The 57,671-nt window shown below is 48.3% G+C and carries 49 protein-coding genes (2 of these 49 running past the window's edge); 9 read left to right on the top strand and 40 right to left on the bottom strand.

The genetic code is table 11. The features are described from left to right. From lon to P771_RS0113650, 21 genes are all read right to left on the bottom strand, one after another. A protein-coding gene (lon, locus tag P771_RS0113745; RefSeq protein ID WP_028575590.1) for an endopeptidase La crosses the window boundary here: on the bottom strand, nt 1-397 show its beginning. 2,030 nt of this gene lie to the left of the window's left edge; only the first 397 of its 2,427 coding nucleotides appear in the window; its start codon is at nt 395-397; its stop codon lies off the left edge, out of view. A gap of 360 nt (nt 398-757) precedes the next feature. Then, nucleotides 758-1,027 carry an acylphosphatase gene (locus tag P771_RS0113740; RefSeq protein WP_028575589.1) on the bottom strand — a complete coding sequence of 90 codons (270 nt, stop codon included), beginning with the start codon at nt 1,025-1,027 and terminating at the stop codon, nt 758-760. 30 nt (nt 1,028-1,057) lie between these two features. Then, nucleotides 1,058-1,738, bottom strand: coding sequence for a RadC family protein (radC, locus tag P771_RS0113735; RefSeq protein ID WP_028575588.1), 681 nt, complete (start codon nt 1,736-1,738; stop codon nt 1,058-1,060). Further along, nucleotides 1,735-2,715: a DNA polymerase III subunit delta gene (gene holA / locus P771_RS0113730; RefSeq protein WP_028575587.1), complete on the bottom strand. Its 981-nt coding sequence runs from the start codon at nt 2,713-2,715 to the stop codon at nt 1,735-1,737. The genes radC and holA overlap by 4 nt, the downstream gene beginning before the upstream one ends. Before the next feature lie 92 nt (nt 2,716-2,807). Further along, on the bottom strand, nt 2,808-3,341 hold the full coding sequence (lptE, locus tag P771_RS0113725) for an LPS assembly lipoprotein LptE (RefSeq protein ID WP_028575586.1): 534 nt from the start codon (nt 3,339-3,341) through the stop codon (nt 2,808-2,810). Then, entirely contained in the window at nt 3,338-5,839 is a 2,502-nt protein-coding gene (gene leuS / locus P771_RS0113720) for a leucine--tRNA ligase (protein WP_028575585.1), read from the bottom strand. The genes lptE and leuS overlap by 4 nt, the downstream gene beginning before the upstream one ends. Before the next feature lie 26 nt (nt 5,840-5,865). Beyond that, nucleotides 5,866-6,414: a hypothetical protein gene (locus P771_RS0113715; RefSeq protein ID WP_028575584.1), complete on the bottom strand. Its 549-nt coding sequence runs from the start codon at nt 6,412-6,414 to the stop codon at nt 5,866-5,868. Continuing rightward, nucleotides 6,383-6,865 (bottom strand): transcription antitermination factor NusB, encoded by a 483-nt coding sequence (nusB, locus tag P771_RS0113710; protein ID WP_028575583.1) that lies wholly within the window; start codon nt 6,863-6,865, stop codon nt 6,383-6,385. Before nusB ends, P771_RS0113715 begins: the two co-directional genes overlap by 32 nt. Nucleotides 6,866-6,890: 25 nt before the next feature. After that, nucleotides 6,891-7,364 carry a 6,7-dimethyl-8-ribityllumazine synthase gene (gene ribH, locus P771_RS0113705; RefSeq protein ID WP_028575582.1) on the bottom strand — a complete coding sequence of 158 codons (474 nt, stop codon included), beginning with the start codon at nt 7,362-7,364 and terminating at the stop codon, nt 6,891-6,893. A 20-nt stretch (nt 7,365-7,384) separates the two neighbouring features. Next, on the bottom strand, nt 7,385-8,605 hold the full coding sequence (locus tag P771_RS0113700; protein WP_028575581.1) for a bifunctional 3,4-dihydroxy-2-butanone-4-phosphate synthase/GTP cyclohydrolase II: 1,221 nt from the start codon (nt 8,603-8,605) through the stop codon (nt 7,385-7,387). Between the two features lie 145 nt (nt 8,606-8,750). Next, nucleotides 8,751-9,410 carry a riboflavin synthase gene (locus tag P771_RS0113695; RefSeq protein ID WP_028575580.1) on the bottom strand — a complete coding sequence of 220 codons (660 nt, stop codon included), beginning with the start codon at nt 9,408-9,410 and terminating at the stop codon, nt 8,751-8,753. A 143-nt stretch (nt 9,411-9,553) separates the two neighbouring features. Continuing rightward, nucleotides 9,554-10,669: a bifunctional diaminohydroxyphosphoribosylaminopyrimidine deaminase/5-amino-6-(5-phosphoribosylamino)uracil reductase RibD gene (gene ribD, locus P771_RS0113690; RefSeq protein WP_028575579.1), complete on the bottom strand. Its 1,116-nt coding sequence runs from the start codon at nt 10,667-10,669 to the stop codon at nt 9,554-9,556. Beyond that, complete coding sequence (locus tag P771_RS0113685) at nt 10,656-11,117, bottom strand: deoxycytidylate deaminase (RefSeq protein ID WP_279614517.1); 462 nt, start codon at nt 11,115-11,117, stop codon at nt 10,656-10,658. The genes ribD and P771_RS0113685 overlap by 14 nt, the downstream gene beginning before the upstream one ends. Before the next feature lie 96 nt (nt 11,118-11,213). Continuing rightward, a complete protein-coding gene (gene glyA, locus P771_RS0113680; RefSeq protein ID WP_150112206.1) occupies nt 11,214-12,458 on the bottom strand; it encodes a serine hydroxymethyltransferase in 1,245 nt (414 codons plus the stop codon). A 31-nt stretch (nt 12,459-12,489) separates the two neighbouring features. Continuing rightward, the gene (fabF, locus tag P771_RS0113675) at nt 12,490-13,728 is read right to left on the bottom strand and encodes a beta-ketoacyl-ACP synthase II (RefSeq protein ID WP_028575576.1); all 1,239 of its coding nucleotides are present in this window, start codon (nt 13,726-13,728) and stop codon (nt 12,490-12,492) included. 315 nt (nt 13,729-14,043) lie between these two features. Continuing rightward, nucleotides 14,044-14,274, bottom strand: coding sequence for an acyl carrier protein (acpP, locus tag P771_RS0113670; protein ID WP_028575575.1), 231 nt, complete (start codon nt 14,272-14,274; stop codon nt 14,044-14,046). Between the two features lie 126 nt (nt 14,275-14,400). Next, nucleotides 14,401-15,144 carry a 3-oxoacyl-[acyl-carrier-protein] reductase gene (fabG, locus tag P771_RS0113665; RefSeq protein WP_028575574.1) on the bottom strand — a complete coding sequence of 248 codons (744 nt, stop codon included), beginning with the start codon at nt 15,142-15,144 and terminating at the stop codon, nt 14,401-14,403. A gap of 63 nt (nt 15,145-15,207) precedes the next feature. After that, nucleotides 15,208-16,206: a beta-ketoacyl-ACP synthase III gene (locus P771_RS0113660; RefSeq protein ID WP_028575573.1), complete on the bottom strand. Its 999-nt coding sequence runs from the start codon at nt 16,204-16,206 to the stop codon at nt 15,208-15,210. Between the two features lie 82 nt (nt 16,207-16,288). After that, the gene (plsX, locus tag P771_RS0113655; protein ID WP_028575572.1) at nt 16,289-17,344 is read right to left on the bottom strand and encodes a phosphate acyltransferase PlsX; all 1,056 of its coding nucleotides are present in this window, start codon (nt 17,342-17,344) and stop codon (nt 16,289-16,291) included. Beyond that, nucleotides 17,331-17,519 (bottom strand): 50S ribosomal protein L32, encoded by a 189-nt coding sequence (rpmF, locus tag P771_RS18740; protein WP_084301934.1) that lies wholly within the window; start codon nt 17,517-17,519, stop codon nt 17,331-17,333. Before rpmF ends, plsX begins: the two co-directional genes overlap by 14 nt. 16 nt (nt 17,520-17,535) lie before the next feature. Continuing rightward, the gene (locus tag P771_RS0113650; protein WP_028575571.1) at nt 17,536-18,057 is read right to left on the bottom strand and encodes a YceD family protein; all 522 of its coding nucleotides are present in this window, start codon (nt 18,055-18,057) and stop codon (nt 17,536-17,538) included. A gap of 165 nt (nt 18,058-18,222) precedes the next feature. On the opposite strand from P771_RS0113650, the gene rpmB reads away from it, so the two are divergent. The 4 genes from rpmB to P771_RS17735 all read left to right on the top strand — a co-directional run bounded on the left by rpmB (nt 18,223) and on the right by P771_RS17735 (nt 21,605). Beyond that, complete coding sequence (gene rpmB, locus P771_RS0113645; RefSeq protein WP_028575570.1) at nt 18,223-18,423, top strand: 50S ribosomal protein L28; 201 nt, start codon at nt 18,223-18,225, stop codon at nt 18,421-18,423. 192 nt (nt 18,424-18,615) lie between these two features. Then, nucleotides 18,616-19,932, top strand: coding sequence for an alanine/glycine:cation symporter family protein (locus tag P771_RS0113635; RefSeq protein WP_028575569.1), 1,317 nt, complete (start codon nt 18,616-18,618; stop codon nt 19,930-19,932). Nucleotides 19,933-20,112: 180 nt separating this feature from the next. Next, complete coding sequence (locus tag P771_RS0113630; RefSeq protein WP_028575568.1) at nt 20,113-20,922, top strand: DUF169 domain-containing protein; 810 nt, start codon at nt 20,113-20,115, stop codon at nt 20,920-20,922. Nucleotides 20,923-20,924: 2 nt separating this feature from the next. Then, nucleotides 20,925-21,605, top strand: a complete 681-nt coding sequence (locus P771_RS17735) for a glycosyltransferase family 2 protein (protein WP_035244636.1) — start codon at nt 20,925-20,927, stop codon at nt 21,603-21,605. Between the two features lie 8 nt (nt 21,606-21,613). Here the strand turns inward: P771_RS17735 and P771_RS0113620 are convergent, their stop codons facing one another. The 11 genes from P771_RS0113620 to P771_RS19250 all read right to left on the bottom strand — a co-directional run bounded on the left by P771_RS0113620 (nt 21,614) and on the right by P771_RS19250 (nt 41,403). Then, entirely contained in the window at nt 21,614-23,452 is a 1,839-nt protein-coding gene (locus P771_RS0113620) for a CDP-glycerol glycerophosphotransferase family protein (RefSeq protein ID WP_028575567.1), read from the bottom strand. 18 nt (nt 23,453-23,470) lie between these two features. Beyond that, the gene (locus tag P771_RS18495; protein WP_051617351.1) at nt 23,471-26,314 is read right to left on the bottom strand and encodes a glycosyltransferase; all 2,844 of its coding nucleotides are present in this window, start codon (nt 26,312-26,314) and stop codon (nt 23,471-23,473) included. A gap of 2 nt (nt 26,315-26,316) precedes the next feature. Beyond that, nucleotides 26,317-27,108, bottom strand: a complete 792-nt coding sequence (locus tag P771_RS0113610) for a phosphocholine cytidylyltransferase family protein (RefSeq protein ID WP_028575566.1) — start codon at nt 27,106-27,108, stop codon at nt 26,317-26,319. 82 nt (nt 27,109-27,190) lie between these two features. Next, nucleotides 27,191-27,988 carry a class I SAM-dependent methyltransferase gene (locus P771_RS0113605; RefSeq protein WP_028575565.1) on the bottom strand — a complete coding sequence of 266 codons (798 nt, stop codon included), beginning with the start codon at nt 27,986-27,988 and terminating at the stop codon, nt 27,191-27,193. Between the two features lie 330 nt (nt 27,989-28,318). After that, nucleotides 28,319-29,053: a glycosyltransferase family protein gene (locus P771_RS17725; protein ID WP_035244634.1), complete on the bottom strand. Its 735-nt coding sequence runs from the start codon at nt 29,051-29,053 to the stop codon at nt 28,319-28,321. 12 nt (nt 29,054-29,065) lie between these two features. Continuing rightward, nucleotides 29,066-30,415 carry a protoporphyrinogen/coproporphyrinogen oxidase gene (locus tag P771_RS0113590; protein WP_028575563.1) on the bottom strand — a complete coding sequence of 450 codons (1,350 nt, stop codon included), beginning with the start codon at nt 30,413-30,415 and terminating at the stop codon, nt 29,066-29,068. Further along, on the bottom strand, nt 30,408-31,301 hold the full coding sequence (locus tag P771_RS17720) for a glycosyltransferase family 2 protein (protein ID WP_028575562.1): 894 nt from the start codon (nt 31,299-31,301) through the stop codon (nt 30,408-30,410). Before P771_RS17720 ends, P771_RS0113590 begins: the two co-directional genes overlap by 8 nt. Beyond that, nucleotides 31,291-33,051 (bottom strand): glycosyltransferase, encoded by a 1,761-nt coding sequence (locus tag P771_RS18490; RefSeq protein WP_051617350.1) that lies wholly within the window; start codon nt 33,049-33,051, stop codon nt 31,291-31,293. The genes P771_RS17720 and P771_RS18490 overlap by 11 nt, the downstream gene beginning before the upstream one ends. A gap of 125 nt (nt 33,052-33,176) precedes the next feature. Next, nucleotides 33,177-39,647 (bottom strand): glycosyltransferase, encoded by a 6,471-nt coding sequence (locus P771_RS17710; RefSeq protein ID WP_035244631.1) that lies wholly within the window; start codon nt 39,645-39,647, stop codon nt 33,177-33,179. Between the two features lie 110 nt (nt 39,648-39,757). After that, a complete protein-coding gene (locus P771_RS0113570) occupies nt 39,758-41,002 on the bottom strand; it encodes a radical SAM/SPASM domain-containing protein (protein WP_028575561.1) in 1,245 nt (414 codons plus the stop codon). Nucleotides 41,003-41,208: 206 nt separating this feature from the next. Continuing rightward, nucleotides 41,209-41,403, bottom strand: a complete 195-nt coding sequence (locus tag P771_RS19250; RefSeq protein WP_084301932.1) for a transposase — start codon at nt 41,401-41,403, stop codon at nt 41,209-41,211. 661 nt (nt 41,404-42,064) lie between these two features. Between P771_RS19250 and P771_RS0113560 the strand changes: the two genes are divergently transcribed. Further along, nucleotides 42,065-43,054: a glycosyltransferase family 4 protein gene (locus P771_RS0113560; RefSeq protein WP_028575560.1), complete on the top strand. Its 990-nt coding sequence runs from the start codon at nt 42,065-42,067 to the stop codon at nt 43,052-43,054. Here P771_RS0113560 and P771_RS0113555 read toward each other — a convergent pair whose 3' ends face one another. Next, the gene (locus P771_RS0113555) at nt 43,055-44,485 is read right to left on the bottom strand and encodes a sodium/glutamate symporter (RefSeq protein WP_028575559.1); all 1,431 of its coding nucleotides are present in this window, start codon (nt 44,483-44,485) and stop codon (nt 43,055-43,057) included. Between the two features lie 136 nt (nt 44,486-44,621). Then, nucleotides 44,622-46,112 carry a fused MFS/spermidine synthase gene (locus P771_RS0113545; protein ID WP_028575558.1) on the bottom strand — a complete coding sequence of 497 codons (1,491 nt, stop codon included), beginning with the start codon at nt 46,110-46,112 and terminating at the stop codon, nt 44,622-44,624. Between the two features lie 116 nt (nt 46,113-46,228). On the opposite strand from P771_RS0113545, the gene P771_RS0113540 reads away from it, so the two are divergent. Both P771_RS0113540 and aroC read left to right on the top strand, forming a co-directional pair. After that, nucleotides 46,229-46,600 (top strand): Hpt domain-containing protein, encoded by a 372-nt coding sequence (locus tag P771_RS0113540; protein WP_161635986.1) that lies wholly within the window; start codon nt 46,229-46,231, stop codon nt 46,598-46,600. A gap of 42 nt (nt 46,601-46,642) precedes the next feature. Continuing rightward, entirely contained in the window at nt 46,643-47,698 is a 1,056-nt protein-coding gene (gene aroC, locus P771_RS0113535) for a chorismate synthase (protein WP_028575556.1), read from the top strand. Between the two features lie 159 nt (nt 47,699-47,857). Here aroC and P771_RS0113525 read toward each other — a convergent pair whose 3' ends face one another. Next, complete coding sequence (locus P771_RS0113525) at nt 47,858-48,934, bottom strand: SO_0444 family Cu/Zn efflux transporter (RefSeq protein ID WP_084301941.1); 1,077 nt, start codon at nt 48,932-48,934, stop codon at nt 47,858-47,860. A 183-nt stretch (nt 48,935-49,117) separates the two neighbouring features. Further along, the gene (locus P771_RS18915) at nt 49,118-49,261 is read right to left on the bottom strand and encodes a hypothetical protein (protein WP_153304081.1); all 144 of its coding nucleotides are present in this window, start codon (nt 49,259-49,261) and stop codon (nt 49,118-49,120) included. An 11-nt stretch (nt 49,262-49,272) separates the two neighbouring features. On the opposite strand from P771_RS18915, the gene P771_RS18485 reads away from it, so the two are divergent. Continuing rightward, nucleotides 49,273-51,702, top strand: a complete 2,430-nt coding sequence (locus P771_RS18485) for a GGDEF domain-containing protein (protein WP_028575553.1) — start codon at nt 49,273-49,275, stop codon at nt 51,700-51,702. A 137-nt stretch (nt 51,703-51,839) separates the two neighbouring features. After that, entirely contained in the window at nt 51,840-52,988 is a 1,149-nt protein-coding gene (gene icd / locus P771_RS0113510; protein ID WP_028575552.1) for an NADP-dependent isocitrate dehydrogenase, read from the top strand. A gap of 96 nt (nt 52,989-53,084) precedes the next feature. Here icd and P771_RS0113505 read toward each other — a convergent pair whose 3' ends face one another. The 4 genes in view from P771_RS0113505 to P771_RS0113490 are tightly spaced (at most 16 nt apart) and all read right to left on the bottom strand, a layout consistent with a single transcriptional unit that may run on beyond the window. Next, the gene (locus P771_RS0113505) at nt 53,085-54,623 is read right to left on the bottom strand and encodes a sigma-54-dependent Fis family transcriptional regulator (protein ID WP_028575551.1); all 1,539 of its coding nucleotides are present in this window, start codon (nt 54,621-54,623) and stop codon (nt 53,085-53,087) included. Continuing rightward, nucleotides 54,620-55,228 carry an indolepyruvate oxidoreductase subunit beta gene (locus P771_RS0113500; RefSeq protein WP_028575550.1) on the bottom strand — a complete coding sequence of 203 codons (609 nt, stop codon included), beginning with the start codon at nt 55,226-55,228 and terminating at the stop codon, nt 54,620-54,622. The genes P771_RS0113505 and P771_RS0113500 overlap by 4 nt, the downstream gene beginning before the upstream one ends. Nucleotides 55,229-55,231: 3 nt before the next feature. Then, complete coding sequence (iorA, locus tag P771_RS0113495; RefSeq protein ID WP_028575549.1) at nt 55,232-57,064, bottom strand: indolepyruvate ferredoxin oxidoreductase subunit alpha; 1,833 nt, start codon at nt 57,062-57,064, stop codon at nt 55,232-55,234. Between the two features lie 16 nt (nt 57,065-57,080). Beyond that, nucleotides 57,081-57,671, bottom strand: the 3' portion of a protein-coding gene (locus P771_RS0113490) for a tetratricopeptide repeat protein (RefSeq protein WP_028575548.1). The gene runs 66 nt beyond the window's last position; only the last 591 of its 657 coding nucleotides appear in the window; the start codon falls outside the window, past its right edge — the gene reads right to left on this strand; it ends in the stop codon at nt 57,081-57,083.

Here is a 57,671-nt window from a genome sequence, read left to right as displayed (position 1 = left end):
TCTGGATGAATTTCTTGATCCTGGCCCGGCTGATGCCCTGGACCAGCACCTTGAGCCGACCGTCAGGCATCTTGAGCATGCGCATGATCAAGGCCACGGTCCCGGTCTGATAGATGTCCTCAGGCCCTGGATTTTCCACCTGTTCATCTTTTTGAGTACAAATCAGAAGGTATCTGTTGTTGTTCAAAGCTGAATCTATGGCCTGGACGCTTTTTTCTCTTCCCACGAACAGGGGAAGGATCATGTAGTTGAATACCACTATATCTCTGACCGGCAACAGGGGAAGAGTGGACGGGATTTCAAGTTCACCCTCCTTGGCCTGCTTTGCGTCCGGATTCAGGTCCGGACCGGTGATTTTCTTTTTTTCCTGGGTTTCAGGTTTTTCATTGTCATTCATTGGATATGGCTCCTGGAGTAGTATTTTAGTCAGTCCGGCAGGTACGTTCAGCATCCTGCCATACATAAACTGCGGGCTTTGAAAGTCTTTCAAAGCCCGCAATATCTTGTCTCAATGGTTAAAGAATCTCAGAAGATTCTAAACCAGGCTCGAGTCTGACCCTTTTAAGGTATTAACTGGTGCAATTTCCGGGCATTTGCCTGGAAGTCCGGCAGTCATTGCAAGTAAGTCTTTATCTCAACTGCTCAGATAAATATTGATACAGCCTGGTTCAGTTTATATTAAGTTTTGTCCAGGGATAGTCAACAACTGCATCAGAATAAAAAAGTTTGATCAGCTGTTCCTTATCAAAAATACCAGTTACCTGATTTCAAAAATGGAATAGGCCTTGTCATAATCCATGGATTCACATTCAATATTCTTTACTTCGCTCATGGAAGATCCCTGGATGAGTCTTTTCTTGAATTCGGCTGTTGCCTCGTCAGCACCCTGGGCCAGTACCTCGACCCTTCCGTCGCTGATATTTCTGACCCAACCCTTGACTCCAAGACTGTCAGCCTGATCCTTGGTCCATGCTCTGAAATAAACACCCTGTACTTTTCCACTGATCACGCATCGCATCGACTTCATAGGCTCCTCCTTTTTGGTGTGCTGCAATACTTACATATATCCTTGTTCCTGAAAACTGAAATATTTTTCACCGGCTATGATGATGTGGTCCAAGACCCTTATACCCATTTCTGAAGACAGATTTTTGATTCTGGAAGTCAGTTCGCGGTCCTGCATCGATGGATCAGGATCACCTCCAGGGTGGTTGTGGACCAGAATCACTCCGCTGGCCCTGAGATCCAGGGCTTTGGTCATGATCTCCCTGGGAAAGACAGGGGCCTGGTCTACGGTTCCGGTACATATCCTTTCAAAACTGATCAGTCTGTTCTTGTTGTCCACAAGGATGGTCCAGAACTCTTCAATATCTTTGAACTGCAGCCTGGACCTGGCCAGGGCCACTACGTTGTCCGGAGAACTCAAAACTGTTTTGGGAATAAGCCCGGCCTGTTGGGTCCTGGTCCAGAATTCCTGCCACAGCTTAAGAAAACTTATAATTCCTTGCCCGATTCCGTCAATGGATTCAAGGTCTTTTGGTTTGGCCGCCAGGATTTCCTTGAAATTTCCATATCGGCTCAGCAGGGTCTTGGCCAGGGGTTTGGTATCCTTCCTGGGCAGGGCATAGCCCAAAACAAGTTCAAGTATTTCATAATCGTGCAGTTGGGAAGGATCGTTGTCAAGCCTTTGCCGGAGCCTTTTTCGGTGTCCGATGTAATGGGGCCTTGTTTTGATCATAAAAGCACCTGTTGCCCTGAAAAAAGCTTGAACAGTTTTGCAGCAAGATTTTCCATGGCCTGATCCGTATCCAGCCTGCCTGATTTCACCCCGGTTTCAGCTTCAAGCACAAGATCCCAGAGCATTGCTATGCGTTTTGGGCCCAGGGATCTGGCCAGGGCGGTCTTTTCTCTTTTAAGGCTTGGATAGAGGTTGACCTTTGGATCCATTCCTGTTGAAAGCAGCCAGAGTATTCTAGCCTCCCTCAAAAGTAGACCCAGAAAAGGAAAAAGCATTCCCTGTCCGGTTTTTTGCTCATGAAATATTTTTTTCCAGACAGGGTTTAAGTTCTGCCCACCCTGCACAGCCTTGAAAAAGGAAAAGATATCAATGTCAAGCTGGGCTGGAACAGCCTGAAGGTGATCCTGGCAGACTGTTTTTTCAGGATATGCCAGAAGGGCCAGTTTTTCCAGTTCCATGTCAATGCCCCGACTGTCCAGGGGCAGGACAGCACTGAGTTCTTCCAGTACTCCTGGAGCGGTTTTAATGCCTAGTTCCTGGCATTTTCTGGAAATGTATCTGGGCACGTTCTGTCTGGAAAGACCTGGAAATTCCCAGATCCATTTCTTTTCCCGGGCAAATTTGAAAAACTTTTGCTTGGACAGGGAGGCTGGAATCTTAGGCTTTTTTTTATCCCAGGGATTCTCAAAGCAGAAGAAAGGCCAGATGCTTGGTTTAAAGCCCTTCAGGCAGCCGGACAATTGGGGCCAGAACCGGTCGGGCAGGGTTTCGCATTTTCTGAGGAGTACCGCCCTGGGCGGACCCATCATGCTGGGAAGGTTCAGAGCCGACCAGAGGGCATCTTCCTGGCCCTGATCATCGGACCAGATGGTTTTCTGGTCCCAATCTGATCCGGTAGCAGCCAGGTGGCGGCTGATCTGCCTTGTTAGAAGATTGCCGTCTGGACAGAAGCAAAAGTAAAAGCCTGGTCTGGACACTGATCTGCCTCCGCGTATCAACCGGATACTTTGATTGGACTGTCAACTGGAATTACGGCTTCAGGCAGGCCAGAAGCTGCCTGAAAAGCGGTTTAGAAGCCGTCACCCAGACGGTCGGCCAGTCTGGTCACAGCCTGTTCTACAGCCTCCTCAGAAGCCCTTCTCTGTTCAGGTCCCATGCTTCCGGGAAGAGAGGTGTCTTCTGCAGCCAAAAAATATGAGCTTCGACCGGTTATGGACCCGGAAGACCAGATGAGTTCGCCATTGGTGGCTGAAAATATCATAGCTTCAAGCACAATGGTCACATTGGCCTTAACTGTCCTGTCCCTTTCCCTGGTAAGGCCGTCAGCAGTTCTGAACTGGCTGATTTCCATTCGGACCAGACCTTGGGCCTGGTCTTCAGGAACCCAGCTTGCATTGCCCCGTCTGGTAAATTCGTCCTGAAAGTATGACCTGAGATAAGGCTCAAGCCAGGCTTCCTGGGTCGGATTCTGAACATGGGTGATGTTCAGCATGCGTTTGCCCTGGGGCATGGAAATGGGAGAGGCTCCAACAAAGGTGTAACCGCAGGAGCAAAGCAGAAGGCAAAAACCCAGAAGAAGAGGGGACAGTGGATTGATTTTCATTGGGGCCTGACAACAATGTTGACCAGTTTCTGGGGAATGACAACTATTTTCGCGACCATCTGGCCCTGGAGGTATTTCTGGATCTTTTCATCATCCAGAGCCAGCTTTTCAAGCTCTTGCCGGGAAATATCCGCTGGTACGCTGAGTTTGGACCTGAGCTTGCCATTGACCTGGATCACCACCAGGACTTGATCCTGGAGAAGGGCTCCTGGATCGTAGTCCGGCCAGGAAGACTGGGAAAGGAAACGGCTGTAGCCGATCCTGCGCCAGAGCTCTTCGCAGATATGGGGGGTTATGGGGGCCAGGATAGTCAGGACGGATGACACGGCCGAAGAAATAATCTTTTTACCGCTGGGTGAATCCAGGAGGTCGTCTTTGCTTTGATAGACTGCATTGACAAGTTCCATTGCTCCGGCAATGGCAGTGTTGAACTGGAACTTTTCCAGCATGTCCCTGGTAACTTTCTGAACTGTCTCATGCTCCTTGGTCCAGAGTTTCTTTTCGTTTTCATCAAGTAAGGAATGGTCCAGGGGAGCACAGGGGCCCACAGGTTCCAGGTGAGGCAAAAGCTCCAGCACCAGCCTCCAGAGTCTGTTGAGAAACCGGTACGAACCTTCGATAGCCGAATCGCTCCACTCCAGGTCCTTTTCGGGTGGCGAGGCAAAAAGACAGAACAGGCGGACCGTGTCCGCGCCATACCTGGAGATCATCTCATCAGGGTCAACCACGTTTCCTTTGGATTTGGACATCTTGGCCCCGTCTTTAAGGACCATTCCCTGGGTCAGCAGGTTGGAGAATGGCTCGTCGATTTTCAGATAGCCAAGGTCCCTCAAGGCTTTAACAAAAAAACGGGAATAAAGGAGATGAAGGATGGCGTGCTCTATACCGCCGATATACTGGTCCACCGGAAGCCAGTAATTCGCGGCTTCTAAAGAAAAAGGTTCTGTCTCGTTTCTTGCATCGGCATATCTGGCAAAATACCAGGAAGATTCGACAAAGGTGTCCATGGTGTCGGTTTCTCGACGGGCCGGGCCAGAGCATTGGGGACAGGAGACATTGATAAAGCTGTCAAGGCCGGGCAGGGGCGATCTTCCGTCTTCGGGCATTTGGGCCTCCTGGGGAAGAATGACCGGCAGGTCCTTTTCCGGGACCGGAACTGGACCGCATTTTTCACAATAAATTACAGGGATGGGCGCCCCCCAGAATCTTTGTCTGGAGATGTTCCAATCCCTTAAGCGGTAGTTAACAGTCTTTTTGCCGAGTCCTTTGGCCTCGAGGTAATCAGCAATGGCTTCTTTGGCCTTTTGGCTGTCCATCCCATTGAATTCACCGGAGTTGACCATGATTCCTGGTTCAACGTAGGCCATTTCCGGTTCAGGAACCGGACCCTGGCCTTCTGGAGGACTTACCACCATTTTGACTGGCAGGTCATATTTCAGGGCGAATTCCATATCTCTCTGGTCATGGGCCGGAACAGCCATTACAGCACCGGTTCCGTATTCCACCAGGACAAAATTGGCTATATAGATGGGCATTTTTTCTTTGGTGACCGGATTCAGGCAGTATTTTCCAGTAAAAACACCCTCTTTTTCCAGGTTCTCAGCTGTCCTTGATATCTGGTCCATCCTGGTTACCCTGTTTATAAAGTCCTGGATCCGGTCCTGATCCGGGCTGTCCCTGATAAGCTCAGGTACTAAGGGATGCTCGGGAGCCAGACTCATGAAAGTGGCTCCAAAAATGGTGTCCTGCCTGGTGGTAAAGACCTTGACACTGCGTTCTGAATCATGGACCCTGAAGTCGATCTCCATGCCAGTGCTTTTGCCGATCCAGTTTTTCTGCATGGCTACGACCCGTTCAGGCCAGCCCTGAGAAAGTTTGTCCAAACATTCCAGCAGCTCTTCTGCATAGCTGGTAATCCGCAGGAACCACTGGGACAGCTCTTTTTTTTCAACAGCTGAGTCGCATCTCCAGCAAACTCCGGCTTCCACCTGCTCATTAGCCAGGACAGTCATGCAGGTGGGGCACCAGTTCACCGGAGCCTTTTTGCGGTAAACCAGGCCCTTTTCCAGGAATTTCAAAAAGAAAAGCTGTTCCCACTTGTAGTATCCAGGATGGCAGGTGGCCAGTTCCCTGGTCCAGTCATAGGAGTAGCCCAGTTTTTTCAGTTCTGAACGCATGTAGGAAATGTTTTCATAAGTCCACTTGGCCGGATGAGATTTGTTTTTGATGGCTGCATTTTCAGCCGGCAACCCGAATGCATCCCAGCCCATGGGGTGAATGACATTGTAACCCTGCATCCGTTTCAGCCTGGCCACCACATCCCCTATGGAGTAGTTGCGGACATGACCCATATGGATCCTTCCCGAGGGATAGGGGAACATTTCCAAAACATAGTATTTTGGCCGGTGGTCGTTGTGGGTGACCAGGAAGCTCTGGTCCTGCTCCCATTTCTGCTGCCATTTGCGTTCAATCTCCAGAGGGCGGTATTTACTGTTCATGAAAAGGTCTCCGTTCCGGGATGCAACTAGTTTTTTCGGGTTCGAATGAGTTTCAGGGGAGATCTGAGTATTGATCGGACAATACCATGCCGGGATGGGTTCTGATCTGCCGTTGGAATGTCTGCAGGTTCAATAGTCAGGTCGTATCTGTTTCGAAAACAGATGGTTGTTTCACTTCTGCCCCATTCCAGAAGGACCTGCCTGATAATAGAGTCATGGCTCTTGGAACTGAAATAAAATATACAGTCATGTCTGAATCTGGGCCAGAAAAGGCGTCCCCATTCCCTGAGGGCTTTGTCCAGGGGCAGATTGAAAAGGGGAATTAACTGGTGTGTGTCCACACACCACGCGAGTTTATTAAGTCCGCTTATAATATGAGCGGTATCTGCCACCCAGCTCTCAATGTCCTTTTCAGGATCTCTGGGAAGGATCAGCTCCCAGATGACCCCTTCTTTGACCGGCCAGGACCTGAGTTCAGGCCTGGTCTGGCCTGTCTCGGGAAAAGGGTCAAAGGACAGCCTGGGGATTTCCAGGGGGCAGGATTTAAAATCCTTTACTAGTCCCAAATTTACCATTTCTTACGTCCTTGGCCACAGCATCCAGGATGCCATTGACAAAGTTCCTGGAATTGTCATCCCCAAAGGCTTTGGCCAGTTCGATAGCTTCGTTTATGGCCACTTTCAAGGGAATGTCCGGACAATAGATCATTTCATAAACCGCCAGGCGCATGATGGTCAGCTCTATCCTGGCTATGCGCTGTATCTTCCAGTTTCTGGAGTAGGAAGCAATGATCCGGTTGAGTTCATCCAGATTATCCCAGACTCCTCTGACCAGGGACCAGGCAAAGGAGCCCTGGGTCTCTTCGTCCTGGGCCGGACTCTCCTTGAACCTGTTGAAGGTGGCTGCCAGTGAGCTTTCCGCTGAAACGAAATTCAGGGCATAAAGGACCTGAAAGGCGTAAGTGCGCTGCTGTCTTCTGGTATTTTCCGCCTTGGGCCTGGTGTTTTTAGTGCCGGTATCTGACACCCTGGTCTTGGCCGAATCAGTCAATTTAATCCACCTGCTCCAGGACGCGAATGGTTTCTAAAAGGGCTGCTGCGGCTTCAACCCCTTTATTCCCGGCTTTGCTCCCGGCCCGTTCTATGGCCTGTTCAAGGGTGTCGGTGGTCAAAAGACCGAATCCGACCGGAATGCCGGTTTCAAGGGATGTCTGGGCAATGCCTTTGGTGGCTTCTGAAGCCACGAAGTCAAAGTGGGGAGTGGCTCCCCTGATGACCGCACCCAGGCAGACAATGCCGTGGTACTGCTTTTTCATGGCCAGTTTCTTGACTATCACTGGAAACTCAAAGGCGCCCGGGATTTTGTACAGGGTCAGATCCTCCTGACTGATTCCATGACGGACCAGATAGTCAACAGCTCCACCAACCAGCTTATCCACGATGAAGTCGTTGAACCTTGAAGCAACCAGGGCGATTTTCAGGCCCTTGGCATCCAGTATTCCTTCGATTGTCTTAATGTGCGGCATGTTTTGCTCCAATATCCCAATTACTGGGTTTTGCTGTTTTCAGCCAGTTTTAGAAGATGGCCCATTTTTTCCTTTTTGGTCAATAGGTAGCACTTGTTTTCTGCACAGGCTTGAACCTCAATGGGGACCCTTTCCACTACCTCCAGATCAAATCCTTCAAGACCGATGATTTTTTTGGGATTGTTGGTCATCAGCCTCATCTTGGTCACTCCCAGGTTGACCAGTATCTGAGCCCCGATTCCATAGTCGCGCAAGTCTGGAGCAAATCCCAGGGCTTCGTTGGCCTCAACCGTGTCCTTGCCCTGATCCTGAAGGGCATAGGCCTTGATTTTATTGGCCAGGCCAATGCCTCTCCCTTCCTGACTCATGTACAGAACAATCCCCTTTCCTTCTTTTTCGACCATCTGCATGGCTGCTTTAAGCTGGTTGCCGCAGTCACAGCGCAGGGATCCAAAAACATCTCCAGTCAGACACTGGCTGTGGACCCGGACCAAAACCGGTTCATCCTTCTGGAGTTCTCCCCGGACCAGGGCAATATGCGTGTGGTTGTCGGTCTGGCTTTCAAAGGCCACGGCCCTGAAGTCTCCATAACAGGTCGGGAGGTTTGACTCTCCCACCCGCTTGACCATGGAGTCGAATCTTGACCTGTAGCGGATGAGGTCTTCAATGGTGCATATTTTCAGGTCATGTTCCCTGGCGAATTCCTTGAGGTCCGGCATTCTGGCCATGTTGCCGTCGTCGCGCATGATTTCGCAGATCACGGCTCCGGGTTTCATGCCAGCCAGTCGGGCCAGGTCCACACTGCCTTCGGTCTGACCGGCCCGGACCAGGACACCGCCTTTTCTGGCCTTCAGGGGAAAGATATGTCCAGGGGTTGATATGTCGTCGGGTCCGGCATCATCCTGGATGGCGGTGAGGATTGTGGTGGCCCGGTCATAGGCTGAAATTCCGGTGGTTACCCCTTTTGATGCTTCTATGGAAACAGTAAAGGCTGTTCCGAACTTGGAAGTGTTTTTGGTGGCCATCATGGGCAGGCCCAGCTTGTCCACCCACTCAGGGGCCAGGGCCAGGCAGATGAGTCCACGACCATACTTGGCCATGAAATTGATGATTTCCGGGGTGATTTTTTCTGCGGCAATGGTCAGGTCACCTTCATTCTCCCGGTCTTCGTCGTCAACCAGGATGACCATTTTTCCCTGCTTGATCTCTTCAATGGCTTCTTCAATGCTGCAAATGGACATTTTCTATCCTCTTGATGGGTTATTGGAATTCGGGTTTATTTCTGGCTAAACTTTTTGGGTGGCCCGGAGAAGACTTTGGCTGGCGGTGATTCAGACTGCTTCAGATTTCAATGTCCCGGACCCAGAAGGTCAACATGCCATCTCCCTAAAATCCATGTTTTCTTAAAAAATCGCTGGTAATGGCGCTTGCCGGTCTGCTGTCTCTGTCCGGGGCAGATCCGGAGTACAACATCTTTTCCACATATTTGCCGATGAGGTCGGTCTCCATGTTGACCAACCTGTCCCTGGACCAGAGGGAAATGATGGTTTCTTCCCTGGTGGCCGGGATTATATTCACCTTGAGAAATCCCGGGCCGCACGTGGTGATGGTCAGGCTTATTCCATCCAGGGTCACTGATCCCTTGTCAACCACCTGTCTGGAATATTCAGCCGGAAAGGCCAGGGTGTAGATGGTTGATTCTCCGGCTTTTTCCACTGCAGTTATTCTGGCCAGACAGTCCACGTGTCCTGAAACCAGGTGTCCACCCAGGCGGTCTCCAAGACTTAATGCCCTTTCCAGATTCACATGATCACCATGACTCAGCATGCCCAGATTGGTTACTGACATGGTCTGGGCTGATGCATAAGCGTAAAACCAGTCAGAGCTGAAATCCTCAACAGTCAGACAGACTCCGTTGACTGCAATACTTTCACCATGAGCCAGGTCAGTAAAATTTTTCCGGGGAGAAATCCGGAATCTGGTTTCCCGGCCTTTTTTCTCCAGTCCGGAAATTACTCCGGTTGTCTGTATGAGTCCTGTGAACATGAGTCAGTGCCTGCTATAAAAATATGTACAGATGGAACAGCAAGGGATTCCCGGATAATCCAGCCAGCCGATGTTCGGTCTCCGGCCGGATAAAGATTAACCGTTCCCAAATCAGGTCATCTTTACAAGATAATTTCCTGGGGTCAATCTTTCATATGAGGGAAAAGTTTGAGCAGAACATCTGTTCCAATGGTCTCAACAGATCCAAGGCGAAATTCCAGGGCTTCATCCATTACCTGAGGGGCTCTGCCCTGAAATACCGGCAGGGCCTGATCATCTCCCAGGATCTTCATGGCAGCAAAATGCCATATTTCGTGGACAAGACCGGCCTGAAGAAGGCTCATTCCTATTCTGCCCCCGCCTTCGCACATGGCGTAGTGAATATTGAACCCGTTTCTAAGAATTTTAAGGCCCTGGCCAAGATCCAGTCCTGATCCGCAGGCATCCAGTCCAGTAACGGTGCATCCCAGATCTTTCAGTTTCCGGGCTGAGACGGATGATGCTGTTTCATGGCCGGTCCAGAAAATTGTCCTGCCTGGTGTTTGTTTGACCAGAAAGAGTCCGCAATCCGGATCAGGCAGTCTGGAGGTGACCACCACGGCCAGGGGCTGGACAGTGGCGTTAAGTCCGCGGCAGGTAAGCTGGGGATTATCCTGGTAAAAGGTGTTTCCCCCGATGATGACTGCTTGCACAACGTTACGCAGCTGATGGACCTTTCTGCGTGAGGCATCACAGGTTACCCACCTGGAGTGATTGAAACGGGTGGCAATCCTTCCGTCAAGGGTGGATGCCATTTTCAGGTACAGATAAGGAAGGGAGGTTGTCTGCCAGATCATGAAATCCGCAATCAGATCGAGGCATGCCTGTTCTTCCACTCCAGCAGTTACCTTGATCCCTTTGGACCTGAGGTGTTCAATTCCCCCTCCGGCAACGGATCTGTTGGGATCCCTGGCACCGACCACAACGTGCTTCAGGCCCGAATCCAGGATGGCCTGGGTACAGGGCGGGGTCTTGCCGTGATGGTTGCAGGGCTCCAGAGTGACGAAAAGGGTGCAGGATGACAGGTCATATCCCTGGGTAAGAGCCATGTTTATGGCTTCGACCTCAGCGTGGTTTCCGCCGTAGACCCGGTGAAAACCCTGGCCGACTATTTCGCTGCCAGCAACAATCACTGCCCCGACACACGGGTTGGGGCGAGTCTTGCCCTTACCCTGGCCAGCCAGGGACACGGCCCTGAGCATCAGATCACTTTGATTCATAAGCCAAGGTCTTGAAGTTCACTCCAGCTTCCTGAAGCATGTCCCGGGCCAGATCGTCAGGATAGCCCTGGGCAAAGATGATGCTCTCAACCTTGCAGTTGATGAGCATCTTGGTGCAGATCAGGCAGGGCTGGGTAGTGCAGTAGACAGTTGATCCGGAAATGCAGATTCCATGCACCGCAGCTTGGATAATGATGTTCTGTTCAGCGTGCAGACCCCTGCAGAGTTCATGGCGCTGGCCGGAAGGAATATTCAGCTGCTCCCTGAGACAGCCTGTTTCCAGACAGTGGCGCAGTCCAGCAGGGGAACCGTTGTATCCAGTGGCCAGGATGCGCTTGTCCTTGACAGCCACTGCCCCGACTTTTCGACGCAGGCAGGTGGATCGTTCAGCCACCATGTGGGTGATGCGCATATAGTATTCATCCCAGGAAAGCCTGTCCTGCTTCAATCAGAAACTCCAGTGTTAAACTTGAAAAGATCTCCTGGCAGCCGGAAGTCTAAAGAGCCAGTCCGGAAATAAAGTCCTAGAGATTGACTGGCAGTATCACCAGGCAAACAAGGGAAACCGGGTGGCGAATTTTTCCACCTCGCTGCTTATCCTGGAAAGACGCTGGTCATTTTCATGGTGTTCAACAGCGTCAATGATCCAGGCCACGATTTTTTCCATGTGTTCCGGCTTCATACCCCTGGTGGTGAGGGCCGGGGTTCCCAGCCTGACTCCGGAAGTAACAAAGGGAGACTTGGTTTCAAAGGGAACCGTATTCTTGTTTACGGTGATTCCGGCTTTATCCAGAGCGATTTCAGCATCTTTGCCGGTAACGTTTTTGCTGGTCAAGTCAATAAGCATCAGGTGGTTGTCAGTTCCTCCGGAAACCAGGTCGAAACCGGCCTGAACCAGCAATTCGGCCATTTTTTTGGCATTCTCAATGACCATTTTCTGGTAGTCGGAAAATTCAGGCTTCAGGGCTTCACCAAAGGCTATGGCCTTGGCTGCAATGACATGCATGAGCGGGCCGCCCTGGATTCCGGGAAAAATCTGGGAATTGAGTGTCTTGCCAAACTCTTCAGAGCTGAGGATCATTCCACCTCTTGGTCCACGCAGGGTCTTGTGGGTAGTGGTGGTGGTAAAATGAGCGTATTCAATGGGTGATGGGTGCAAATCAGCCGCAATAAGACCGGCTATATGGGCCATGTCCACCATGAGCTTGGCTCCCGCCTTGTCTGCGATTTCCCTGAACCTCTGGAAATCAATGGTTCTGGGATAGGCGCTGGCCCCGGCAATTATCATGGCCGGTCTGTGCTCCAGGGCAACGGCTTCCACCTGATCGTAATCTATGAATCCGGTTTCTTTTTCCACACCGTAAAAAACATTTTGGTAGAGCCTGCCTGAGAAGTTTACCGGGCTTCCGTGGGTCAGATGGCCACCGTGGGACAGGTCCATGCCCAGGACAGTATCCCCGGGTTTCAGAGCTCCGAAATAAACGCCCATATTGGCCTGAGAACCTGAGTGAGGCTGAACATTGGCGTACTGGGCCTTGAACAGCTCCCTGGCCCGGTCCCTGGCCAGATCTTCGGCCAGGTCAACGAACTCGCAGCCGCCATAATATCTTTTACCTGGGTAGCCCTCAGCATACTTGTGAGTCAGGACGCTGCCCATGGCCAGGCGCACAGCCGGAGAAGTGAAATTTTCCGATGCAATCAGTTCCAGCTTGGAAAGCTGCCTGGACTCTTCCAGTTGGATGGCCCTGGCCACCTCGGGGTCATAGTTGGTAAGTTCCTGAATGTTCATTCATGCATTCCTTAATTTAGCCTCAAATCAGCTATTCTTCGTATTTTTTAAAAAGGATGGAACCATTGGTCCCGCCGAATCCAAAAGAATTGCACAGGGCGTACCTGATATTTCTGGAAACCGTGCCATGGGCGCAATAGTCCAGGTCACATTCAGGATCCGGGGTGTCCAGATTTATTGTTCCTGGGACTTTTGAATGATAAAGGCTCAATACGCTGAACACTCCCTCGATTCCGCCTGCAGCTCCAAGGGTGTGACCAATCATGGATTTATTGGCGGTCAGCAGGATGTCATAGGCATGTTTGCCAAAGACCTCTTTGACAGCCTTTGTCTCTGAAGCATCGTTGAGCTTGGTTGAAGTTCCATGGGCATTGATATGGTCGACCTGTTCAGGAGATATGCCTGCCTCCCTGATAGCCTGCTTCATGGCCAGGGCCATGCCTTCACCAGACTCGTCAGGTGCTGTCATGTGAAAGGCGTCGGCCGAGGCTCCGAATCCCACAACTTCCGCATAAATAGTTGCCTCCCTTTGCAGGGCGCTGTCCAGGCTTTCCAGGAAGAGAAGTCCGCTCCCTTCGCCTATGACAAATCCGTTGCGGTTAAGATCAAAAGGCCTGCTGGCCTTTTGGGGCTCATGGTTGCTGACGGACAGGGCCTTCATGGCGTTGAATCCGGATACAGCCATGGGAGTGATGGTGGATTCGACACCTCCGCTGATCATGGCCTTAACCCGGCCCAGCTTGATATCGGAATAAGCATATCCAACGCCATGCACCCCGGATGCACAGGCCGAAGTTGTGGCCAGGTTGGGCCCTTTGGCCCCGGTGGTGATGGATATCTGACCAGCGGCCATGTTGGCGATGAGCAAGGGGATGTAAAAGGGAGATATCCGTTTCGGCCCGGATTTGATGAGCTTGGAATGAAACTCTTCAATGGTCTCCAGGCCACCCAGGCCGCAGCCTATGATGGCTCCGCACTGGGTCATGTCCATGTTATCCCTGCTCACTCCAGCGTTTTCCATGAGCATCTTGGCTGAAGCAACTGCAAAGTGACAGAACCTGTCCATACGTTTAGCTTCTTTGGGACTCATGTAGTCGTTGGTGTCAAATTCCTTGACCTGGGCTGCTATTTGGGTGGCATATTCTGAGCAGTCAAACCTGGTCAGCCTGTCTACTCCGCTCACCCCGGACAACAGGGATTGCCAGCTGGAATCAAGATCGTTGCCAATGGGGGTTATGGCGGAAAGTCCGGTAACAACAACTCTGGGCATTTTAGCTCCCGCAGGATTCTTAACGGTTTGGAAATTTGCCGCCCCAGGTCCTTGCGGGCCGGGGGCAATAAACCCTTTAACTCTGGCCTGTGTCCTGATAAAATAAAGACACCTGGAAAACAGCACAAGCGGCTGCTGGCCATAGTGACTGCTCCCGGTTTTTCAAAAACCGAGCATCTAAGCGGCATAAGCCGCTAACGTGTCCAGCCCGACACGCGATTGCAATTCATCCCGGAAATGAGTTGCCGGGAGTTCTTGCGGAAAACCTTTTAAAAAAGCATTCAGAGGCTGTCTGGCAGCCCATGTATACTGGTTCTATTTATTGGCGTTGATATAGTCGATGGCAGCCTGAACAGTCAGGATTTCCTGGGCCTTGTCGTCATCGATCTCAATGTCAAACTCTTCTTCCATGGCCATAATCAGCTCAGTCAAGTCCAGTGAATCAGCTCCCAGGTCTTCCACAAACTTGGACTCGGGTTTGACTTCACCCTCTGAGATGCCAAGCTGTTCTATCACGATCTCTTTAACTTTTTGTTCTACAGACATTTTCTCCTCCGTGTGGTTAATTTTCTAAGTTGTTTAGTAAAAGCCCCTCATGCTAAGGTTTTAAGCTTTAAGATGCAATCATCTGCTGCAGGTAAAGCTTGAAAACAGGCACTAAGGGATCAAAAATCACATATACATTCCGCCATTTATCCCGATGACCTGCCCGGTGATATAGGAAGCCTGGGCAGAAGCCAGAAATGCTACGGTTTCAGCTACATCCTCGGGTGTTCCAAACCGTTTGCCAGGAATCATTTCCAGGTACTTGTCCCGAATTTCCTGGGCCAGGCCTGCAGTCATGTCGGTTTCAATGAATCCCGGGGTAACCGCGTTAACCGTAATATTTCTGGGGGCCAGCTCCAGAGCCGCGGTCTTGGTCAGGCCGATGAGTCCGGCCTTGGCCGCAGTGTAGTTGGCTTGTCCGGGATTGCCAGACTGAGCAGTGACCGAACTGACATTGATTATTCGGCCGGTTTTCTGGCGCATCATGATCTTGGCAGCCTGCTGCAAACAGAAAAAAGAGCCGCTCAGGTTGACCCGGATCACCTCCTCCCATTGTTCAAAGCCCATGCGGACCAGAAGTCCGTCCTTGGTCAGACCGGCATTGTTGACCAGTACATCAAGAAAGACCCGGTCTTTGATCTTTTCTTTGAAAAAGTCAACTATGGCCTGCTGGTTGCCGATGTCCAGGGGATAAGCTGAGGCTTTCCCTCCCTGGTCTTCAATGATTTTGCAGGTCTCCATCGCCGGGTCGGGTTTGCTCACATAGGTGACCATGATTTGATAGCCGGACCTGGCCAGACGAACTGCACAGGCCCGTCCTATTCCCCGGGAACCGCCGGTGACAAGGGCTGTTTTGACTAAGTCAGACATGATATGCTCCGGTTATGAGTCTTGTTGCTGGCTGTTGGCATAACGTATCTCCGGTTATGAAGATTATGAGAATCTGAGGAGGCAGGCCCCCCAGGTGAATCCACCGCCAAAGGCCACCAGGAGTACCGTGTCTCCAGAATTAATAAGTCCTTTTTCCCAGGCTTCAGCCAGGGCAATGGGGGTGGACGCAGCAGAAGTATTTCCGTAATCTTGTACGTTAATGTAAAGTTTATCTTCCTGAATCATCATTTTCTTGGCCAAGGCTTCAATGATCCTGATGTTAGCCTGATGGGGAATGAAAAGATCAATGTCTTCAGGCTGCAGGTTATTTCTTTTCAGTATTTCCAGGCAGACACCCTGCATGGACCGGACTGCATGCTTAAAAACCTCCCTGCCTTCCATCTGCACGAAAAAATCTTCTCCCACCCGATCATTGAGGCGCAGGGGATGGGCTGATCCTCCGGCCTTGACCGTGAGCAGGTTGCTCAGTGAACCGTCAGCCCGGAGAATGACATCCAGAATTTGTCCTGAACGGACATTTGCCGGAAAAGGCATTGCTGAAACTATGCAGGCTCCAGCCCCGTCACCAAAAAGAACTCCGGTGGACCTGTCCATAAGGTTGACCCTTGAAGAGACAACCTCAGAAGCAGTCAAGAGAACTTTGGCCTCAGGGTGCAGGGAGCAAAGTCCTCTGGCCAGTTCCATGCCGTATATGAACCCTGTGCAGGCTGCATTAACATCCATGGCCGGGATACCCTTGATATCCAGTTTTTCCATGAGAACGCAGGCTGCATTGGGAACAAAGGCATCAGGAGTGAAGGTAGCATTTATGATATGAGTCAGGTCGCCTGGGACCAGGCCGGACCTGGCAATTGCCTGGCGGGATGCTGCACTGGCCAGATCTGAACAGGCCTCATCCTCAACGATATGCCTGTTGCTGATTCCGGTTCTTGAAGTAATCCACTCATCGCTGGTGTCCACCAGCTTTTCAAAATCCTTGTTGGTCAGGATTTTGTCAGGCACGTAAAAGCTGAATCCTGCTAAAAAGCTGCTGTTTGTCATCTGTAAAGATCTTTTGTCGAGTCGGTTTTGAAGTAACCAGCCGGGAATAGTGTTCCGGCCTTTGAACAAGTCGTTATATTTGTCAGGTAACAGCGCTTTTGGGAAGGGCTTTTTTGGCAAAAATGCTGATTTCCTTGTTGGCGCCCAGCCCATTGATCAGATTTTCATTGGCTTTATTCCGGACGAACTCACCAGCCATGAGCACTGCATTGGTTATGGCCTTGGAGTTGGATGAGCCGTGGCAGACTATCCCGATTCCATTTAGACCCAGAAGGGGTGCTCCCCCGTATTCGGCATAGTCTATGCGCCTGCCAAATCTTTTCAGAGCCCGGATTCCCAGCAGAAATCCAAGCCTGGCCAGCCAGCTTTTCCTGACTTCTTCTTTGAGGATCTTAGTCAGGGAAACTGCCAGACCCTCCATGAGCTTTAGAGACACATTGCCAACAAAGCCGTCGCAGACAATCACATCTGCCTTGCCCATAAAAAAATCCCGGCCTTCAATATTGCCGACAAAATTCATGGAAGTCATTTTGAACAGCTTGGAGGTTTCCCGGACCAGGCTGTTGCCCTTGCCTTCTTCTTCCCCGATGGTCAACAGCCCAACTTTGGGCCTATCCACATGGAGAACGCTTCTGGAAAAGACCTCGGCCATCAGTCCGAACTGAACCAGGTGGTAGGGCTTGCAGTCAACATTGGCCCCAACATCAATAAGGATTACAGGTCCTTTTTCCGAAGGCAGGATTGAGGCCAGGGCAGGCCTTTCAATGCCTTTGATCCGGCCCAGGGTAAACATGCCGCAGGCCAGGGTGGCTCCGGAGTTGCCGGCGCTGACAACGCCATGGGCCCTTCCTTCCCGGACCAGCCGAAAAGCGGTCTGGATGGAGGAGTTCTTTTTTTTGCGCAGGATGTCGGAAGGTTTTTCCGACATCTCAACCACTTCCGAAGTATGGATTATTTCCAGATCCGAGTCTTTGAATTTTTGGCCCTCAAGGGCCTGGCGGATCTTCTGTTCATCACCGATCAGGGCCAGCCCGAGGTTGTCCTTAATTGCTGCTTTCAAGGCTCCAGGCACAACCACTTCCGGTCCAAAATCGCCGCCCATGGCGTCTACAGCAATGATCGGCTTAGCTGGATGCATCCTGCTGCGGCCTTAAATACTGGCGACCCTTGTAAGTTCCGCAGTCCGGACAGATGCGATGGGGAAGAGCAGCTTCGCCGCATTCGCAATAAATAAAGTTCGGAGTAGGAATGTGATCATGAGATCTGCGCATGCCTTTTTTGGATTTTGAAGTCTTCTTTTTTGGTAGAGCCATTTTTATTCACCTCGTGTTATTTAATTTTCAGACCGCGAAATACTGCCATTCTTGGGTCAGCACCCTGCTTGCTGCAGCGGCATGAGCCGTGTCCGATTATTTCGCCGCATGCAGGACAAAGTCCGGAGCAGTCTTCCTGACAAAGAGGTTTATCCGGAAGGGTCAAAATGAACTGTTCCAAGAGAACCCGTTCAAGGCTGAACATCCACTGCCCGTTGTCAAATTTTATCAGCCCAGGCCCCTCAGGGTCATTCATGGCATCTTCAAATTCTTCAAACAGGTCGAACCGGTGGTCCAGTTCAACCGGTCCGTACTCAAGACACCGGGTGCAGGGCATGGCGATCTGCCCTGTTATGGAGCCCTGGAAATAAACTCCATGTTTCTGAGGAAATACCCCCAGGGTGCCACTCAGCTGGCCAGATGACCGGCATTCAAGCCCTGCTTCTTTCCAGATGGACGTCCAGCCCTGGTCATCTTCAAAATAAAACTCCCGGCCTTGGACCGGGATGTCTGATATGGGCAACCACTTTCCTTGCATATTAAATCCCAGAGAAATTCCCTATCTTGTCCGCCGGGGCAATGTCAAGATTTTTGCTCTTGCCATTTCTTAAATTTAAGGATAAGAGTTCCTTTTTTATTTGGCTAAATCAAAATGCAGGGGCTCTGAAAGGGGCATATGCATATATTGCTGGAGGTAACTGAAATGAGCAAGCAGTGTGATATTTGCGGAAAAAGGCCCCAGGTAGGCAACAATGTCAGCCACGCCAACAATCGCAACAAAAGAAGGTTTCTGCCCAACCTGCAAAAGGTTCGGACCCAGGACAGTCAGGGCAGGGTCACCAGGATTGACGTATGCACCAGGTGCATCAGGTCCGGGGCTGTTGTCAAACCAGTGGTTAATTAACTGCACCGGTTGACCTGTTAAAATGAAAATTCCGTTTCCATGAAAGCGGCTCTTGACAAGAGCCGCTTTTTTTGTGGCCTTTTCCAGGCAAACAGATGGTTCTGTCTTTCCGGGCTACCCTTTTGTTTCTTTTGCTCTGAGACTGCGGTGGATACATCTGGACAATAACCTATAGAATAACAAGGAGCTGGCATGAGCATTCTGAACTGGCTGGGTGATCTTGTCTGGGGCCCTCCCATGTTGATCCTGCTGGTGGGTACGGGATTCTTCCTGACCGTCAGACTCAGGGGACTGCAGTTTTTTAAACTCTGGTATTCCCATAAACTTATCTTTACCAGGGATAAGACAAGTAAAGGAGACATTTCTCATTTTCAGGCCCTGACCACGGCCTTAGCAGCCACCATAGGAACAGGAAATATTGCCGGCGTGGCCACTGCCATTTTTCTGGGCGGTCCAGGAGCGGTTTTCTGGATGTGGATGACCGGACTGGTGGGGATGGCCACCAAGTACTCTGAGGCGATCCTGGCCGTGAAGTACAGGGTTACGGACAAAAAAGGCGAAATGTCAGGCGGTCCCATGTACTATCTGGAGAGGGGCCTTGGCTGGAAGTGGCTGGGGGTCCTCTTTGCCGTTTTTGGAGCTATAGCAGCCTTTGGCATCGGCAATATGGTCCAGTCCAATTCAGTGGCAGCAGCAGTTGAGTCTACATTTTCAGTGTCACCTTTTATCACTGGAGTTGTCCTTGCCTTTTTGACTGCTCTTGTGGTTCTAGGCGGCATAAAAAGTATCGGTCGGGTGACCGCATATCTTGTCCCGTTTATGGCTGCTGTGTACACCGTGGGCGGACTGGTGGTCATCACCTCCAATCTGTCAGCTGTTCCTGAGGCTTTTGGAGCTATTTTCGGTTCTGCTTTTGGCAGCGAGGCGGTAATGGGCGGAGCCGTGGGAGCCGCCATCCGCTTCGGAGTGGCCAGGGGAGTCTTCTCCAATGAGGCTGGTCTTGGAAGTGCTCCCATTGCAGCGGCCGCTGCCAGGACTGACTATCCCGGACGTCAGGCTCTGGTAAGCATGACCCAGACCTTTATTGACACCATTATAGTCTGTACCATTACGGCCCTGGCCATCCTGACCAGCGGAGTGCTGACCACAGGCCTGACCGGAGCAGCCTTGACCACTGCAGCCTTTAATGCCGGTCTGCCTGGGCATGGAGGGTTTATCGTGGCTGTCGGGATCATGCTTTTTGCCTATTCAACCATCCTTGGCTGGTGTTATTACGGCGAGAAATGTCTTGAGTACCTTATTTCTGTAAAAGCTGTTATATATTACAGGTATCTTTTTGTCTTTTTCGTGTTTGTCGGTGCAGTGGCACAACTTGACTTTGTCTGGACATTTTCAGATGTCATGAACGGCCTGATGGCTGTGCCTAACCTGGTCGGGCTTTTGGCCCTGAGCGGAGTTGTGGTGGCCGAGACCAAAAGGTTTCTGGACAATACCAGGCATGAACGCTGATGGCTTGGCTTAAGCCCTGACCAGGCAGAATTTCTGCATCAGGACCCTGGGAGGCAGTCCGGCTTTCCAGGGTCCTTTGTTTTGAGGTTGCTCCCTGGATGAAATGAGACTATCCTGGAATCGGACAAGTTTTGCTGATGGTCTGTCCTGATGGTCTGTCCTGATGGAGGTTAATTTTTAATGCAGAGTAGAATCGCATCGATACTGGGGCTGAAGTATCAGCCTGTGGTCCTGTTATGGTCGGATGACAAACCAGAGCAGGCTGTTGAATTTAAACCTGGTCGCTGGGGGTGCGTCATGTTTTCCTTTGCCGCGGCAGCCAAGGGCCGGCAAGCTGTTTTTGCCAGGGAAACTTATGGTTGCTGGGGAGGAGGAGTTGGCCTTGGCTTTGGGAATAGATATCTAGATTTTCCAGGTGGTGAAGAATGTTTTCACTATTTTTTGTCCTGCGGCAATAAGCATTTTGAACCAGGCAAAAGTGTGGCTGAACACCTGAAAGGACCAGGCATGGAAGAGTTTTGTGATGATTTTTTAGAGGGTGAGCGTTACCTCAAAGGGCCTGAAGAGGTTAGGGCCTTTGTGAAAAACCTGCCCATTGTGGATATTCCTGCCAGTTACGTGGTTTTAAAGCCTTTGGCCCTGGTAAAAGAAGATGAAGTTCCCAAAACCATAACTTTTCTGGTCAATCCGGATCAGCTTTCAGCCCTGGTGGTCCTGGCCAGCTACGGCCGCAGGACATGTGACAATGTAACCATGCCTTTTGCAGCTGGATGCCAGACCATTGGCATCCTTTCCTATGCTGAGGGCAAAAGGGATGAACCCCGGGCTGTGGTCGGGCTGACGGATATTTCAGCCAGGAAGAATGTCCGAAAACTTCTGGACCATGATCTGCTTTCTTTTTCCATGCCTTTAAACCTGTTTGAGGAAATGGAAAATAATGTGGATGAGAGCTTTTTGTTCAGAACTACCTGGAAGTCCATGGTGGGTTGAGTTTGAGACAGCCGATATTTTCAATTGTCATTCCCAGCCGGGGAACAAGACCTAAGTCTCTTAAACTTGCCATTAAGAGTGTCCTGGGGGCTGTGGAGGCCTGTTCCGACATGATGAGCCAGGATGTCGAGCTTCTGGTCGGATTCGACGGCATAACCGGGGACAGGGTCGTTGCTCTGGAAAATGTATTTTATTTTGACCTGCCTGCAGACAAGAACTGGGGCAATGCTCCCAGAAACATTCTTTTAAAAAGGGCCAGAGGGGAGAAGGTAGTTTTCCTGGACGACGACAACGCCCTGGTTTCTTCAGCCTTTGATACTTACTGCAAATTTTTCGATTTTGAGATGCTCATTGCCCGGATCGACGTTAGCCAGGCTTTTGAGTGCAGTTATCTTCCCCAGGACCAGCCTGGAAAATCCCTGGTGCGCCAGGGAAATATTGATCCCCTGTGTCTTTGCCTGTCCAGGGAGCTGGTGGTGGTCCGCTGCGGTGGATGGACCAGCAAGGGAGGCTATGAGGCCGATTACCTGAACATGCTTCAATATTACAGGCGGGCCAGGACAATTAAGGTTGTCCAGGATGTGGTGGGTATTTACGACGCAGGGCAGGGTTTGGATGAACATGGGCTGAATTTCAGGCAGGAAAAGCTGCTCAAAGCTGGAATAAAATCCAGGCCCATATAGCTGGAAAGTTATCCTGTTCCGTACCTTTCAATATACTGAACAGCCAGTTCAGGCATTCCCTGATTTTTCAGAAAGTCGACAATGTTCATCAATGCCTGCTGATCCCAGACAATGAAGGTTTCCTGCATGGGATAGGCAAAGGTATCCAGGGCACTGAGGCTTTGCAGTCCGGCACTGGTGATGATCAATTCGATGCCTGGTGCAATATCATCCTGATGGATGCCTGACCCGGTACTGATACAGGCCTGAAGCACAGGCATGGGAATCATGGAGCAGGGGGATGCAAGGCCGTCGTTTAAAGATGCGTTGCCAATGCCAAGGGTGAGCAGAATACTGGCCAGGGCCTTGGCAATAATGGGGGGATTTCCGCCAGGCAGAATCTCGCCAATAAGGGGCCTGATCAGGTTGATGTCGCTGGTGGCCTTGACCATGCCGGTGTTGTCATTCCATTGAAAATGGTTGCTCAGCCATTTTATCCAGCCTTGAGGCATACTCCAGCCAGGTTTTAAAAGGACACCCATGTTCCCCCTGGCCCTTTCCAAAGCTCTGCTGAAACCAAGCAGTTCTCCATCTCCAGCCAGAACCGGAAATCCGGTCCGGGGCCAGGGGTAGTCAATCCTGGACCCTCCCACCGGCAGGACTTCCATGGGGAATTTTAATGACTCTCTGGACAACTGATCAAAGGATGCTTCAAGGATCTGCAGGTCAACGTCATCCTCTATGAACAGGAAAATCGAGAACCTGCCCAGTTGCGTTTTGGACCGGTTTTTATGCATCAGCCGGTCCACGATGGCTTGTCCGGCCCTTTGCGCGCTCTGTCCATCCCGGCCAAAATCCAACTCTTCAATATACTTGGTTCTTAAACTGCTCAGGGCATCAGGGGCTGCCAGGGCTTTTTCAACTTGGGCTTGGAGCTGGGAAAATGTTTCAGCCTCCTGGACCGCATCCCTGACCCTGTACTCGATATTGTTTGCGTTGAAGCCTGGAAAATCCGTTATCTTCGGGTTTTTGAAAAGCACCACTGGTTTGTCCAGAAGCATGAATTCCACGAAGATGGAAGAGACATCGCTGATCATAACATCAGCGGCGTGCATCATGGGGGCATAATCTCCTTCGGTCAGATAAACGATGTTTTGATTTTTCCGGGCCAGTTCCTGATACATCCTTTTCCAGTGGTCGGCAGTTGCCTGATGCAGCTTGATCAGGACCGTATTCTCCTGGCCAGCTAAGTGGGCTAGCTGGTCCTGAATGACCGGGATGGCTGAAAGTTCTTCATTAAAAGTAGGAGCAAAGAGGATGATATTGTTTTCCGGGTCAATCCCCATGTCTTGGCGGAATTTTCCTGAATCCATTCTTTTGGACCCAAAGAAAAGGTCTGATTTGATAAAGCCGGTCACCTCGATGGGAACAAATACATTTTGTTCCAGTCTTCTTTTGTGCCAGGGGCCGGGCACGCAGACAAGTTCGGAGAGGTTTTCCCTTCTGGTGACTGAAGTCCGGCAATAGTAGTGGCCTTTGCAGATGAGGCCGTGCCCAAGATTGACCACCCTTGGAATGTGAGGGATGCGAAAATGACAGACATCAGCCACAACAGCCAGTTTTGAAGTAATGGAAGCTGAATCCTCAAAGTACATGGTCTTTCTTTGGATGCGGGCTGTTTCAGCTTCACTCAAGCCGCATCCAGGCAGATCAGAAGTAGACGGAGTCAGGGGTGGAGCAGAAAAGCCCAGCCTTAAATCGGGATAGGCAGTCTTCAGATAATCGTGGACTGGTTCCAGGAAAGGAAGATGCAGGCCTCTTTCTGCATAAAAAAGGATATCCAGCTCAGGAAAAGGGTTATTGTTCATAATTCTTGCTGAAATTTTTCATGGTTTGAACGGCTGAAGACAAATGGCCGTTTTTTTCTGGATCGCAGAAAGTTTGAGATACCGGGGGGCAGAAGGGGCGCTTTTGATCAGTTCAGCAAGGCATTTTTCAGCCAGGTCAAACTGGCCAAGGGTAAGATAAAGATCAGCCAGTTCCTCCACGGTTTCATAGTTTCTGGGGTCATAGGGATTGAATTTTAGAGCCGTAATATAGAGGGCAGCAGCCCTGCCCGGATTTGGACCGTTCTTCAGGTTTCTGGCCCTGTCCAGAAACGGATTGGGGTTCTGATCATGCATGACAAAGGAAGCGGTTCCTTGAGGAGAGGTGATCTGCTCGCTTCTGATAAGATCCTGTTGATAATAAAGGTTTTCGTCGGCTGTAATCTGGCCGGCCCAAAGTTTTCCCAAAAGTTTTTCATTATGTCCGGCAAAGTCAAACCGGCCCTGGGTCCTGCTTTCATGGTGATAGACAACTGAGTCAGGACAATAACAGCAGGTATAGCCCATCCTGTTGATCTTCAAACACAGATCCACATCTTCAAATCCGTTTATGAATCGTTCGTCAAACCCACCAACTCTGAAAAAGCTCTCCTGCTTAACCAGCATGCAGGCCGCACTGAGGGCCTGGAAGGACCTGGTCTTGTTCACAGCTGGATGATCTTTGTGAAAACCGTTATAAATATGCCAGACAGTTTTTTCATCTGTAAACACAACTCCGGCATGCTGAACAGTGTCATCGGGATACAGGAGCTTGGACCCTGCAACAGCTCTTAAGTGGTCCTGGTCAATGCAGGTGATAAGGGCATCAAGCCATCCTTGAGTAACCTCGGTGTCATTGTTTAAAAAGACCAGATAGTCGGCTTCTGCCTCCCGGGCTCCCTGATTGCAGGCTTTGGCAAAACCATTATTTTTCTGGTTGAAGACAGCAGTGATCAGTTTTCTGCCGGCCAGATCCTCTAAATACTTTCTTGTTCCGTCTGTGGAGCCGTTGTCCACAACAATTATTTCATAGGGGTGGCTGGAGCCGTGTTTCAGAATGCTTTGCAGACAGTTGCGGGTTAAATCAATATTGTTGAAGACTGGAATGACTATTCCAGCCAGAGGTTTTTCTCTTTTACGGGACAAGGTTTTGTTTTCGCTGCCAGGACAAGGATAAGCCAGAACATCAAGACATCTTAAACTCTTTTTCTGTTTTTTGCGGATATCCTCTTCCAGCCTTTCAAACATCCGTTGACAGGACTGATGGTCCCTGGCGTCCTTTAATAATTGTCCTGCCCCATTTTTCCTGAACATCAGGCATGAAGGGTCGATTTTAGTACTCTGGAGACTGGAGCCAATCAAAAATCTATTGAAATAAAAAGCCAGCTCATCCAGTGGTCGATCTCTGTAGGCAGAGAAAAACTTATCAACCACAGCCTGATATCCGCTATCCTGGGTCATGGCCTGAACTGTTTCAGCATCCTTGTTCAGCCTGAGGTGGCAATACAGATACTTGAGCCAGCCTGGCTGCAAGATGGAAGTGCTTTTTATTATGGATATGTAAGCATGACTTGCCCTTTGAAGGGCTTTTTTTATTGAGCTGGAATCCGGGTACGGACATTCCACCCAATGGTCTGCCAGTCTGGATAGGGGGCTGTTGTCCGGTCTGGGCCCAACCATGATCACTTCCCTGATAAAACCCTGGGTAGACCAGGCCATTCTTTCCCAGAAGCTGATCAGTTCTTGCTGGTCAGGCATGTTTTCCCACAGGACCAGGATGGAAAATTTTTCCGGGAAATCAGTCTCAAGGCTGCTGAGGATGGCCCGGGCGGTTCTTTGGACTGCCAGACCGTCCCGGCCAAAGCAGAGGGCCCGGGCGTATTTTTGCCTTAACCCGGACAGCCTTTCTGGTTGATCAGACTCCCTTTTCACGGCTGACTCCAGTTCCTTGTAATTCTTGACCACCACACAGGCTTCCCTGGCCCTGTATTCAATGTCCTGGGGATCAAAATGAGTGAATTTTGATTTTGCCGGGTTGTCCACCAGGATGATGGGCCGGTCCAGAAGCATGAATTCAACAAAGGCTGATGAGACATCGCTGATTAGAATGTCTGCGGCCTGGAGACAAGGCGACAGGTCGTGGTCTTCAATAAAGGTGCAGTTGGGTTTTTGGGCTGCCTCAAATCTGTAGAATTGGGACCAGTTCTGGTCTGTCATGCCGTGCAGCTTGATAACCAGATGACTTTCAGGGTCAGGAAGATTCAGTATCTGCTCCTGGAGGACCGGGATTGCCGAGAGCTCGGGGTTGTAGGTAGGAGCAAAGAGAATGACTGTTTTGTCTGGATCTATGGAATGTTTTTGCAGAAATGTTTTTCGGTCTGCTGCCTGAGGACCGAAGAGTTTGTCGGATTTTATGAACCCGGTGACTTCTACAGGGACGAACACATTTTTGAGCAGAGACTGTTTGTGAAGCTCTCCCGGGACACAGACCAGGTCGGCCAGATTTTCGCGCCTGATGATGGGCCTTGAGGTGTAAAAACACCCCTTGCTGATCATACCGTGGCCAACATTTATGATCTGTCCGCAGTTATTGAGATAAGTTGCCGCATTGATGTCGGCTATCACAACTGCGCTGGGGGCGTGGTCTTCAGGCTTGGAAACAAATTTTGACTTTCCAGCCAGTCGGGCCATGGTTTCTGGATCAAGACCGCAACCAGGTTTCTCTCTGGTGGATGGCCGGTATAGAGGGGCGCAGAAGGCAACATCGATTTCCGGATGATGGGCCTGGAAGTAGTCATGCAAAGGTTCCAGAAAAGGAAGGTGCAGATTTCTCTCAACAAAAAAAAGGATTCGGATCTGACCCATGTTCACCCGGCTGAAGACTTTGAAAGTTTTCTTTGCAGATTTTTGGCCTCAATAAGTTCAATTGGCAGTCCATTCTGCGGGTTCTCTGGCTTTATGGACATTAATTTTGCCGGGGAAGGACTGCTGATGGCAAACATGTCCTTGGCCTGAATCAGGTCTTCTTCAAAATCAACTTCTATGCACCGGTATCTTGAAATATCCAGGGCCTTGAATTTCACTCCCTTGCTTATGGCCAGCTCCATACCCTTTTCAAAATAATCTTCATCATGACAGTCTTTTAAAGCCTGGATAAATGTCTTTATGTCATTTTTTTGAATTTTGTTCACTCCTACTGCTTCACCCAGAGGCCTTTCAACTTCTTTGGATATGCTGGCGATAAAGCCCAAGTCATCCTCAGTGTATTTGACCTCCTCTGCCCCGCATTTTTTGCGGTCCACGGCTGTGGTGTTGAAAGGGTGATCCAGGACGTCTCTGATCAGCTGGGAATCAAAGACCACGTCACCATTCACCCAGAGTACGTCATCATCAACATTTTCCAGGGCGCACAACAGACTCTTGGATGTATTGGTGATGTAGTAGAAGGGGTTGTACTTATAAAGGGCCTCGGGATACTGTTCCATGATCAGGGTCTTTTTAAAGCCGACCACCACGATGACCTGGTTTACTCCTGATTCATTAAGTATCCTGATCTGCCTGCCCAGAATGGGTTCCCCGCCCGGCATCTGGGTCAGGCACTTGGGAAAGGGTCTGCCCAGGCGGCTGCCTACTCCAGCGGCAAGAATTACTGCTTTCATTTTGTTATCCTCATATTACATTTCAATTTTTTTCTGCTGTCTGCCCGCAGGGATTAATTCATGGGTCTGGCTTATTGATCAGTCAGTTAGGAGTAAAAAGGCACATATACTGCCCGACCCTGGTGTTGCCGATTTCTTCCAGGGTCCACCCTGAAAGATTGGCAGTTTCTGCCAGCCAGACAGTATTGAAATACATCTTGCGGACATCTCCCCTGTAAATCTGAACTGAATTGTCTTTGAAAATGGTCGCGAAAAACCTGCCGGATGGGCTGATCACCCTGCGCAACTGAGTCAGGCAGTCCCAGATAGCATCAGGGTACACATGGGTAAAAACCGATTTGGCAAAAGCAAAGTCAAATGTCTTGTCAGGGAAGATACTGGAAAAACGAAATCGGTCATCAACGCAAAAGCTCGGTCGCCTGGAGGACATTTCTGGAGAAGCAGCCACCCTTTCTTGAGAAAAAGAGATTAAGGCCTCGGACACATCCATGCCGTGAAAATTGCCGGCTTCAAGATAGGTGATAATGTCTCTGGTTCCTCGCAGGGAGCCTGTTCCAATATCGAGGAAAATTTCCCCGGATTTCAGTCCGCATTCATCCACCAGAAAAGTATACTGCTTGTGGTGCATATCAGGCCCGCCACCAGTGGCTTCATCCGGCTCCAGCCTCTGGGCAAGATGATTCCAGTAATTTTTGTACGTTCCCATGTCGGGATTGGCGGTTCTGATTCGGACATTTCTTTCAAGGGCCTCTGCCAACTCAGTATTTCCCTCACTGCGCAGCTCCTCAATCAACTGGAAAGTCTTTTTGCGGATCAGGCTGGTTGCCGGATTTTCAGCAACAGCTTCCATTATCAGTTCAAGCAAGGTTTCAAGCTTCATTGAGGGCTCCTTTCATGGGTGAGGAGGGTAGTACCTTTAACCCGTTATATGGATAGAAGATCAGTAAGTTGACACTTATCTGTTTTGCACTGGTTATTTATTCCTGATGTTTATTTAGTAATGACAGCTGGTTATAATTATATGAGTGCGGATGATCTTGATCATAAGCACTGGCATAAAGCTTTCATCATAATACTTAGCAAGGTATGGACCAAAATTAAGATCAGATTTTGGCAGGGAGAAAAGGAGACTGAATAAAACAGGAAATGATGAAGTCAGTTGGATGGCCTCTGTCCACAAACTCTGGCACTCTATTATGACAGAAGGAGGTCAGTAGTCTGTATACTGGCCGGCCAGGTTTTCAAGTCTTGCTCTGCTGCCAGGTCCGATCCTGCGGCGCAGGTAGCTGCCAGCCAGGATAAAGGCCTGGTCCAGAAAGCCCTCTACGGTCCTGGCAGTGCTGTGGTATTCATGTTTGATAGCCACCTGCTGATCCACCACAACATTCCAGCCCAGGGCATCAGCCTGCAGGGAAAAGTAGTTGTCCACTCCATAACCAATGGGATTTTCATCAATTCCCAGGTTCTGCAGGGAGAACCAGCATTCAAGATTGATCAGGGGAGCAATGCCGTCGATGTAGCAGACTTTTCTGAACTGGTGTTTTCTGTTCTGAACCATCTGGGGGTGGTAGGGGTTGCTCAGGACTGAAGGAGAGTAAATTCCAACTTTCCCCAACTGTTTTTCAATCCAGGCCATTCTTTTGACGGCCCGGACAATAATGGGAGGAGTTACATCAAACAGGATATCGTTATTTAAAAACCAGAGATGGGTATACCCAAGGGATGAGATTTGCCTGGCTGTCCACTCCAGGGCTCCTGCCCAGAAAAGGTTTTGGGGCAGCCTGATCCAGGCCTGGGAATATTTTTCCGGAGCATTGTTGTCCAGGACCAGGATGTGGTCTTCAAGCCCAGGGTCAGACAGCAAAAGCTGGTCATGAACTCTCCTGGTCAGGCCAGGATCTCCGTAATGCAGAATGATTACGGCCGTCTTCAAGGTTTCTGACATAACTGAAATTGATTATCCCCAGTATACTTTTTCTGGGATACTGTTCAATGCCTTGTCCACCACCTCCATGCCCTGGACCACGGAGTGATCCATGTTGCCTACTTCATACTTCCAGGCCCCGAACCGGCCGCGGGAATAGATTTCCTTGCCTTCCATCCAGGGTTGAATGATACCCAGGGCTTTGTCTCGTTCCAGGGTCGGAACAGGGTAACTGTAATCAATGTCAATGGTGTAAACAGTCTTGATCAGATTTCGGTCCTCTGCATTGATCAAACCGGTGTTGATAAACCCCTGTATGGTCTGTTCGACTGCTGCTTCCTTGTCCACAGAATGATCATGAGGATAGGATATTTCAGCCATGAGAGAAAAGTTGCGGTTTATGTCTGGAACATTGTTGTGAGAATAATTGGAAAAATGGGTTACCCGGTAACAGGGAGTTTTGTTTTCCGGAAAGTACATCCAGCACTTTGTTGCAGGATCACTGCGTTCAAAGCCCACTCCCACGACCAGGCCTTTATTGGCTACAAGCAGACTTGCGGCCTGGGCAACCTTTTCCGGCCGGTTTCTGATTTTCGATACCAGGACATCTAAAGGCATGGTTGATATCAGCCGGTCATACTCCATGACCCTGCCCTCAGACAGCCCGAGCATCCTTTTTTCAGCGTCAATCCATTCAATGGACAGTCCATAGTCTATATGGTCATTGAAGCTTTTGGCAATGTTGCGAAAGATTTCCCCGGTCCCGCCCTTAAGGGGAAAAATGAATTTATTGTTGGGTCCCCAGCTGACATCGTCTTTTCCCAGAACTACGTTTTCAAGGACGCGCCTGAAGTCAACCACAGAAACCCTTTCAGCTATCCAATCTTTGGACATTTTTTCCAGGGGAGTGGCCCAGACCTTTTTGTTATAGGGGGACATGAAGTATTCTGCCACGCCAGGACCGAATACAGACAGTATCCAGTCCTTAAAGTTTTCCGGATTTCCTGAGTTATTCTGACTGGCTTCATACAGCCCCGTCAGACATTCATACAGGGCCTGTCTGGGCAGGTGGCGGATGTTGTTCTGGAATGGATAGGGAATCCAGCGGTCCAGGATGCGGATCCAGCTCTCCCTCAGATGTTCGAGGTAGTCGCTGCCCAGGGCCTGCTCCACAAATCTGTCAAAGCGTTTGTAGTGAGAAAAGATGACGTGTCCGCCTACATCCCAGGTATACCCCTGATTATCTACAAAACTTGAGGCCAGTCCTCCGGCGTAAGCATTTTTTTCTATGATTCGCCAGTTTTTGTAACCAAGTTCCTTAAGCCTATGTCCTGCTCCAAGCCCGGTAGGCCCAGCCCCGATTATCAGGATGTTTTTATCCATTCCCAGCCTCTGATTTGTTTTGATGGTTTTCATACTGAAGGAGGTCTTCGTCTACCAAGGCAGCGATTTCCTTTTCAGAAAACAAAGGTTCCATTTTCAGCCGATTGGCCTCTCTGCTGATAAGTGAAGCCTTGGACTGATTCATGCCGGTCTTAAGTTTGTGAATAACTTCAATGAATCCATTATAAATTGCCTGATATCCATACAGACGCATCCGGATCTGATGCTCTACCTCGTCGAACTGAGTTGGTGAGAAGCGAAGATCATAGTCGCCGACCACATCGAAAATCTCTTTCCGGTACATGTGTGCGCAACCCATGACATAATGACGAGGTGCAATGTAGTCGTGCTGGCCCTGGTCAGGTTCAAAGGAGTGGGCGTTTATGCTGTGGACCCATTCCTTTTTGGCTGTGATTATCCCTCCTGTATGCTGGATGGTTTTGGGAGATCCCGGAAACAGGATCTTAGCTCCCACAACTCCAGCCTCTGGATGCTCTTCAAATGTCTTGAGCATTTTTTTGATCCAATCAGGGGGCAGGGCAATGTCATCGTCCAGGTAGGCCACAAAATCAGCATACTGGTTTTCCGGATCATGGATAAGCCAGTTGCGGGCGGCTGGCGCACCAATATTGACCGGCAGGTTGATGATCTTTAGTTCCGGAAACATTGTTTTGGACAGAGAATAGAGCAGGGCCTCGGTCCTGTCAGCACTTCCGTTGTTTAGAATGAAAACTTTGTAGTTCCTGTAGTCTGTTGCCTTGAGACTATGCAGGGTTTCATGGAGCAAATGCATTTTGTTGAAGGTGTAAATGAATACATGCACCCTGGGCCTGCTTATGGGCTTATATATTGTGCGGAGAACCTTGGGATTTTTTCTAAACAACATCAAACATCACCTCCGGGACTTCGTTTAGTAGTCCGGTTTTGCGCATTTCCTGGATTCTGGACCGTATAAACTCGCGATCCTGTTTTTCGGTTTCAGCTTTGAGCCTGAGCATGTCTTCTGTAGGATGCTTCATGGCCAGCTTGTAGTCATTGCCCATGACATTGCCCAGGGCAGGGCGGCTCATGAATGCCTCCTTGCCGGCCTTCTGGCAGTGGACCACCTCAATGTGGCCGTTATAGACTATTTCATGGCCTTTGAGACAGGTCATGAAGTCATGGTCAATGTCGTCAACCTGTGAAGGAGAAAACCTTATATCAAACTCTCCCACTTCTTTAGCTGTTTGGGTGCGCAGCAGATGGCAACATCCCATGACTGACAGGCATTTGCGAGTCAGGTCAAATTGTCCCAGGTCCGGTTGATCCGGATGTTTTGAGGTCAGAATGATTTTGCTTTCTTCAACTACGTCCAGGAACCTGTAAATATATTGAATTGTTTTGGGGTGACCCTCATTGATGACTTTAGTCCCGGCGATGGCAGCCTTGGGAAAATGGTTCAGAGTACCGATCAGTTTTTTCAGCCAGTCACTGGGCAAAAGGACATCATCGTCAAGAAAAGCGATAAAGTCTGTATCTTCGTTTTCTGGCTGGGACATGAGCCAGTTGCGGGCGGCTGGAGCTCCGATATTGACCGGCAGGGTAATGATCCTGACTTGGTTGTTTGGAAAAAGCTTGGGGATATTTTCAAGCATTTCCTTGGTGCCGTCGGTGCAGTTGTTGTCAAGGATCAGGATCCGGGCGCTGCCTATGTCTGTTTGAGCCAGGCTTTCCAGGGTCTTTTGCAGGGCATCACGTTTGTTATATGAATAGATGAGGATATTGACCCTGGTGCTGCCCAGATCGTGGGCTTTTATTTTGTTATTTTCAGCTAGAAGATCATATAGTTTTAAATAAAGCGGAATCTGGAGCGGATCAAGAATAAGGGCTTTTCTCCACATTTCCATGGCTTCTGACTTGTTGCCCATATGAAGGAGACACTCACCAAGGTAGATAAATCTTAACGGTGAAAAGGTTTCCTGAGGCAGTTTTATCAGGCAGTCAGCAGCTTGATCGTGTTGACCTTCCATCATGAGAAGTGAGGCAAGTTTTTTCACTACATGGGCATGGACTGGCCTGCATTTTTTGTACAGGTCGGTGCAGGCCTGCAGAAGCTGCAGTGCATCTGCTGTTTTTCCTAGGTCAATATAAGCATCAGCCAGACTGAATAATATTTCCAGGTTGGAAATGCGACTGTCCTGCTGAAGGTATTTATTTGCCTTGTCAATGTTGCCTTTTTTTAGATAATTTATACCAATCTTGAGTCTGCTGTTTTCAGCTGATGTATGCTTAACATAAGCTAAAGACTCTCTTAGTTCAGGCAAGCCCCTTTTGTGCCCGGACATTTTCTTAAGATGCAATAGGCTTTCCATCACTTTATTGTCATAAGGTTTTTGGTCGTGGGCCTTTTCCAGGCAATATGTCCCCATTAAAACCGGGTCTATTCCTTGCTCAGGTCTGTAATCCTTTAGCAGCATTTCAGCCTGAATCAGATTGAATGGAAAAAGAATGTTGCCTTCACGCACTTTTTTCCGAAATATCTCTGCAGGATCAGAAAGGGGATATTTACTATTAAGCAGGTGGTTATGGCTTTTTTGGGGAAAACGGTTAGCTTGGGTGTCGCCAGGCTGAGGTTGAACTGCTTGGGTACGTTGCATGTTTTCTCCAATTATTAGGATTTAAAGTTAGAAATAATTTTGAAGCGAATAAGCAATTAGTCCAAAATAAGCTGAGGATTACCCTTGCTTGTGGACATGAGGGGATTCAGGATAGCTCTATAAAACTAATTGATACATCTGGTGTTGTATGAAAACGTTTTTTCACGAACTTTGCGCTTTTCCAAAATTTTAGCGAATTCATTTTTTGAGTACTTTTGTGAAAGTTTGTATGCATTACCACGTTGGTTTCCTCTTGCAGCTCTGCATTTTTTCCTGTCATCATGAGTGAGCTGAGCATGGATAACAGGAACATTTCCGTTATACATTAAGTCATAACCAGCCAGTCTCATTCTAATACCATGATCAATATCGACATACTGGGATGGTGAATAGCGAATATCAAACAGTCCGATTTTGTTGAATATTTCCTTTTTGAAAAGTGACGCACATCCTGTTACGTAATCTGGTATGTTGTTGCAATAATCATACTGTCCAATGTCTACTTCATCGCGGTGAGTAAAAAAAGTGACGTTGGTCCCATCTTCTAATCCAGTAAAGACAGGAAAGGCATCCTGAATCCTGCCTTCTGGGGTCAGCGTCTTGGAGCCTACGGCTGCCAGATCATCTCTCAAGGTGAAGGTGTTGAGAAAAATTTTTAGCCAGTTAGGCTCAAAGTTCAGCAGGTCATCATCAAGAATTGCAATAAAGTCTGCCTCACTATGGTCCCAGTTGGTAAGAAGCCAATTGTGCCCCCCTGGTCGGCCGATATTTGTGGGCAGAGAATCATGGATATAAGAGATACCTTCTGGCAACACTACTCTAAGATTCGGGAGAATCTCCTGCGTACCATCAGAGCTGCAATTATCAAGAAGAAACACCTTGTAGTTGCTGTAGTCAGTATTTCCTAAACATTTGAAAGTCTTTTGTAGATAAGGTTTGCGATTCATTGTCAAGATAAGAACATGAACCCGGGGTTCTTCTGGATAAAGCAGGTTTTCGCCTGTTACAACATCAGGATGGTTTGTTAGTTGGTCAGCTCTGTGCTTAATAAAGGCCAAGGAAGGATCTTCTTCTTTAAGAGCTACATTCCAGGTCTTAAGAGCCATGTCATGCTGCTTCAGATGAAAGTAGGCATTTCCAGCAAGGTAATGAGTCAATGCTGAGTTGCCTTTGGAATTTGCCTGGTAAGTATCTGTCAACGTTAGGAATTTTTTTCTCTGGGTTAGAAGAAAAAAATATTCATCTTTTTGGGTCAATTGCTTTGAGTCAGTTGAAGCATGACTTGCTATTGGTTGACGAGGTATTGATTTGTTATTGTTTTTAGGGGCTATGTTCTTTGGTATCATTCGGTTATCCATAGCATTGTTTAATGCTGATGCGTGTTTGAGTATTGTACTAATTGCTGATTTAATACTAGTTAATGATCCATAAGTTGGAGTTGCAGGACATGTACTTGACTCAAGGTATTTCTTCAGATTGGGATGAAAAAATGGGCTTTTGGGCATTCTGAGTACTATGTACAGGGAGAAGAGCAAATTCATCTCATTGGCTTTTGAGAATCCTGATTCAATAAGCCCAGCTTGGTAGCTTTGCATTAGTTCCTGGTTATTAAGCTCGAGCCCATTTCTGGCTACGGCGTCAGCATACAGGTGGGCCGGGTCAAAACCTGGATAAGAATATCCACAATGAGCCCAGTCAATGACCCTGATTCTTTCCTGAGGTTTTTGGATAAAAACGTTTGCCAGGCTAAGGTCGTTGTGACCAATTACTAAAGGCTGTTCATTCAACCATTTCAGCCATAAGGTTAGGTGAGTGTTGAATTTTTCCAATACAGTTGCATCATGATCAAAAGAAAAGAGGTCAGTTTTCATAGCTTGAGATATTGTCTTGGCCAATAGAGATATTTGAGAGTCGTTGTTGCTGGTAAGCCAGTTCAAGTAAGCGGTATTGTGCCATGCTCTTGCTGGCTTTTCTCTATCACTAAAAGCGCCATTGAATAAGCCGAATGATTTACCAATGAGCTGCAGATTGAGGGTGTTCCAGGTGTCAAATGGTTTTATGGGCTTAATGTCTTCCATGAAGAGCCAGTGTAGATTATCTTTTGAGTATGTATGATATAGCTTTGGAGGATGTAATGGGCACGTAGTGGATTGTAGCTCTGGCTGAGACAGGATTTTAGCTTCTAAGGGTGATGCCGATCTTTTGTGGACGATACTTTTTGCAATGATTGAATGTGGCAAAATTTCTGAAATAGATTGATCTATGCTATCATGTTTTATCTTAATACGGAATATACCGTCTGTACTTTCTGAAACAGCTTGAAATGAAATTTTCTCAGTTTCGTAAGAGTATTTTTCAGCACATTCTATTTTGCAGCTTTCATACAACTTGCTGATTGCTTTGTTGATCTCACTGTTAGGGAGTATGCTTGGAATATTTGGTGTTGTAGTCGAATTATTGTTTGTAGTTATGTTGCTTACATAACGAGGCGTTGCTTGGGATTTTTCGAAATTTTTCCAGCTCTTTTTGAAGGTTAAAAAATCATGTCCATGTTTCTTAATCAAATACTGCCACGCTTTTTGTTGCTTTTGCAGCTTGTTTTTTAAGTGCGATTCATTTGAGGCGAAATCATGGTAGATTACAGGGTCGGGACTGTATATTTGTTTTGTCATGTCAGGCTCAGTTTGGAGCAGACGGTAACTGAGATCGATTCCACCATGTCCAAATTGAATGTTGTCATCCCAGCCTTGCACCTTGAAAAATGGCTTAGACAAAAAGCTGACATTTCCTTCCAAGTTACAGTATTTTGGAAATGGATACTGCCCAAGATAATAATGCTTAGCTATTTCACTGAGGGGATTACTGGTTTTAGGCCGACAGACCCCGCGAACAGCAATGACATCATATTTTTCATGAGCATCAAGATGAGCCTTAACGATATTTTCAGCAGGAATCCCATCATCATCCAGAAAAAACAGGATCGGAGCCTTGGAGAATATTGCCCCGATATTGCGGGCCAAGTAGGCTCCGGTGTTGGTGTTCAGCCGGACATAAGTATCAATGTAGGGTTTGAGTTCATCAAATTCTCCCGGCTTTCCGCCGTTGTCCACAAAAATCAGCTCAAAATTCTGATTTCGTTGCTTTTCCAAAATCTGAAAGTTTTTGATGGTGTCAGGGTGAAATTTCCAAGAGATGACTATTATGGAGATTTTTGGACTTGTAACAGTCTTGGTTTCTTGAATAAAATCAAAATAATCTGAGTATGATTTGTGTTTATTCGTCCAGTTTATATGGAGCAATGCTTTAGTTAGTTTAGTTTTGGTGTTACCAACTTGGTCAGAAATGGATTCACCAATCCTGCTTAAGACATTTTTTGTCATATTCACATTATACTCACTGGCTAACCATTCGATATTTTTAAATGAAACCGTATGGTCAAAACAACTGATAAATCTATTCTCAAATATCTTTCTGTCCTTTGGGTTGGACCCTCCCCGGTCCTTGTCATAATCTACTTCAATAAGAGAACAGTGGGGATTGTAAACATGTTCGTTTGTTGCTCTGGCAATGACAGTCAGTTCGTTATCTGCCCCATGGGATTTATATTCATTGTAAAAAAGGTCACCGCCATAGAGACTATGTACCCATTGAACACGGACCATCCCAAAGGAAGCAATTCGCCCCTTCCACTTCCCATCATTAAAAGCCAATAAACCCTTTCCAGTCTTCTCCAAGGTTTGATATGCCAACACCAACCAGTCTCTTCCGGGAAAAGCATCCTGGGCCAGGTAAACGACATACTTAGCTTTAAGTCTTTTAAAGACTTCGTTGGCTGTTTTGATAAAGCCCAGGCGAAGGGTGTCGTTGGCTATGATTATCTTGCAGGGCATGCCAGCTCGACGCTGCAATATATCTGCGGTCTTCAGGCCCTGCTGCGTATCAATACACGGCATAATAACAGCCACTCCTTCGGGATCAGAGTAGAGGAAATTATCAATGTTATCTGTGTCGCATATTTCTATCGAGTTTTTTTTTGGCTTAATACTGGTTAGCTTTTTTGATAAGTTAAGATGTGTTTCAGCCAGTTTTGGATTTCCTCTGGCCTTTGCTACCTGTGCAAATTCAGCGTGAATTTTTGTGTCTTCAGGAAATTTTTTTTCTCCCTGGGCAATTACTGCATGGGCTTGAGCATGGTTGCCCTTAAATCTAAGGGCCATGGAGTAAAGAACATAGGCTTCAGGAGGAACTTGGTTTTTATAGCTGTCAAAGAGATCCTGGCATAGAGATATAACTCTGTCCCAGGCCTTTTGGTTCATGGCATTTTCAACTGCAACAAGCAGCTCCATTTTTTCTGGTACACTTTCAGATTTCGTTGTTTGGTTTTGAGAGTAATCATTTTTTTGGCATGTTAAGTTTATATCTATATGATTTGTTGGATTAATATTAGATATAAAATTATTAATTGATTGGATAACTTCAGAAGGGCTTGAGGCAAATTCATCATACTTAATAAAAAGCCTTGGACCAGGATGATTATTATAAAATTGCATCAATATGTTTTCATAATCAGTTTGTCTCTTTATTCCATAGATTTCAGAACTAGAAAAATTTTCAAAGCTTTCAAAATACAAATTTTTTTGCTTACTTTTTTCTTTAAAATAGGATAGATTAGATTTTTGAGGATCACGGTGCAAAACAACTAATGGTTTGCAGGATAATAACTCAGGGTATAATACTTCTGGATTTCCAGGGCAGTCTGGGTATAGATCGTAATAGTTATGACTAAATGAAAGGTTCAAGTGCTGGTTACAAAGATGAGAGTTTAGCATATCAGAAAGTTCACCCAAGCCTGATCCTGGAGAGGATAAAAACACAACATCTGATTGCTCATATTCTTTCTGAATTTTTTCTTTGCTGGTTTTTATGTCATGTTTGTACCACTTAAAGTATTTATTGTCTCGTAGATTATCATGAATAACTTTGTATTTAAGTTCATGCTTCCAGGCAACATATGGAAAGCTTAATTGATCTCTGAAGCTGTGGGTCATGATTTCATCCCACCAGGATTCCATTGCAGACATAATTTTTGGATGATTATGACGTCTTAGAATGATTCCACAGGCTGGAAAAGCTTGGTTGTTTGAAAACCCCTCAGTTTTATAGCTGGCTATCTGCCTATTAAGTATTTTTGGATCATCCTTGTTCAACTTAATGCATGAGTGTAACTCTTGCTCTATAGACTGTCTGTTTTCTGGATGTCTAAAAAGCGCTATGTTCCATTTGCAAAGGGTGTCAATAATAAGACCAAGAAGGCTATCTTTAATACGGATGTTACCGTCAATCCATAGACTAATTTGGTAATCAGGCAAGAATCGATGAGGAAGTATTTTGGGGAGCTTTGCCTTTCTAGCGTAATCAAATCCATTGCTTGGCAATAGACGGATATCCCATACATCTGATCTTAAATGGGGATTATCCGTGAAGCAGATATAGTCAATACCGGGGATTATAGATTCTGGATCGGAAAGATTGTCGCAGCAGCCTGTAATTGCAGTATAAATTGCAATTTTCTCTTTGTTTTTACAGCCTTTCCTTCCAGATAAGAAAGAATCATTTTGAGCACCTAACTTACACGATTCATTTGAAACAGGGTTGATATCGATTTCTCTTGATTCTCTTATTCTTTTAAAGATCGTATTAAGTGACTTGCTGAAAGGATCCAAACAGCCTTTTCTATCAATAATATCTTTCGGTGGTTCTATATCTGAAGAATATTGTTTTACAATATCATCATATTTCTCCGACAGTATGTTGCTTTCAGGCTGCAAATTTGTGATGATCAAAACTCCAGTAGGGGATACATTTATCGGGATTAAAGTTAATTCCGGCCTGAATTTCTGTAGGACCGTATAAAGCTTCCATACATCACCGGTCCAATTTCTGGTCCTTCTTTTTCTCTCGGCTTGGGCAGGGTGGCCAGGGAATATATCATCAACAACTATAACAGAGTGCTTAGCAGATAGCCTTTCAACATTTATAAAGTCACGCAAAACAAATTCAAAAAGATGCATGCCATCAATAAATGCTAAATCTGGTAATTGCTTGATGTGTTTCCCGGGATTTTCTTTAAAAAAATCATCACTAGTCATGGCAATGACTTGAGCATGTTCAGGAATATCTGTCTCGATCTGAGGCATTGGGTCAATGCCGATTGCTGGGCATTTTGCCAACTTTAAGCTTTTTCCTTTTTGTACCCCAATCTCAAGGTATAGTTTGGGGCAAAGATTTTCATGGACATGTAAAAGAAACTCATGTTTTTCAACATCGCCGACAGTAATCTCTTCTTCTTCTTTGCCTTTAGGAAACTTCTTAAGTTCTTTGTAAGAATGATCCAGGTAATGATAAGCTTGCTTTGGTGTTTTCTCTCCAAGTTCTATTATCAAATCTTGCCAAAGTCTTACTGCCTTAGCCCAGTCTGATTGCTCCATAGTATAAAGAGCGTCATTAAGAAGTTCGTTTATGCAGTGATACCTATTGGTAGAGCCATTATTCATTATAGCATCATGAACTGCTTTTATATTTTTTTTAGAAATCATCTCTGGCTCCCTGAAAAAAATGAATTCTTCTGAGTATTTTGTCAGTTAAGCTTTGTAATTATTTTTTTGTCAACCACCTAGTCGAGGGTCAAAATCATGATGGAGTCGCATCAGCTGGTCGTATGCTTTTTCATTTTTGCATCACTCTTTGATAATTGAACCCCATAAGCATCACATTTGTGACATAAACTGCCTGTATCATTTTGATTGAGCTCTAGAAATTCTATGAATTTATCGCTACTATAAATTTCGTTAAGCGTATTTTTAGTAATATTTCCTATTATAAATTTTAAGCCATAATCCATGCAACATATAACTAGGTCACCGTTAGGGAGCAGTACTGGATGTGAATAATTTCTTTTACATGTTACAGGTCCAGTTTTTCCTAGTGTCTTAATGTCTTGTAAATTTCCTGATCGTGATATTGGTGGTATAAATTTTATTTTGAAGTTATCATGCTCTATAATTTCTTTAAGAAGTATATTTTTACCATGGCAATGAAAAGATTTATTACTGATGTTAGAATCAATTATTTTTTTAATTTTTTGTTTATAGTTATTTGAAGTCAAGAATTTGTCGTTTTTAGATGGCATATGAATAGCAAAGAGAGAAAAAGGTATTTTCTCTAGCCTATCAATATGTTTCATTTGTAAGCCAGATATTGTTGTTGATATTGTTATCTCTCGATTTTTAGAATTTGCATATTCAATCATATCGATACATGATTTATTTAAGAATGGCTCACAAAATCCAGTAAAATTAATTTTTATATTTCTCGGCAGGTTGTCAACAATATTTTTAAATTTACTAAGTTGTAAATATGTAACATCAGATATTTTTTTGTAGGAATTAATTAATAAATCTTGAGGGCAATACGGACACATGTTTTGACACCCAACTTTGGTTGTTATTTCCAAGTGAGTAACATTTACTTTTTTTGAAGATGATGAGTATCTATCTTGTTTTGAAGGCCTGTAGTCATTTTGAGAGATATGTCTTAGAATGTGTGTTGTATTATGCGCTTGACTTATTTTGATGGTTTTGCCGTCCATTTGACCCTTTTTTTGGGCTTGTAGTATTTTTTTATATTCTCTGAGAATGATTTTATCATTATTGAAATTTTCAACTCCTTGGACAATAACCCTAGATGCCTTTTCAATATCATTTTGAAAACGATATGCCATTGATAAAAAAGCAAATACTTTAGGTGGAGCATCATTTTTAAATTTTTTTATTATTTCTTGCCATAAAAGGGCCGCTTCTGCCCATTTACTTTTGTTCATGGCTTCTTCTGCATTAGCTATAGATTTTTCCATTTTTCTTTTGACGTATTGAGATAAGGTGTCTTTTTGCATATCATTTATCTAATGTTTTTATTGACTCGGCTTAGTGGGCTTACCTCAGTTTTTTTATTTAAACGAGAGCGTTACCTTTTAGTGGCCTCGTAGCGTAACATTTTATTTGACCCGATTGAATTATTATTCTCAAGTTTGTTCTTTGATTATTTCGGAGTGAGCCGGTCCTATAAGGCCATGACCCCTGGCGCTTTGCCTAAAAAGTTTCATTGTGTTGTGGGTGATACAGGAAACATCTCATTCAGTTGTTCCTTTTTCAGACCTCTTAGCAAAAAGGAGCTCATGTTCTGGCATGTCTTGAGGTTTCCAATTGCCGGCTCAACTGTCTGGGAGCGTTTGTAGTAAGTCCTGCGGCCCCTTTGAGTCAGAATCTTGCCTTCAGTGATTTGCCTTGTACGCATCCTCTTGGAAATTCAAATATCTGATGCCGGGAAAAAATATTGATTTCATGTTGTTTGGAAAATTAAGCAAGAGGTGTGCCGGGAAAGCAGCGATCTGGATTAGCGCGGATTGGATTGCCCTGGCAGAAAAAGTCAATTCTAGGTATATGAGACACTACCAGGAAATATCAGTGGAAGGCAATAATCACTGCATAGTCTTATTTTTAAACTGGTTGGTAATTATTTAGATCCTTAAAAGCAGCAGTCTTTTGATCACAATGGTTTGAGTTTCTTTCATAAAATGTCATTCTTATCTCTAACTTGTTTCCAGTAACAAAATGTCTTTGTTGTTTAATAGTCTTATATATTAAGGGAATTGGTTGTTTACAAAGTCGGTTAATTGACTGTTGCTTATGTCGGGTATTCTTTGGAGCTAGTGATTTAGGCTCAAAATGACCTTAGAGTATCAGGTCTGGGATAAAAGAAGTCCGGAAAAAGGCCCTGGGTTAAAGCCAGCATTACCTGTCGGATCGTTCGGCATAGGATCATAATTCGGCTTGGGAAATAATTTCCCTGTTTTGTTGTCAAGCCAGCTGCCCCGCCAAATCATGGATTGTTTTTTGCAAAAATCCAGATCCACCTGAAATAGTCATTATTAGGTTTGGCCTGGAGGTTTCTACTGGTGAAGATATGTATTGTTGCCGGGGGGAGGATACCCTGCCGGTTTTACGGAGGAACCGAGCGGGTTGTATACTGGCTGGTCAAGGAATTGGCAGGGATGGGACTAGAGGTCACCCTGGTAGCTCCGAAAGGCTCAAGCCATGCCCAGGCCCACCGGGTTATTACCTTCAGGAAAACCGGAAACGAGATCAATCGCTGCCCACCAGATATCCAGAGTCTGATCCCGGCAGACATTGATCTGGTTCACATTCATTTTGCGTACAAGGAAAAGCTGTCCATCCCGGCATTGAAGACAGTGCATGGGTATCCGTTCCATTATACCGGCAGAAAGGTATATGCCAGACCAGAAGAGTTTGATGGTCAAACCAGTTTTGTCAGCGATGCTCATCGCAGGGTCTGCGGCTTGCCGGAAAATCCATTTATCCATAATGGGCTGGATCCGGATGAATACCTGTTTCAGAGGGAAAAAAACGACTATCTGCTGTTTCTGGGTAAGGTGGACTGGAACGTCAAAGGATTGCCCCTGGCCATGAAGATCGCTCAAGAAACCAAAACCAGGCTGGTTATTGCCGGAGATTTTCTTGACCCGCATTTTTTTCAGAATCAGCTTAAACCCAGGCTTTCGCCTCTGGTGAGCTATGCCGGCCCTGTTGACGGACAGAAAAAGGCCGGGCTTCTGGCCAGGGCCAAGGCCCTGATATTTCCGACTCTATGGCCGGAGCCTTTTGGTCTGGTGGCCATTGAGGCCATGATCAGCGGAACCCCGGTATTGGGGACAAGAAACGGAGCCCTTCCAGAAATCATTGAACATGGAAGGACCGGTTTTCTGGCTGCAAGGCCGTCTGAGACTATTGATCAGTTAGGCAGGATTGAAGAGCTTGACCCTGAGGCGTGCCGCAGCCATGTCCTGAAAAGGTTTACCAGCAGGATCATGGCCAGGAACTATTTAGAGCTTTATAAGCGTATTATTGCCTTGCACGGTTCGCATTGATCAAGGAGCATCCTTGCTGGGTTTTTCCTTTTTTTTCTGCCTGAATGAAACCAGGCCGAATATAAGCCAGAAAAGGGTTAAGCCTGAGGTGAGAATAAGGACGGGAACTGGCCCGAACTGGTAAATAAGGGGCAGGGATGCTGCTGTAAACAGACCACCTCCAACCACCGGCTCAAACAGGAGCTGTTTGTAGCCGAAACTCTCCATAGCCCCTGTCCTGTTGTCAGGATCAACAATCCGCATAAGCAGAAGACCAATTACAGTCATGCCCATGCATTGACCGAAATTGCCCATCCCCCTGGCAAACCAGTCCCTGGGGAACATCAGGGGAGCCAGGACCAGGAAGCCGAACAGGTTCCAGAGAATCCCGGCTCCGGCCAGGATCAGGAAAGGCTGGATATTGGCTCCCACTGCCTTGACCGATAAAGTGGCCAGGGCTGAGACTATGAGGATGTCCAGGGCAGCGCCGGAAATCCTGTTGATCAGCTTGCGGTCGATGTATTTTGAGTAGCCGGTCCTGTCCAGGATGATCTGGAGAAACACACCGCCGATCATGGCCAGGGGAAAAAGGGGAACATGACGCATCAGCTCAAAGTCTGAGCCTGACAGAAATACTGATTCAGTCCACATAAGTCCCTGATGGATGATCCAGCCGACCCCGATGGCCAGGCCGACCAGACTCAGATGCAGGGACAATGGCTCGGTCATGGCACTGAATTTTTCAATATCCAGCTGCTGGCTTTCCCGTTCATCATGTTCAGCCAGCTCTTCCAGTTCCTTGGTGCTTGTTTTACCGGGAGGATGGATGCGGCCCGAGCGCACCCCCCAGTTGATGAGCAGGATGCCAAGCAAAGTACCCATGACCACACCCATGGTAGCCAGGGCCAGGGCTAGATCCGCTCCATCGGCAAAACCAAGCTCTTTAAAGGTTTCGGCAAGACCGGCTGCAGTTCCATGGCCGCCTTCAAAGCTGATCTCGATCAGCGCCCCGGACAGGGGGCTTATCCCCCAGATGGGAGTCAAGAAAACAAGGGCCAGGGTAATGCCGATGACATACTGTCCCCAGGCCAGGGTCTGGCCATGGGCCACCATTGGGCCGGCCTTGTGCCAGATGTCTTTAAGGGGCGGTATTTTTTTGCCGATGAACAGTGATGCGAAAACAGCACTGATCAGAAGGCCGGGCAAGCCGGACCAGACTTCCAGGATCTGATCAGGGAAGAGTCCGTTTTTGATCCAGTGTTCTTTAGTAATAAAGGTTGCTGTCAGGCTTCCTAGAACCTGTTCTCCCAGCAAAAGTCCCAGGATGCCGGCAATGATTGAGGCCGGGATAAACAGTTTCTGAAAGGCCTTGATCCTGCGCCGGATCATTTTGCCAACCAGGAGCAGGATGCCGATGACTATGAGCGCGTAAAATATCTGTTCCAGATTCATGGATGAAGATCCTGGGCCGGGCTTGGAGCAAAATTAGCCAGGCATTTGTTTTTCCGGTTAATGACTACTTTGCAGCCTTTTGGGGCAGCATCTGATTATGGTTTACCGGTCAAGATGTCACCAGTCAAACCCGGGCTCAATTAATAACCGGTATCAGATATCTGTCAACCGGGGCGAAATTATCAGTCAGTACCGGGAGATCATGCTCAAAATCGTCCTGCCAGAGGTTGGCCAGCATCCTGTCCAGTTCCGGGTCAGGATTGCTCATGGTTACTGGTTCATGGGATTTAAAAGCGGCCAGCATGATATTCTGGTTTTTTTTGGCATCAATGGGAGCATCTACCTGAAAGGCAAAAACCTGGGGAAAAACCTGCTCAAAGGTCTTGAGCTGGGCCTGAAAATAGCGGCTGTTTGGTCCGCCTGCTGCGGAGATGATGTTCATAAGCACAACTCCCTTGGGCTTGAGGAGTCTGGACATGTTTTCAACAGCCTCCAGCGTGGTCATCTGAAAGGGAATATAGTATGAACCGCTGAAAACATCAGCTACAATGGCGTCATACTTTTGACTGCTGCTGTTTAAGTAGGTGCGTCCGTCCTGATGAGTTATGGTAAGTCTGGGGCTGTCCTGCAGGTAAAAGTGTTCCCTGGCCAGCCTGGTGAATTCCGGGTCGATTTCCACAACATGTATTTCTGCCTTGGGCAATGCGTTCAGGTAGTGTTTGGGAAAGGAATATGCGCCCCCTCCAAGCATCAGGGTCTTTTTTATGTCAGGGTTGAAGTGCTTGATCAGGCGGAAATATTTGGTGTATTCAAGAATCAGTTCCTGAGGGTCATCAACATACATGGCTGACTGGTATCTGCCCGGGCTGGTGGTTATGACCCTGACCAGCCGGTCTGTTCCCTGTTCGTGACCCTGGTAGATCTGGATCCGGTTATATCTGGAATCCAGGTCAAAGAAGCCGCGTTCCCGGGCAGAACTCTGGTATGAACTGACAACGGTGATTCCTGCAATCCCGATTATTGCTAAGGCGAACTTGGCTGCAGGGGCTGGTTTAAATGCTGTCAAAAGGGACAGCAGGCCCATAATCACTGCCAGAAAGAACAGGATGTTGGTGCTGGCGAAAAAGGCCACCAGGACAAATCCTGAAAGAAAGGTTCCAACAATACTGCCGATGGTTGACAAGGCATACATGCGCCCGACAGAGCTTCCTGATGTTTCCAGACTCCTTATTTTCATCTTGACGGCATAGGGCGTGATCATTCCCAGGCCTATGCTTGGCGGGCCGAAAAGAATGGTGGTGGCCAGGACCACGTTGAAATAGATGTCAGAGCTTGTCTGCAGGAGAAAGGACAGCACAGGTTTATGGATCATGGTACATAGAGCGATCAACAGACCTGATCCAAGAATGATTATGGACAGTCTGGCCATGGTAGCCCCTTTGTCGGCCAGCCTGCCGCCCAGATAATAGCCGATGCTCAGGCTGGCCAGGACAATGCCGATGAGTCCGGTCCAAACAATTATGGATGTTCCAAGATAAGGAGCCAGGATCCTTGCACCTACCAGCTCCAGAATCATGACTACTGCTCCAGAGCAAAATACGATGAGTTCCAGAGAGTATTTTTTCATGTAATAGTTCCTTTTTTTGAGGATTGAGCTTTTGGATGTCCAAGGATATAGTTTTTTTGCCTTTGTTGCGCAATCAGGGTTTGGTTCAGAAAAAACCAGCAGGCCGGAGACTGATAGTGAGTGCTGAAAATCTTTTTGCTGACCTGGTCAGTTTTGATTCCAGGGAGGCCCTTGAAAGGTGCATGGGCAGCAAAGACTTTGTCATGGAACTCGCCCGGATATTCATTGACCAGAGTCTGCCCATGTATATGCCCGGACTTGAAGCAGGAGTCCGGTCTGGAGATCCTGATCAGGTCGCCCAGAATGCCCACGGTATCAAGGGCGGGTGTGCTGTGATCGGGCTGGTTAGAGCCAGGGAGATTTCCCTGGCCCTGGAACAGGCCGGTAAAAGAGGCGACCTGGACCTGGCCGGAAAGCTTCTGCCCTTACTTAAATCCGAGCTGGACCTGGTGGCTGAATTGATTCATAATGGTATTTTTGTCCAGTAACAGGTATTTTTTCATTGCCTGAACATTACAAGGAAGATTCATATGAGCGGGGATACATTCGGTCGAATATTCAGGGTGACCACCTTTGGAGAATCCCATGGACCGGGACTTGGGGGGATTGTTGAGGGATGCCCGGCTGGTATTGCCCTCAGCGAGGACATTATCCAAATAGAGCTGGATAAAAGAAAGCCGGGTTCAGGTCCTTTGTCCACCAAGAGAAAAGAAGAGGACAGGGTCAGACTCCTGTCCGGGGTGTTTGAAGGAAAAACCACAGGTACAGCCATAGGATTCTATATTGCAAACCAGGATCAGCGGTCCAGGGATTACTCTCTTATCAAGGATATATACAGGCCTGGACATGGGGATTTCACCTATGAAGCCAAGTACGGAATCAGGGACTACCGGGGGGGAGGAAGATCCTCAGGCCGGGAGACGGTTTCCAGGGTGGCAGCCGGAGCCATTGCCGGGGAATTTTTAAAGACCATGGATATCCGGGTCGAGGCATATACTGTTGAACTTGGGGGAATCACTGCCAAATCCGGTTCAGAGTCTAGAGGGCTGGACAATGTTTTTGCCTGCCCTGATCCGGATGTTGTGCCAGTCTGGGAAAAGCTGGTCAAAGAAGTGAAAAAGGACGGTGACTCCCTGGGAGGGGTGGTGGAGGTCAGAGCGGACAATGTTCCGCTAGGCCTTGGAGAACCTGTTTTTGACAAGCTGGATGCCAGGCTGGCTTATGCTTTGATGGGAGTCGGGGCGGTTAAAGGGGTAGAGATCGGTCGTGGCTTTCAGGCGGCCCGGCTCAAAGGCAGCGAAAACAATGATCCCATGGCTAGAAACGGATTTGAATCAAACAATGCCGGAGGAATACTGGCTGGGATATCATCAGGCCAGCCACTGATAGCCAGGGTGGCGATAAAACCCATTCCCTCCATTGCCAGAGAGCAGAAAACATTGACTTCCAAGGGCCAGGAAAAAACCATAACCATAGGCGGGCGTCACGATATAAGCGCCATTCCCAGGATAGTTCCGGTACTCAGGTCCATGTTCATGCTGGTCCTGGCCGACATGGCCCTGCTCCAAAGGGCCAGGAAGAACTGAACCTTGCAGTTACAGGACCCTGAACCTGGCAGGTTTTTTTCTGATTACCTGCTTCTGGCTAGTCCATTTTGGGCCTGGGCTTTCAGGTCTGGCCAGGTTAAGCCGGTTCCGGCGCCTTGTGCCTATCTGGTTTTGCCGGATGGCGGTTTCACGTCCAGGTTACTTTTGCCAGAACATCAGCCTGTGTCTTAAAGAATAAAGAATCAGCAGGGCCAGCACTAAGGCTGAGCCCAGGTAAATCAATCCTTTTTCACCTTCAGGGTCATGGATAATCCAGTCAGCGGTGTCATAACCCATGAGCTGGTAAATCCAGTCAGCGGCAAGACCCAGCCCCAGGGTGGCCATGATAATGGAACCAAGATAGATCATGGTGATCCTTATGCCCATGACTTTGGCCACGATGGTGATGGTGATGATGTTGGTGGCAGGTCCGGCCAGAAGAAAAACCAGGGCTGCCCCTGGAGAGAGTCCTTTGAAGGCCAGGGCTGCAACAATGGGAGTCGAGGCTGTGGCGCAGACATAAAGGGGGATGGACAGGCCTAACATGAATAAAAGAGGGATAATTCCGGTTCCCAGGTGCTTTGCCAGATAGTCCTGGGGCATGAAAAAGGAGATGGCCCCGGCAATAACAACCCCCAGGACAAACCAGGGACCGATGTCCCGGATCAGGTCGTTACTCATGAAACTCAGACCTGACTTGATTCTGTGTACCAGGCCTTCAGAAACTGGATGAACCGGTCCGGTCCGGCAGTTTCCAGCACATCCGCAATCCAGGCCTGAAGAGGCTTCGGTGGTTAGCCTGGACTTGTGATTTTGATCAGGTACAAGGTTGACCAGCAAGCCGGCCATGGTTGCGGTGAGAAAGGCCGAGACAGGTCTGATCACGGTCATCAGGGGGTCAAGAAGGGCGTAAGTAACTGAAATGGAATCAACTCCGGTTTCGGGAGTGGAGATCAAAAAGGCGGTAGCAGCACCATTACTGGCTCCCTGGCTTTTCAGTCCCATGGCCGTTGGCACTACTGCGCAGGAACAAAGGGGCAGAGGCACACCCAGAAGGGAAGCCTTGATGACGGACGTGGTTCCGTTTTTACCGAGGTGGCGACTGATGATGTTGCCGGGCATGAAGGATTTTATCAGGGCCGCAGCCAGAAAACCCAGCAGAATGTAAGGGGCCGACTCCAGATAGATGAGCCAGCTCTCAAAGGCTATTCCGCTGATGTATTTGTCTGGATCCATTCTTTTTTCCCTATGAAATGCCTGGTCCAAGTCTGGTCAGGCTGATGTGAGGTTTTTTTAGTGGGCCTGGCCCGGACAAAAGCCGGGTATCTTTAATAACTTGTTTGAATTTCTGATTTTTTTTGGTTATGGATAACCATCCATAAGATCATACTGTGTTTTTTCAGTTTTTATTCTGCTCTTTCAGGTTTTTATGATGATCACCCTGGCCGGACAGCATCCAGCCTGCACTGGAAGATCGGGGTTGCTCTGGTCCTTGGGACTGCACAGGGCCTGACTCCGGATCATCCCAAGCCATGGCTGATGTCTCAGGGGCTGGTTTTCCATGAAGGAGGGTTATGCGCGGAGCCCCAAAAAAAGTAATCAAGAGCCGCTGGGAAAAGATCGGGTTCAGCCTATTGAAGCTCATCAATCCCTCGGACTGGAATCTAAGTTTCAGGTTCATTGTTATTCCGGCCATCATAATTCTATTGATGGTTCTGCTTATATGGGCCTTTTTTTCCAGGAGCATGAGCCACCTTACTCGAGAGCACCTGACTCAGCGCCTTGAGTTGACCGGAGTCTGGCTGGACAGCCAGATCTCAGAGAAGTTCAGACTGGTGGAATTCCAGTCTGCCCGCCTCTCAGAAGACCAAAACCTCGTGAATCTTTTCAATGAACAGGATCAGACAGGCACTTACAGTTATTTAAGGTCCGGTCTTGATCCGGTCAAACAAACCCAGGGGTTTAGCTCCCTTGATATCTGTGTTTATCTTGATCCTGAAGAATTCAGCCCGGGGGCCGGATGGAACTGTCCGGTCCGGGACCGGATCCTGAGGCCATTTCTTGAGCAGGCCTGGACAGTTCGGGAAACTGGCCATGAAAAATACGTGGACAGTTATGGACTGAGCAGAATCATGGTCTTTCCGGTTCTGGATCGAATGGAGACTGTGGGTGTATTTGCAGTCCGGCTGGGGCTTGGCCCACTGGCGGCTTCCCTGGACCGGCCCAGGGGAACCACCCTGGCTTTGGTTGTGCATAATGAGTATCATTCCAATCTTGCTCCATGGCTGGTCCAGACCGGGTTCGGGAGCTGGACCGCCTACGACTCCAGACATGGCTCCGTTAACCTCCCCTCAAAAGATCTGAGCATAGACAACCATATTTCCCTTGAGAAGAATCAGAGCTTTCTGCTGCATTCCTATCTTAACAGCCAAGGCCAGCCAGTTGGAGGAGTTGTTGTCGGGCTGGACCACTCCCTTATTACCAGCCATAACCAGGCATACACCCGTTACCTGACGCTCATTGTCCTGACTCTGGGCTTGGCCGTGATACTGACTCTCTATATCAACCTGGTCAAAGTCAAGAATTTTTTGTCTAAACTTAAAAGAATGATAATAGCTTCTCACAGTAATGATTTTTCCGACCGCTTTGAAACCGATCCTATTCATTGTCTTGATGTGATGAGTTGCCACAACGAGGAGTGTCCGGTCTATGAAAACCCTTCCTTGGTGTGTTATCTTGAAACCGGATCTGAAGCCATTTCTCCGGAATGGAGGGATACCTGTATTTTCCTGAACAAGTATGAAAGCTGTTCAGCTTGTCCGGTGTATGCCCTGAAAAAGGGGGATGAGCTGGATGAAATGCGAAATGTCATCAATACCATGATGCGTCTGTGGAGTATTTTCCTGGATAGAAGCGGCAGACTGCTGAGCCAGGTTCTCAGAAGCGAAGGCAGCACTTATCATGTGCCGTCTCTGGACGATGTGGCTACCCGGATGGAGCAGATGGCCAAGCTGACCACTTTCAGCCATGACATCAGAGGGGTCTATCAAAAGGAAGAAGTTTATGAGCAGCTGGAAAACGTGTTTCAGGAAGTTTTTAAGATCGACCACTATATTCTCTTTGAGGTTAATCAAAGTCAGAACAGGATGACCCCGGTTGTGGAGAGCCATCCGGAGTCATCACTCTGCAAGACGGACGTGCTCATATCTCCGGAAATCTGCCGGGCCAAGCGCATGTCCGAAGAAGTTTCTTCTGCCAATAATCCCGCCCTTTGCCCTCATTTCAACTGTGACCATTCCAGATATGTTCGCTATTGCATTCCCCTGGTCATGGGAGGACAGGTGGGCACGGTTTTTTCCTTTCTGGTTCCAAGGTCTGAATGGCACTGGAGAAGGGAGCAGGTGATTATTCTGCGCAAGTACATGGAGGAAACCGCACCCATCCTGACCACCCTGCGTCTCTTGGACCTGACCAGGGAGCAGTCCCTGCGCGACCCCCTGACCCATTGCCAGAACCGCAGATTTCTTGATGAATTCATCAAGCAGTATGAGCCCCTTTCCATCCGGGAAGAAAAGACCATCGGCTTTTTAATGGCAGACCTTGATTATTTCAAACAGGTCAACGACCAGTATGGTCATCAGGCCGGAGATGCCATGCTCAAGCAGGTGGTCAGTATAATCAGGGACGGAATCCGCTCATCAGATTTGCTCATCAGGTATGGTGGGGAAGAGTTTCTTATTCTTCTTCCCCAGGTTGAGCCTGGAATGAGCGAGGCTGTGGCCGAAAAAATCAGGGTATTGGTGGAGCAGTTCAATTTTGAAACCATTGCCGGCATCACCATTAAAAAGACCATCAGCCTGGGGGTGGCCGAGTTTCCCCATGATGCCGACACCATGTACAAGGCCATCAAGTTTTCCGATGTGGCCCTTTATGAGGCCAAGAAAACCGGTCGTAACAGGGTGGTCAGGTTTAAAAAAGAGATGTGGACCACTGAAGAGTATTGATAAGCCTGACTGTCTGGGCTATAAAACTGGTTAACCGTCATGGCCTTGGGCTGATTCAGGCGGTTTGAGGTCTTTTTTTGAGGGCACTTGGCATGAGTGCCCTTTTTTTCAATCAAGGTCAAAGGAGAACAGAACGCGTGAAAAAAACAGTATATTATATTGAAGGAGACGGAATAGGCCCGGAAGTCTGGAAAGCAGCCAGGCCGGTCCTGGAAAAGGCCGTGGAAAAGGCCTGTGCTAAGGAAGAGCAGCTGGAGTGGGTAGAGCTTCTGGCCGGTGAAAAAGCCTTTGCTGAAACCGGAGAATATCTTCCGCAAAATACCATTGATACTTTGGCCACTGCCCGGCTGGCCATGAAAGGGCCGCTGGCTACCCCGGTGAGCGGAGGATTCAGGAGTCTGAACGTGACCCTGCGTCAGACCCTGGATCTTTACGCCTGCATTCGTCCCATCCGGTATTTTCAGGGGATTGAATCACCCCTTAAAAGACCAGACCTGGTAGATATGGTTGTTTTCAGGGAAAACACCGAGGATGTTTACGCAGGTCTGGAGTGGGCCGCTAATACCCCGGAAGCCCTCAGGTTGATTTCATTTCTGCAGGAAGAGTTAAAGGTCAAAATCGCTGGAGATTCAGCCCTGGGGCTCAAGCCGGTGACTGAAAAAGGCTGCAAAAGACTGATCAGAAAGGCCCTGCAGTATGCTCTTGATCAGAAAAGAACCAGTCTGACCCTGGTGCATAAGGGTAATATTATGAAATTCACTGAGGGAGCTTTCCGGAATTGGGGATATGAACTGGCCAGAGAAGAATTCTCTGGTCAGTGCGTTACTGAAGGTGAAGCATTAAATGATGATAAAAGAATCATCATTAAGGACCGCATTGCTGATGCCATGTTCCAGGAAGTTTTGATCAGGCCTGAGCAGTACAGTGTCATTGCCACCACCAATCTCAACGGAGACTATCTTTCTGATGCTCTGGCCGCTCAGGTGGGAGGGCTGGGGCTGGCCCCGGGAGTGAACATGAGCGATGATCTGGCCTTTTTTGAACCCACCCACGGCACAGCTCCGACCATAGCCGGAAAAGACATGGCCAACCCCGGAAGCCTGATTCTGTCCGGAGCCATGCTTCTGGAACATGTTGGGTGGGGCGAGGCTGCCCAGCTGGTTTACAATGCCGTGGAAAAGGTGATTGCATCGAAAAAGGTCACAGTTGACCTTGCTTCCCAGATTGAAGGGGCCAAGCAGGTGGGCTGTCGTGAATTTGGAGAGCTGGTGGCTGAGAATATCTAAGGGATTAAGATATTAATTCTGGCAGTTCAAAAGAATATTTCGGTCCAGGTTCTGGAAAAAATAAAGCCCGGATAAGCATGATTGCCTATTCGGGTTTTATTTTGGATTGAACCTTTTGGGGTTGATGTTGTACTTTTTGACCTTGTAATTGATGATTCGATAACTGACCCGAAGATCCCTGGCTGCCTGAAGCATGTTGCCTTTGGCTTTTTTCAGGGCATCAACAATTAATTCCTGTTCAAACTTGGCTACTGATTCCACAAATGGAAGCTCGTGGTCTGTAGCAGTGCTTTCTGCAGTCTGCAGGGTTGGGGGGAGGTGATAGGTCCTGATGACCTCCTCGTTACACAATAAAACCGATCTTTCCAGACAGTTCCTGAGTTCGCGTACGTTTCCCGGCCAGGGATACTGGGATAAAAGATCCATGGCTGGAGTTGATATCCTCTTGATGTTTTTTTCATATTCCCGGCAGAACATCTCCAGGAAGTGTTCTGCCAGGGGCAGGATATCTTCCCTGCGTTCCCTCAGGGCTGGAATGAAAATGGGAAACACGTTTATCCGGTAATACAGGTCTTCCCTGAATTTTCCCTCTTCAATCAGACTCTCCAAAGGCTGGTGAGTGGCGCAGATGATTCGGACATTGACTCTGGTGGTTTTTTCGCTTCCAAGGCGCTGGATCTCTCCTTCCTGAATGGCCCGGAGAAGTTTGGCCTGGGCCTCGGCACTGAGTTCGCCAATCTCATCCAGAAAAAGGGTTCCCTGGTGGGCCAGTTCAAAGCGCCCCTTCTTCTGTCCAACCGCCCCGGTAAAAGCTCCGCGTTCATAGCCAAAAAGTTCGCTTTCCAGCAGTTCCGAAGGCAGGGCAGCACAGTTCAGTTTGATGAAGGGCTTGTTTTTTCTGGGACTTATGTTGTGGATGGCCTCGGCCAAAAGTTCCTTGCCTGTCCCGGATTCACCCCGAATGAGAACAGTGGCCTTGCTGGGAGCGACCTGCATGATCTGGCCCATGATGGTCACCATGATCTTGGAAGAAGCAATGAGTTTGTTCTGGGCCAGATCCTGGTAACTTATGGCCTGATCAACCAGGGGTAAGCCGGGAAACTCTTTGTGTCTGCTTATCTCCTCCTGCAGAAAAGAGGTCTGTCTGGCTATGATGATGCCCAGGACCTGAAGGAACCGGCAACTCTCTTCGAGTTCGGAAATGTTTTTCAGTCCCATTTCCGCATTAAGGACACCCAGTATCTCCAGCTCATTGTCCGGGCTGTTTCTTTTGACCGGAACCGAGATAAAGGACAGAGAAGCCAATTCTTCCGGAGACCGGTCAAAGGCCAGGTTCAGGAAGTTGGGATCATCCTTCATTACCGGGACAATAATTGGGGCCTTTTCCTTGACTACCAGGCCGGTTATTCCCTGGCCCGGGGTATAGGAATACTTCGGGGTCTTGCGGTGGCCATGGCAAAGACTGAAATCAATGGTCTGGGTTTTGGGGTCCAGAATGGCCAGAGACATCCGCTTGTAGCCCATTTCACCAGCCGTGGTCTTGAGCAGGTTTTCCAGGCCATCGCGAAGCGGACCCTGCCAGCCCAGCTCCATTAATATCTTTTCAAGGATGGTAAGGTGATTTACCTTGTTCATACACTCTCTTGGGTGGACTGCCTGGCATAGTCAGCTCCAAGGCGGGCTGCCTGAAGATTAACATCCACCAGCTTGGGCTTGAGCCTTTTTTTGATGGAGTCCAGCAGAACATCCAGGCCAAAGGGAAGGATGCCCATGGAAAAGAAGGCCCCCATGAGAACAGTATTGGCGGTCTGAACCACTCCGGTTTCCCTGGCCAGGGTAATGCAGGGCAGGAAAACAGCCCTGGGTGAACATTCCAGGGTCTTTGACTTGATCATTTCCACTGAAGGATATTCCTGCTTGCCAGTGGAAACAGATATTGGAGGCACAGGGTCCTCGCTGCTGAGGACCAGACCGTCCTTCTTGAGAAAAGGCAGGGCCCTTAAAGTTTCCATTGGTTCAAAACCCAGGATTACATCAGCCTCACCCTGGGATATTTTCGGGCTTACATAGCCCCCAAGCAGGACAAAGGAGTGAACGACCCCTCCGCGCTGGGCCATGCCGTGGATTTCTCCGGCACTTACGTCCAGGCCCTGTTCCAGGGCGGTTTCAGCCAGAAGTTTGGTCGCGGTCAGGGTTCCCTGGCCTCCCACTCCAGTAAAGAATACGCGTAACGGTTTCATTTATCAGCTCCTGGAACCAGGTTTGATTTCATCACATATCTGAACGCAGACCATGCAACCGGCGCAAGTATCCGGATTGATCCTGACGTTTCCTTCTTCCATGTAAAAGGCTGGACAGGCCAAGGTGTTCAAACAGTCCATGCTGGCCTGGCCGGAATTTTTGACCACACCCACCTTGCTTCTTTTTACCCCCAGGACTCTTTTGGCATAGAGGGGACAAGGCTCTTCAGCGATCAGCACCCGGACTCCTTTCATTGATTTGAATTCCATCAGGGCCTCGGATACGGCCTTCTGATTCAAGGCCTTGACCTTTCGGATCTGCTCGACTCCACTGGCCCGGACCAGAGGTTCAATTTCCAGGTTGCCCGGCCTCAGTCCATACAGGGCCTGATCCACTCCCGGGTGGGGCTGATGTCCGGTCATGGCTGTTGTTCTGTTGTCAAGGATAACCAGAATAAGGTCATAGTCGTTGTAGACTGCATTGATCAGTCCGGTGATCCCTGAGTGGAAAAAGGTGGAATCTCCAATAAAGGCCACCACAGGGTTGTCAATGACTCTGGACATGCCGCATCCGCTGGAAACCGAAGATCCCATGCACAGCAGGAAATCTGCTGCTTTCAAAGGGGGAAGGATCCCCAGCGTGTAGCATCCAATATCTGAAGAATAAACAGCATCATCACCGAATATCTTTCTGGTGTTGACATAGACCGACCTGTGGGAACACCCGGCACACAGGTTTGGAGGACGGTTGGGCAGGTCGCTGATCTGGACCGAACAGGTGGCAGGCGGTGTGTGTTTGAGTCCGGTCGCTCTGGCCAAGGCCTTTTCAACACAAAGGGTGGAAAATTCATCCCAAAGAGGAAGGTCTTCTCCCTTGCCCATGACTTCAATCCCCAGGCCTTTTTTCTGACAGAGGACCCGGATGTCGTTTTCCAGAATGGGCTCAAGCTCCTCCAGAATGACGACCTTGTCCAGATCCTTCAGAAAGGTTTCCACCATTTTCTGGGGCAGGGGATGTGCAATGCCCAGCTCAAGAACCTTGACTTTAAAATCTGGGCGTGACTTCAAAACATCCTTCAAGTACGACCTGGCAACCCCTGAGGCTATGACCCCAATATTTCCATGACCAAAGATCCTGTTCCACCTGGAGGTTTCAATCTCGTCTCGAATTTTCTCAAGATTTGCAGTCAGCACCTTGTGTCTGATCCGGGCCACCGCTGGAATGGGCACAAATCTTCCTGGGTCCTTTTTGAATTCACCCTTGGTCTTGGCCGGTTTCATGGGACCGAAATCCACTGGCCCCCGCAGATGATTGACTCTGGTGGTGGTTCTTAAAAGTACCGGCTGCTCCCACTTGGCGGACAGTTCCATGACTTCTCTGGTCATGTCCTTGCACTCCTGAGCGGTTGACGGCTCAAAACAGGGCAGGCCGGCAAGTCTTGCATAATAGCGGTTGTCCTGTTCGTTCTGGCTTGAATGGCAACCAGGGTCATCGGCCGAAAGAATGACCAGCCCCCCTGGGGTTCCAATATAGGCCAGAGTCATCATTGGGTCTGCAGCTACATTTACCCCGACATGCTTCATGGTGACCAGGGTGGGCACGCCGCCCAGGGCAGCTGCCCCAGCGGTTTCCATGGCTACCTTTTCATTGGGGGCGTATTCAAAATAGTATTCACCCTTGGCTGAAAGCCGGAAAAAGGTATCTGGAACCTCAGAGGATGGTGTGCCTGGATAGCAGGAAATAAACCCGACTCCAGCTTCCAGGGCGCCCCTGACAATGGCCTCGTTGCCCAGGAGTAGTTCCTTGGCTCCGGCATTAGGATCTAAAAGGTTCATAAGTTTGCTTCCTTTGTCAGCTTGAAATTTTCAAACGTAATTGATCGATCTTGTACTCAATAAAGCCGGGATCGGTTCCCTGAACATCATCCTTGAGCTTTTGGTAAGCTTCCAGAGCGGTTTGGTAATCTCCAGCTCTTTCAGCATTAAAAGATAAAAGGGTTAGATACTGATTCTTGAATTCCCCGGGGATCTGGGCTTCTCTTTGTTTAAGAGTAGCCACGGCTCTTTCATAATCTCCCAGCAGCTCATAGGCTTTGGCCTGGCCAAGGATAGCCACAGGACGCATATCCCGGTCCAGTTGCCCAAGCTGGGCAAAGTAGTCGGCCGCATCCTGGAATTTTTCCAAATTCATGCTTGTTCCAGCCAGTTCCAGGACAATGGCTCCTTTAAGGCGGTCAGGGGCCTGACCAAGAAAGCCCTGCAAAAGAGCAAGCCTGGTTTCAGCAGATTCTTCAGCCATAATGGAAGTCAATTCTGCATTAATGTTGCTGATCTTTCTTTCCTGCCAGAAGGAATGGATGGAATACACCGCTGCAATGGCCAGCACTGAGCCGACAACCAGGACGATGAGCTTGATGTTGTCCTGGATCTTCTGCAGAAAGGG

The sequence above is a fragment of the Desulfonatronovibrio hydrogenovorans DSM 9292 genome, from assembly GCF_000686525.1.
Classification (GTDB): domain Bacteria; phylum Desulfobacterota; class Desulfovibrionia; order Desulfovibrionales; family Desulfonatronovibrionaceae; genus Desulfonatronovibrio; species Desulfonatronovibrio hydrogenovorans.
This window is presented reverse-complemented; position numbering and strand designations above follow the sequence as displayed.

Excerpts from the sequence above, each read along its gene's own strand:
- iorA (WP_028575549.1), bottom strand. The coding sequence starts at position 57,064 with ATGAACCTTTTAGATCCTAATGCCGGAGCCAAGGAACTACTCCTGGGC.
- P771_RS0113545 (WP_028575558.1), bottom strand. The coding sequence starts at position 46,112 with ATGAAAAAATACTCTCTGGAACTCATCGTATTTTGCTCTGGAGCAGTA.
- fabF (WP_028575576.1), bottom strand. The coding sequence starts at position 13,728 with ATGCCCAGAGTTGTTGTTACCGGACTTTCCGCCATAACCCCCATTGGC.
- ribD (WP_028575579.1), bottom strand. The coding sequence starts at position 10,669 with ATGAATCAAAGTGATCTGATGCTCAGGGCCGTGTCCCTGGCTGGCCAG.
- rpmF (WP_084301934.1), bottom strand. The coding sequence starts at position 17,519 with ATGGCTCTACCAAAAAAGAAGACTTCAAAATCCAAAAAAGGCATGCGC.
- fabG (WP_028575574.1), bottom strand. The coding sequence starts at position 15,144 with ATGTCTGACTTAGTCAAAACAGCCCTTGTCACCGGCGGTTCCCGGGGA.
- P771_RS0113525 (WP_084301941.1), bottom strand. The coding sequence starts at position 48,934 with ATGGATCCAGACAAATACATCAGCGGAATAGCCTTTGAGAGCTGGCTC.
- P771_RS18485 (WP_028575553.1), top strand. The coding sequence starts at position 49,273 with ATGCGCGGAGCCCCAAAAAAAGTAATCAAGAGCCGCTGGGAAAAGATC.
- P771_RS19250 (WP_084301932.1), bottom strand. The coding sequence starts at position 41,403 with ATGCGTACAAGGCAAATCACTGAAGGCAAGATTCTGACTCAAAGGGGC.
- ribH (WP_028575582.1), bottom strand. The coding sequence starts at position 7,364 with ATGCCGCACATTAAGACAATCGAAGGAATACTGGATGCCAAGGGCCTG.
- rpmB (WP_028575570.1), top strand. The coding sequence starts at position 18,223 with ATGAGCAAGCAGTGTGATATTTGCGGAAAAAGGCCCCAGGTAGGCAAC.
- P771_RS0113715 (WP_028575584.1), bottom strand. The coding sequence starts at position 6,414 with ATGGTAAATTTGGGACTAGTAAAGGATTTTAAATCCTGCCCCCTGGAA.
- P771_RS0113590 (WP_028575563.1), bottom strand. The coding sequence starts at position 30,415 with ATGGATAAAAACATCCTGATAATCGGGGCTGGGCCTACCGGGCTTGGA.
- P771_RS0113630 (WP_028575568.1), top strand. The coding sequence starts at position 20,113 with ATGCAGAGTAGAATCGCATCGATACTGGGGCTGAAGTATCAGCCTGTG.
- lptE (WP_028575586.1), bottom strand. The coding sequence starts at position 3,341 with ATGAAAATCAATCCACTGTCCCCTCTTCTTCTGGGTTTTTGCCTTCTG.
- P771_RS0113740 (WP_028575589.1), bottom strand. The coding sequence starts at position 1,027 with ATGAAGTCGATGCGATGCGTGATCAGTGGAAAAGTACAGGGTGTTTAT.
- P771_RS0113635 (WP_028575569.1), top strand. The coding sequence starts at position 18,616 with ATGAGCATTCTGAACTGGCTGGGTGATCTTGTCTGGGGCCCTCCCATG.
- P771_RS0113700 (WP_028575581.1), bottom strand. The coding sequence starts at position 8,605 with ATGTCCATTTGCAGCATTGAAGAAGCCATTGAAGAGATCAAGCAGGGA.
- P771_RS18490 (WP_051617350.1), bottom strand. The coding sequence starts at position 33,051 with ATGCAACGTACCCAAGCAGTTCAACCTCAGCCTGGCGACACCCAAGCT.
- P771_RS17725 (WP_035244634.1), bottom strand. The coding sequence starts at position 29,053 with ATGTCAGAAACCTTGAAGACGGCCGTAATCATTCTGCATTACGGAGAT.
- P771_RS0113610 (WP_028575566.1), bottom strand. The coding sequence starts at position 27,108 with ATGAAAGCAGTAATTCTTGCCGCTGGAGTAGGCAGCCGCCTGGGCAGA.
- P771_RS17710 (WP_035244631.1), bottom strand. The coding sequence starts at position 39,647 with ATGATTTCTAAAAAAAATATAAAAGCAGTTCATGATGCTATAATGAAT.
- P771_RS0113620 (WP_028575567.1), bottom strand. The coding sequence starts at position 23,452 with ATGAACAATAACCCTTTTCCTGAGCTGGATATCCTTTTTTATGCAGAA.
- acpP (WP_028575575.1), bottom strand. The coding sequence starts at position 14,274 with ATGTCTGTAGAACAAAAAGTTAAAGAGATCGTGATAGAACAGCTTGGC.
- P771_RS18495 (WP_051617351.1), bottom strand. The coding sequence starts at position 26,314 with ATGGGTCAGATCCGAATCCTTTTTTTTGTTGAGAGAAATCTGCACCTT.
- P771_RS0113650 (WP_028575571.1), bottom strand. The coding sequence starts at position 18,057 with ATGCAAGGAAAGTGGTTGCCCATATCAGACATCCCGGTCCAAGGCCGG.
- radC (WP_028575588.1), bottom strand. The coding sequence starts at position 1,738 with ATGATCAAAACAAGGCCCCATTACATCGGACACCGAAAAAGGCTCCGG.
- leuS (WP_028575585.1), bottom strand. The coding sequence starts at position 5,839 with ATGAACAGTAAATACCGCCCTCTGGAGATTGAACGCAAATGGCAGCAG.
- P771_RS0113660 (WP_028575573.1), bottom strand. The coding sequence starts at position 16,206 with ATGACAAACAGCAGCTTTTTAGCAGGATTCAGCTTTTACGTGCCTGAC.
- P771_RS0113505 (WP_028575551.1), bottom strand. The coding sequence starts at position 54,623 with ATGAACAAGGTAAATCACCTTACCATCCTTGAAAAGATATTAATGGAG.
- plsX (WP_028575572.1), bottom strand. The coding sequence starts at position 17,344 with ATGCATCCAGCTAAGCCGATCATTGCTGTAGACGCCATGGGCGGCGAT.
- P771_RS0113695 (WP_028575580.1), bottom strand. The coding sequence starts at position 9,410 with ATGTTCACAGGACTCATACAGACAACCGGAGTAATTTCCGGACTGGAG.
- P771_RS0113570 (WP_028575561.1), bottom strand. The coding sequence starts at position 41,002 with ATGCAAAAAGACACCTTATCTCAATACGTCAAAAGAAAAATGGAAAAA.
- P771_RS18915 (WP_153304081.1), bottom strand. The coding sequence starts at position 49,261 with ATGGAAAACCAGCCCCTGAGACATCAGCCATGGCTTGGGATGATCCGG.
- P771_RS17720 (WP_028575562.1), bottom strand. The coding sequence starts at position 31,301 with ATGTTGTTTAGAAAAAATCCCAAGGTTCTCCGCACAATATATAAGCCC.
- P771_RS0113605 (WP_028575565.1), bottom strand. The coding sequence starts at position 27,988 with ATGAAGCTTGAAACCTTGCTTGAACTGATAATGGAAGCTGTTGCTGAA.
- aroC (WP_028575556.1), top strand. The coding sequence starts at position 46,643 with ATGAGCGGGGATACATTCGGTCGAATATTCAGGGTGACCACCTTTGGA.
- P771_RS0113555 (WP_028575559.1), bottom strand. The coding sequence starts at position 44,485 with ATGAATCTGGAACAGATATTTTACGCGCTCATAGTCATCGGCATCCTG.
- glyA (WP_150112206.1), bottom strand. The coding sequence starts at position 12,458 with ATGAACATTCAGGAACTTACCAACTATGACCCCGAGGTGGCCAGGGCC.
- P771_RS0113500 (WP_028575550.1), bottom strand. The coding sequence starts at position 55,228 with ATGAAACCGTTACGCGTATTCTTTACTGGAGTGGGAGGCCAGGGAACC.